The sequence below is a fragment of the Undibacterium sp. SXout7W genome, assembly GCF_049339385.1.
GTDB lineage: Bacteria > Pseudomonadota > Gammaproteobacteria > Burkholderiales > Burkholderiaceae_D > Undibacterium.
In genome coordinates this window covers 57,672-115,342 of record NZ_JBMPPF010000012.1, presented here as the reverse complement: position 1 = coordinate 115,342, position 57,671 = coordinate 57,672, and the positions used below count along the sequence as shown (strand labels likewise).

The 57,671-nt window shown below is 46.2% G+C and carries 42 protein-coding genes (2 of these 42 cut by a window edge); 23 read left to right on the top strand and 19 right to left on the bottom strand.

Annotation, left to right across the window (positions count from 1 at the left end):
* The 4 genes from ACO0LB_RS12735 to ACO0LB_RS12720 all read right to left on the bottom strand — a co-directional run.
* Positions 1–1,656 carry the 5' portion of an adenylate/guanylate cyclase domain-containing protein gene (locus ACO0LB_RS12735; protein WP_423049551.1) on the bottom strand. 576 nt of this gene lie to the left of the window's left edge, so the window shows 1,656 of its 2,232 coding nt (coding positions 1–1,656); its start codon is at positions 1,654–1,656; the stop codon falls past the left edge of the window.
* A gap of 724 nt (positions 1,657–2,380) precedes the next feature.
* The gene (locus ACO0LB_RS12730) at positions 2,381–2,680 is read right to left on the bottom strand and encodes a hypothetical protein (protein WP_423049549.1); all 300 of its coding nucleotides are present in this window, start codon (positions 2,678–2,680) and stop codon (positions 2,381–2,383) included.
* Positions 2,681–3,481: 801 nt separating this feature from the next.
* Complete coding sequence (locus tag ACO0LB_RS12725; protein WP_423049547.1) at positions 3,482–8,239, bottom strand: PAS domain S-box protein; 4,758 nt, start codon at positions 8,237–8,239, stop codon at positions 3,482–3,484.
* A 327-nt stretch (positions 8,240–8,566) separates the two neighbouring features.
* Complete coding sequence (locus ACO0LB_RS12720; protein WP_423049545.1) at positions 8,567–9,475, bottom strand: LysR family transcriptional regulator; 909 nt, start codon at positions 9,473–9,475, stop codon at positions 8,567–8,569.
* Between the two features lie 132 nt (positions 9,476–9,607).
* On the opposite strand from ACO0LB_RS12720, the gene gcl reads away from it, so the two are divergent.
* From gcl to ACO0LB_RS12690, 6 genes are all read left to right on the top strand, one after another.
* Positions 9,608–11,383, top strand: a complete 1,776-nt coding sequence (gene gcl / locus ACO0LB_RS12715; RefSeq protein ID WP_423049543.1) for a glyoxylate carboligase — start codon at positions 9,608–9,610, stop codon at positions 11,381–11,383.
* A gap of 40 nt (positions 11,384–11,423) precedes the next feature.
* Positions 11,424–12,209: a hydroxypyruvate isomerase gene (hyi, locus tag ACO0LB_RS12710; RefSeq protein WP_423049605.1), complete on the top strand. Its 786-nt coding sequence runs from the start codon at positions 11,424–11,426 to the stop codon at positions 12,207–12,209.
* 118 nt (positions 12,210–12,327) lie between these two features.
* The gene (gene glxR, locus ACO0LB_RS12705; protein ID WP_423049541.1) at positions 12,328–13,215 is read left to right on the top strand and encodes a 2-hydroxy-3-oxopropionate reductase; all 888 of its coding nucleotides are present in this window, start codon (positions 12,328–12,330) and stop codon (positions 13,213–13,215) included.
* A gap of 55 nt (positions 13,216–13,270) precedes the next feature.
* Positions 13,271–14,539 (top strand): glycerate kinase type-2 family protein, encoded by a 1,269-nt coding sequence (locus ACO0LB_RS12700; RefSeq protein WP_423049539.1) that lies wholly within the window; start codon positions 13,271–13,273, stop codon positions 14,537–14,539.
* A gap of 129 nt (positions 14,540–14,668) precedes the next feature.
* Positions 14,669–16,102, top strand: coding sequence for a pyruvate kinase (gene pyk, locus ACO0LB_RS12695; RefSeq protein ID WP_423049537.1), 1,434 nt, complete (start codon positions 14,669–14,671; stop codon positions 16,100–16,102).
* A gap of 537 nt (positions 16,103–16,639) precedes the next feature.
* On the top strand, positions 16,640–17,341 hold the full coding sequence (locus ACO0LB_RS12690; protein ID WP_423049535.1) for a GntR family transcriptional regulator: 702 nt from the start codon (positions 16,640–16,642) through the stop codon (positions 17,339–17,341).
* Between the two features lie 144 nt (positions 17,342–17,485).
* Here ACO0LB_RS12690 and ACO0LB_RS12685 read toward each other — a convergent pair whose 3' ends face one another.
* The 7 genes from ACO0LB_RS12685 to ACO0LB_RS12655 form a co-directional block, all read right to left on the bottom strand.
* Positions 17,486–17,884, bottom strand: a complete 399-nt coding sequence (locus ACO0LB_RS12685) for a tautomerase family protein (RefSeq protein WP_423049533.1) — start codon at positions 17,882–17,884, stop codon at positions 17,486–17,488.
* A 236-nt stretch (positions 17,885–18,120) separates the two neighbouring features.
* Positions 18,121–19,344 (bottom strand): M20 family metallopeptidase, encoded by a 1,224-nt coding sequence (locus ACO0LB_RS12680; protein ID WP_423049531.1) that lies wholly within the window; start codon positions 19,342–19,344, stop codon positions 18,121–18,123.
* Between the two features lie 114 nt (positions 19,345–19,458).
* Positions 19,459–20,718: an allantoate amidohydrolase gene (locus ACO0LB_RS12675; protein ID WP_423049529.1), complete on the bottom strand. Its 1,260-nt coding sequence runs from the start codon at positions 20,716–20,718 to the stop codon at positions 19,459–19,461.
* Between the two features lie 94 nt (positions 20,719–20,812).
* The gene (locus ACO0LB_RS12670; RefSeq protein WP_423049527.1) at positions 20,813–21,913 is read right to left on the bottom strand and encodes a porin; all 1,101 of its coding nucleotides are present in this window, start codon (positions 21,911–21,913) and stop codon (positions 20,813–20,815) included.
* A gap of 74 nt (positions 21,914–21,987) precedes the next feature.
* The gene (gene uraD / locus ACO0LB_RS12665; RefSeq protein WP_423049525.1) at positions 21,988–22,506 is read right to left on the bottom strand and encodes a 2-oxo-4-hydroxy-4-carboxy-5-ureidoimidazoline decarboxylase; all 519 of its coding nucleotides are present in this window, start codon (positions 22,504–22,506) and stop codon (positions 21,988–21,990) included.
* Positions 22,503–23,450: an allantoinase PuuE gene (gene puuE / locus ACO0LB_RS12660; RefSeq protein ID WP_423049603.1), complete on the bottom strand. Its 948-nt coding sequence runs from the start codon at positions 23,448–23,450 to the stop codon at positions 22,503–22,505. Before puuE ends, uraD begins: the two co-directional genes overlap by 4 nt.
* A gap of 27 nt (positions 23,451–23,477) precedes the next feature.
* Entirely contained in the window at positions 23,478–24,995 is a 1,518-nt protein-coding gene (locus ACO0LB_RS12655; RefSeq protein ID WP_423049523.1) for a nucleobase:cation symporter-2 family protein, read from the bottom strand.
* A gap of 731 nt (positions 24,996–25,726) precedes the next feature.
* Between ACO0LB_RS12655 and uraH the strand changes: the two genes are divergently transcribed.
* The 9 genes from uraH to ACO0LB_RS12610 all read left to right on the top strand — a co-directional run bounded on the left by uraH (position 25,727) and on the right by ACO0LB_RS12610 (position 33,837).
* Entirely contained in the window at positions 25,727–26,080 is a 354-nt protein-coding gene (gene uraH, locus ACO0LB_RS12650; protein ID WP_423049601.1) for a hydroxyisourate hydrolase, read from the top strand.
* Positions 26,081–26,219: 139 nt separating this feature from the next.
* Positions 26,220–27,419, top strand: a complete 1,200-nt coding sequence (locus ACO0LB_RS12645; RefSeq protein ID WP_423049521.1) for a urate hydroxylase PuuD — start codon at positions 26,220–26,222, stop codon at positions 27,417–27,419.
* A gap of 93 nt (positions 27,420–27,512) precedes the next feature.
* Positions 27,513–28,319, top strand: coding sequence for a substrate-binding periplasmic protein (locus ACO0LB_RS12640; RefSeq protein WP_423049519.1), 807 nt, complete (start codon positions 27,513–27,515; stop codon positions 28,317–28,319).
* A 401-nt stretch (positions 28,320–28,720) separates the two neighbouring features.
* Entirely contained in the window at positions 28,721–29,503 is a 783-nt protein-coding gene (locus ACO0LB_RS12635) for a 3-hydroxybutyrate dehydrogenase (RefSeq protein WP_423049517.1), read from the top strand.
* 87 nt (positions 29,504–29,590) lie between these two features.
* On the top strand, positions 29,591–30,655 hold the full coding sequence (locus tag ACO0LB_RS12630; protein WP_423049515.1) for a patatin-like phospholipase family protein: 1,065 nt from the start codon (positions 29,591–29,593) through the stop codon (positions 30,653–30,655).
* Between the two features lie 151 nt (positions 30,656–30,806).
* Entirely contained in the window at positions 30,807–31,580 is a 774-nt protein-coding gene (locus tag ACO0LB_RS12625; RefSeq protein WP_423049513.1) for an acetoacetate decarboxylase, read from the top strand.
* Entirely contained in the window at positions 31,577–32,323 is a 747-nt protein-coding gene (locus ACO0LB_RS12620) for an acetoacetate decarboxylase (protein WP_423049511.1), read from the top strand. The genes ACO0LB_RS12625 and ACO0LB_RS12620 overlap by 4 nt, the downstream gene beginning before the upstream one ends.
* Positions 32,324–32,531: 208 nt before the next feature.
* A complete protein-coding gene (locus ACO0LB_RS12615) occupies positions 32,532–32,942 on the top strand; it encodes an OsmC family protein (protein ID WP_423049509.1) in 411 nt (136 codons plus the stop codon).
* A gap of 19 nt (positions 32,943–32,961) precedes the next feature.
* Complete coding sequence (locus ACO0LB_RS12610; RefSeq protein WP_423049507.1) at positions 32,962–33,837, top strand: pirin family protein; 876 nt, start codon at positions 32,962–32,964, stop codon at positions 33,835–33,837.
* A 115-nt stretch (positions 33,838–33,952) separates the two neighbouring features.
* Here the strand turns inward: ACO0LB_RS12610 and ACO0LB_RS12605 are convergent, their stop codons facing one another.
* Positions 33,953–34,501, bottom strand: coding sequence for an NADPH-dependent FMN reductase (locus ACO0LB_RS12605; RefSeq protein ID WP_423049505.1), 549 nt, complete (start codon positions 34,499–34,501; stop codon positions 33,953–33,955).
* Between the two features lie 446 nt (positions 34,502–34,947).
* Between ACO0LB_RS12605 and ACO0LB_RS12600 the strand changes: the two genes are divergently transcribed.
* The 3 genes from ACO0LB_RS12600 to ACO0LB_RS12590 all read left to right on the top strand — a co-directional run bounded on the left by ACO0LB_RS12600 (position 34,948) and on the right by ACO0LB_RS12590 (position 38,400).
* Complete coding sequence (locus ACO0LB_RS12600) at positions 34,948–35,427, top strand: acyl-CoA thioesterase (RefSeq protein ID WP_423049503.1); 480 nt, start codon at positions 34,948–34,950, stop codon at positions 35,425–35,427.
* A 412-nt stretch (positions 35,428–35,839) separates the two neighbouring features.
* Positions 35,840–37,363, top strand: coding sequence for a cyclic nucleotide-binding domain-containing protein (locus tag ACO0LB_RS12595; protein WP_423049501.1), 1,524 nt, complete (start codon positions 35,840–35,842; stop codon positions 37,361–37,363).
* 266 nt (positions 37,364–37,629) lie between these two features.
* Positions 37,630–38,400 carry a 3',5'-cyclic-nucleotide phosphodiesterase gene (locus ACO0LB_RS12590; protein WP_423049499.1) on the top strand — a complete coding sequence of 257 codons (771 nt, stop codon included), beginning with the start codon at positions 37,630–37,632 and terminating at the stop codon, positions 38,398–38,400.
* A gap of 93 nt (positions 38,401–38,493) precedes the next feature.
* On the opposite strand, the gene ACO0LB_RS12585 is transcribed toward ACO0LB_RS12590, so the two are convergent.
* The 7 genes from ACO0LB_RS12585 to ACO0LB_RS12555 form a co-directional block, all read right to left on the bottom strand.
* Positions 38,494–40,950: a cyclic nucleotide-binding domain-containing protein gene (locus tag ACO0LB_RS12585; RefSeq protein ID WP_423049497.1), complete on the bottom strand. Its 2,457-nt coding sequence runs from the start codon at positions 40,948–40,950 to the stop codon at positions 38,494–38,496.
* A 7-nt stretch (positions 40,951–40,957) separates the two neighbouring features.
* Positions 40,958–42,319 carry a multiheme c-type cytochrome gene (locus ACO0LB_RS12580; protein WP_423049495.1) on the bottom strand — a complete coding sequence of 454 codons (1,362 nt, stop codon included), beginning with the start codon at positions 42,317–42,319 and terminating at the stop codon, positions 40,958–40,960.
* Complete coding sequence (locus tag ACO0LB_RS12575) at positions 42,316–45,933, bottom strand: hypothetical protein (protein WP_423049493.1); 3,618 nt, start codon at positions 45,931–45,933, stop codon at positions 42,316–42,318. Before ACO0LB_RS12575 ends, ACO0LB_RS12580 begins: the two co-directional genes overlap by 4 nt.
* 251 nt (positions 45,934–46,184) lie before the next feature.
* Positions 46,185–48,242, bottom strand: coding sequence for a hypothetical protein (locus ACO0LB_RS12570; protein WP_423049491.1), 2,058 nt, complete (start codon positions 48,240–48,242; stop codon positions 46,185–46,187).
* A 1-nt stretch (position 48,243) separates the two neighbouring features.
* Positions 48,244–50,292 (bottom strand): heme-binding protein, encoded by a 2,049-nt coding sequence (locus ACO0LB_RS12565; RefSeq protein WP_423049489.1) that lies wholly within the window; start codon positions 50,290–50,292, stop codon positions 48,244–48,246.
* Positions 50,289–51,575 carry a cytochrome c3 family protein gene (locus ACO0LB_RS12560; RefSeq protein ID WP_423049487.1) on the bottom strand — a complete coding sequence of 429 codons (1,287 nt, stop codon included), beginning with the start codon at positions 51,573–51,575 and terminating at the stop codon, positions 50,289–50,291. The genes ACO0LB_RS12565 and ACO0LB_RS12560 overlap by 4 nt, the downstream gene beginning before the upstream one ends.
* A gap of 267 nt (positions 51,576–51,842) precedes the next feature.
* Complete coding sequence (locus ACO0LB_RS12555) at positions 51,843–52,661, bottom strand: hypothetical protein (RefSeq protein ID WP_423049485.1); 819 nt, start codon at positions 52,659–52,661, stop codon at positions 51,843–51,845.
* 248 nt (positions 52,662–52,909) lie between these two features.
* On the opposite strand from ACO0LB_RS12555, the gene ACO0LB_RS12550 reads away from it, so the two are divergent.
* The 5 genes from ACO0LB_RS12550 to ACO0LB_RS12530 all read left to right on the top strand — a co-directional run.
* Complete coding sequence (locus ACO0LB_RS12550) at positions 52,910–54,112, top strand: tetratricopeptide repeat protein (RefSeq protein WP_423049483.1); 1,203 nt, start codon at positions 52,910–52,912, stop codon at positions 54,110–54,112.
* Positions 54,109–55,500: a heme ABC exporter ATP-binding protein CcmA gene (gene ccmA / locus ACO0LB_RS12545; RefSeq protein WP_423049481.1), complete on the top strand. Its 1,392-nt coding sequence runs from the start codon at positions 54,109–54,111 to the stop codon at positions 55,498–55,500. The genes ACO0LB_RS12550 and ccmA overlap by 4 nt, the downstream gene beginning before the upstream one ends.
* Positions 55,501–55,644: 144 nt before the next feature.
* On the top strand, positions 55,645–56,382 hold the full coding sequence (ccmC, locus tag ACO0LB_RS12540; protein WP_423049479.1) for a heme ABC transporter permease CcmC: 738 nt from the start codon (positions 55,645–55,647) through the stop codon (positions 56,380–56,382).
* A gap of 131 nt (positions 56,383–56,513) precedes the next feature.
* Positions 56,514–56,915, top strand: coding sequence for a cytochrome c maturation protein CcmE (ccmE, locus tag ACO0LB_RS12535; RefSeq protein WP_423049477.1), 402 nt, complete (start codon positions 56,514–56,516; stop codon positions 56,913–56,915).
* Positions 56,912–57,671: the 5' portion of a heme lyase CcmF/NrfE family subunit gene (locus tag ACO0LB_RS12530; RefSeq protein WP_423049475.1), read on the top strand. It continues 1,256 nt past the right edge of the window; 760 of the gene's 2,016 nt are visible here — the first part of the coding sequence; it begins with the start codon at positions 56,912–56,914; its stop codon lies off the right edge, out of view. The genes ccmE and ACO0LB_RS12530 overlap by 4 nt, the downstream gene beginning before the upstream one ends.

Here is a 57,671-nt window from a genome sequence, read left to right as displayed (position 1 = left end):
TGCGTGATGCTCAACCAAGGCAGGCGCATTCCAGAAAGCCATGACCGCATCACCAATATATTTATCTACCGTTCCTGAGCCATCCTGAATGACATCGCTTTGCAAACTGATGTATTCACCAAGGTGAGGAATTAAGGCTTCTGCACTCATCTGTTCTGCAATGCTGGTAAATCCAACGATGTCAGAAAAGTACACCGTTATTCGTTCACGCCGCCCACCAAGTGCAGCCTCTTCGCCAGATTGAACGAGAGTACGGACAAGATCTGCGGGTACAAATTTTCTGAATGAGCGAAGTCCCGCCTTCATGCTATCAAAAGCGGTTGCCATTTCGTGTAATTCGCGGAAGCGGGTTTGAAGCCCGAGTGAGCCATCCACATGGAATTCTCTGATGGACAGCGCTTCCTTCGTCAGACTTGCTAACGGCTGCGTAATTCCCTTGGATAATCGCATGGACAGCAACAGCACAATGACTAATGCCATTGCAGAGATGAGAATACTCAAGACAAGATTACGACGAATATCACCGATAAAATCATCTTCTGGAACGACAATACCGATATACCAGTTCAGACCAAGCTCTTCAGGAATCGGCAGAAAATAGCCTATGTAATTCAAGTCTCCAGACTTAAAACTGCTAAAACGTGGAGTATTGAAATCCAGCACACGCTTCTGGTCATCCGTCGTTTTCGCGAGTAAGTTATAGCTTTCAAGCGCAGCAACATCCTTGGTCTGACTAATATTTGCTAATTTCGGCATCCCTTTTTCATCAGTAACAATCACATCTTTGTAATTGCTTAACGCAATAACTTGCCCGTTTGAGTTAACGATAAATGCACGGCCAGTTTTACCAATTTTCAGACTACCAATAAAATTAGAGAGTTCCAGCAGAGTAATATCAACACCAATAACGCCTGTGATGTCAGAGAAAATTTTCTTACCAATAACAGGACTGGACGCGGTAATGCCTAATTTACCTGACGCGAAATGTTTACCACTGGAAGAGAATAAATACGCGGGTGTCCATACTGTTGCCTTCTTTTCTTCGGCTGCTTTGAACCAAGGACGCAATCGTGGATCGTAAACATAATCAAACGTTTTATCGCTTCCGGTAACGGCACCTTCCTGATCACGAACAATAGAAATCGTGCTGATAATCGGAGTAATGAGTTTGGAAATATTAAATTTATCTTCTTCAGTGACCTTGGGCATTTTAAGCGCGATATTGACCGTATCCCGCGCCGCCTCGTCATCTTTCAGGCGAGTGATGATCTGGCCTGCAATACTTCCATCCTGCTCTCTGGTATTCAGCCGAAAATTACCTTGCTTGTCACCAAAATATACTTGAGTCACCTGAGGATAGATACTCAACTGCTTCATCGTTGTCTGATCAAAATTGCTAACGTAATCCTTATCTGTCCGCGCGGGGTCGAGAAGACTCGCATCCATGTTAGCTAACTTAGATGCGGGCGCGAGATGATTCAGGGTTTTTTCTAATACTAAAGTGGCAACGTTACCAATATAATCCTGACTCACTTTGTTCATCGACGACAGCGAGAACATGTAATTGACAAGAAAAATCAGTACCGCAGTAATAGCGACAAGAATTGCGAAAAAAACTGGCAGGGCAATTCGAAGTTGAATTTTGCGTTTCATCATTTGAATCTGTCCTGGCTAGTTTTAAAAATTCAGATGGACGAGCAGATTCAGCTCATTTTTACCTGGACCGTTCTACATACCGATCTTCATCCACACCGTTGCACACTCATCAATATCAGGCAATAAAAAGCGAGAGCATTCTGATTGTTCTATTAGAAATGCAATAAGAAATATGTTGATTAAACATGTGAGTCGTTAAGTGAATGCGACTTTACTGTAAAGCCTCAAGCAAAGAAGGCATGCTAAGTCAGCAAAATTTCATCTTAAGACAAAAGAAAAAGCATTCTCTAAAACATGCCTGGCTAATTACTGCAATTTAAATAACGTTAAAAAACAGCGCTTAAAGCATGGCAAAAGCATTTATCTCAGACCAAGGTATTTAGATAGCTAATTTTAATTGAGTTCGTAACATTCAGCAACAATTGATCCAGCTCAAAACCTTATAGCCAGTTTTAAGTTCGATTTATGAATTTTTGATGACAAATACAGGAAGAAGTGAGGGTTCGCGGAAGGAGAAAACAACAGTGAATTTCAAACGTAATCGATTAATATTGAGCTCTCTGAAAAAAGCATCAACAAAATAACGGTGAGTTAAGCAAAATGTCAACGCACGATAATTGCACTGAAGACAAATAAAAATTAAGAAACTGGCAATAGTATTCAAATACCATCAGTGCCAGTTTCTCGTCAGTAGTTGCTTCCCAATTACCGTGATGTCAGGCAATTATGGCTTTGGCTTAAACTGTGCATCGCTGATCCTGAATTTCTCACGACGATCACCCATCAGATTACGCAATTCTTTGATGCTTAAATCGCTGATTTCGTGCATACGGATTAATAATGAAGCACCGACTGGTAAACGACGATGACGGATTTTGCTGATGACTGGCGGTGCAACCTCTAAAGCTCTTGATAAAGCCGCATCATTTTTCAAATGCAATTGGTTAATCAAGGTGTCCAACAAATTATTTGGATCGTAATTGATATCTTCTGAAGTGGTATCTAGGTCTAACAGATTTGCCATGGTTTTCTCCTGTTTATAAATGACTTTTTTGTTCAGGCGTCGTTACACGCCGCCATTGCCAGGGTGCTAATGCATTCGTTTGCATACCAAACCCAAGCTTCACTGCCTTTATTGCATTCACTACGTTACTGCGTTGACGAATCGTTATCGCTTTAGCTTTACCGCGAGCAATTTTCTTATTGTCAAACTCATTATAGTGTTTGTTATCCACAATTACGGTGTGGCAAATGTTAAATGTCTTTAAAGAAATATCGACATGCCAAATTCACTACATTTATTACGAAAAGGATGCCACTCAAAAAGACAAATGGTGCAACGAATGCGATGAACAAACAGGAAAAATTGCTCATCATCAGTAACGCATATCTAAAAATGAAGATATCAATCCAGTTGTTAATACGGTTACCGATATGATGTTGACATCACAATTACAGGGCATACAGATAACAACTCAGCCGCCTCAATAAATAAAATGGTGCAATCATGAAGAATGGCGGATTTCACCTTTATGTAATCATATTACCAACATAAAACAAACGAAGCAGGGCTCCATATGACGTTTGTAGTCAACATATAAGCAATATATGGCATCTATAAAATATTGCTGCATAAAATAAGGGCAATTTGTTATCCCCTATATCTGGCGCGGCTTACGAGGGTATTTATTATCGGAGAAAGGCAAGTTACTCACATTTTCTGTGGATAACTTTTACTTTATGCACCGACTAGCTACTGCAAATATCATACAGATGTCAACCGAAAGTACATCGGATGAGCACTTTCGGTGATTGAAGAAAAAATTTATAGATGATGACCAATGGATAAACAAGCAGATTCCAGCGTCTGTTTTGCTCCCGCAAAATCAAAATCGGCAATTTGTGCTGCCATTTTAGCGACATGATCAGGAAATACATGTTCAAATATTCTGATATTGTCAGAAAATAAAGCACTTGCATCAAAATTATCCTGTGCCAATAAGGATCTCAGTTCATTGATGATCGCGTCACGTCGAGCAATATCATCATTTGGTATCGCTATTGTGCTGTCCGACTCAGCGGGTAATTTATCCTGCAGTTGCAAAATCATCTCTTGAAGACTGGCAGAAAAACGCTCCCATAACGGATCCATCATTATGGTCGAATGCTGTTCTTTTATGGCCAATTCAAGATCAGCAGACAGCTTCTGCAAGTGATCCATCCCCAACGTCCCTGCGATTCCCTTCATCGTATGCGCAAGACGCTCTGCGGTTTGCCAGTCAGCATTGAGTAGCACATGCCGGATGTCATCAGCGACTGTTTTTTGTTTCTCACAAAAACTCCGCAACATAGTGATATATGAAGCAGTTTTACCTGATAAATGCCGCAGCCCCCTTGCCACATTCAACCCGTTAATTTGTGCCAGAAAGTTCTCGGGTTCATGAATCACCATCGTTGCGCTATTGCCGCGAATAATAGCCACAACCGGATCAGATGGCTGAATCTTCGACCGAAAATCTGGTGATATCCATCGCGCCAATGTTTGCCATAAATGATCAGGTTCAATTGGCTTAGAAATATAGTCATTCATCCCGGCATTGATACAACGATCCCTGTCTGCCGGCATAGCATTGGCTGTCATTGCAATAATCGGCAAATCCTTAAATTGTGTGAACTGACGAATCGCGATGGTCGCAGTCACACCATCCATCACTGGCATCTGCATATCCATAAACACAAGATCGTAGTGTGAATGCCGGAGTTTATTTAATGCTACTTCGCCGTTTTCAGCAAGATCAACTACAAAACCAGCACCGGTAAGTAAATCTGTTGCCACTTGTTGATTCAGTTCATTATCTTCCACCACCAGAATTCGAGCTCCCTGCAAAGAAGATAACAACTCACTTTCTTTTATTGCTGGAATATTGACAACTGATTGTTGAAGCCTATTACCGCCGAGCAACTGCATTGCGGTATCAAATAAGAGCGAGGGGTTAACCGGCTTAATCAGAAAACTATCAATTCCAGCGATCGTCGCCTGACTCATCAGTTCTTCTCGTCCATATGCGGTGACCATCACAAGGTGAGGTGAACTATCCAGGCCCAGTGTACGTATCTGCCGCGCCGCTTCGATCCCATCCATACCCGGCATTTTCCAGTCGAGAAACACAATGGCATACGGAACATCGATAGCAATGGAATGCCGTATTAATTGAATTGCTTCCGCGCCGGAAGCAGCTTCGTCCACCACAAAAGTCATCGACGCCAACATATCACGCAGTACCACACGGGCAGTCTCATTGTCATCCACCACCAGAACACGCAGGCCACGCAAATCTGGTCTTGGCATCAATATGACGGGTAACATTTTGCTAAGGCTAAAGCGGGCTGTAAACCAAAAAGTACTCCCATGTTCAGGCACACTGTCTACACCGACTTCGCCACCCATCATTCCAGCCAACTGTTTAGAAATCACCAGCCCAAGACCGGTGCCACCAAATTTGCGGGTAGTGGAACTATCTGCTTGCTGAAAACTACGGAATAATTGACCTTGCTGTTCATCGGTCAAACCGATACCGGTATCTCGGATCGCGAAGTACAGCAAGACATTGGTATCACTGATTTCCTTCACGCGACAAATAATATGCACCTCACCCTGCTCCGTGAATTTCACGGCATTCGAGCCAAAATTTAACAAAATCTGTTCCAGACGCAAGGAGTCACCGATTAAATTTCGGGGAACATCAGCTGCAATATCGATGGTCAATTCCAGGCATTTCTCATTCGCTTTTCCATTGAGTAAGGTAGCAATATTCGTGGCAACGCTATCCAGATCAAACTCTGCACATTCCAGCCTGAGTTTGCCTGCTTCTGCTTTTGAAAAATCGAGAATATCGTTGATAATGCCGAGCAAATGCTGACCTGCACTCCGTATTTTGACGAGATAATCATGCTGTCTCTCGGTCAGCTCCGTCTTAAGCAGCAGATGTGACATACCAAGGACTGCATTCATCGGTGTTCGGATTTCATGGCTCATATTTGCCAGAAAATCTGCCTTTGCTCTGGCAGCTTCTTCAGCAAGCGTTCTTGCTTTCTTCATTTCAACAATGACTGCCTGCTCGGCAGTAATATCTTCAATCGTGCCCACCATTCCCTTACTTGAGTTCTGCGCGTCTATCACCTGAGCAGTCAGACGGGCACAGAAATGGGTGCCGTCTTTTCGCACGACCTCCCGTTCAAATCGGACATATCCGTCTGTTGAAAGAGTCGATTCTATTTGCTTGCCAACTTCATAAAAAGATAGCTCATCACCATAGACAACTCTCATCGATTGCCCCAATAATTCATTGGGTTCATAGCCAAATAGCTGCTCCATCGTTCTGTTGCAACGTACAATCGAGCGGTCCCGGGTAAAGACAATACCAACGGTAGCGGTATCAAAAATGGCCATCTGTTCCTGATAGGAGCGCCTTAACGCCTCCTTTGTCTCTCGCTCGACGGTGACATCCTCTATCATGCCGACCAAGCCTTTGCGTACATCATTTCTATCGATCGCCTGCACCATGATGCGCGCCCAGAAATGGCTGCCATCTTTGCGGATGAGCTCGCGCTCGGCGATATAATGACCTTGCTGCTTTAACGCTGTGGCTATAGTATCGCCAATCTCATTGAATGTTGCCTCATCAGGGTACCAGGCACGCGTAGTCTGCCCCAGTATTTCTCCTGGTTCATAGCCAAATAACTGTTCGATCATACGGTTGCAGCGAACAATATGCCTGTCGCGCACGAAAATGATCCCGGTCGTCGCTGCATCAAAAATAGCCTGTTGCTCATCATTCGCATCCCGCAGCGAATTCGCCATCACCACCAGTTCCGAAGTTCGCTCAATGACACGATGTTCGAGATCCTGACGATATTCAGTCAGTTCCTGTTCCGTTTTTTTCTGCTGCGTAATATCACGTGCAATTTTCGATGCGCCACAAACTATTCCCTCCTGATTAATGATCGGAGAAATATTGGCAAAAATGTGAATCAGATGGCCATCTTTACAGCGACGAATGGTCTCGAAATGATCTACACGCTCTCCTTCTGCGATACGTGCCAGAATTTCTGGCTCTTCATTTCGTCTATCGTCAGGTATTAACATTTGCATAGACTGGCCAATTGTCTCGTCTGCGCGGTAGCCAAATAACTTCTCTGCCCCCGGATTCCAGCTCGTAATAAAGCCTTGCAAGGTTTTACTGATAATCGCGACATCACTGGAATCAATGATGGCTTTTGCATTTAACAGAACCATCTCATTTCGCTTACGCTCAGTGATATCAGTCCAGACGACATGCAGCAAATCCTTATTCGCTTGTCGGATCACAGTCAACAATACGCTGGCAATGAAGTGTTCCCCGTCTGCGCGGATGTGTTCCCATTCAAATTCAGTTGATCCCTTTGCAAAAGCAGTGGCAATGACCTCCTTCACTTTGACTGAAGAAAGTTGTCCATCCGATTGAAACTGCGGAGAAAAATCGGCTGGCGTACGGCCAATGAACTGATTCAGATCCGTTATTCGCAGCATCGCCAATGATGCTTTGTTTGCCGCAATGAAACGACCATCTTCTACGAGAGTAATTGCCTGCAAGGTATCTTCGAATAATTTGCGGAACCGCTCTTCACTTTCGCGCAGTGCAGCAGTCTGGCGCTTTACCTCGGAACGCATCGTTCGCAGCCATATCAACAGCAATAGCAAACCCAGCATCAGCCCAACAAGAATATAGCCGCCATAACGTAAGGAAGCAAAATACCCTGAGGCAATTGCGATACCAAACCATTTTTTTTCTAACTGTAATTGCTCTTGCGAGGGAATACTGGCAAAGCCGTCAGCCACTATCTGTAATAATCCGGTATTACCTTTCTTCACAGCCCAATAAAACTGACTGACATACATCGCGTCTGTGTGCTGAAAATCGCTTTCTATCCCTGCCCGTATCAAAAAATAATCTGCTGGGCGTTGATTCATACAAAAAACGGCAACCTCGCGTACAGCTGCAGCCTTGATCAAAGCTTCATAACTGGGATATCGCTTTAACTTGGTCGCGCCAGCGTCTTGCAAATGTTGAATGCAGCGATCACCGTCTTTGACGCCAATGACAAAATTACGGCTCGATTTCGCATCGATAATGCCTGACACCGTATTTCTGAAATACAGCATCACATTCAGATCGGCATAAGGTAGCGAAAATTCGTAAAAAGGTTCACGGGCAGGAGTGCGCGAGATGGTATCGATCACGTCCGCACCACCATCCAGCATCAACTGCTGCGCTTTTGCCCAGTCCATGCCAATGAGTTCGACTTTGATACCTGTTTGCTTTTGCCACAATTGCCAGCGATCATGGATTAAACCTTGTAAGTTTCCAGACTCATCGCGCAAGGTGTAAGGAGGGAAATTATCGTCAACAACAACGGTAATTTTATTGGGTGGGTTCACCATCGAGGTCGCGGCACCTGCATCGACAGCGAGCAACGATATAAAAAAGAAAATAAATATGAATAACTGTACTCGTAAGCCGGTGAACTTCGCTGAAGAGGTCATAAGTTATCGCATATATAAAAATGGATTATTGCATCATGACATTATTCCTATGCGCATAACGTACTTTTAACAATATGTTTCGTCTGCATGGCTAGAATTGCACATACGCAATCATACAAGGCAATGTACGAGCCTAACGACTATGTGGCGTCAACGCACTGAGAGCACTGCCTTGAGAACGCTGCATTTACTGGCAACAGCCAATGCTTTCAGTCATATTTGTACAGTATCAACACGACTAAACAACGATCACCAATGCCAGCGATACCCTCAATTCCCATTTGACAATACGGATACCGCATTATCATCCGCGCATCATTTCTGCGGTTATCTTCGTAACCAGTATCCCGGATGGGCATACACCATCTTGAGCATATCAATAAAGAAACGTATCTTGGCTGGTAAATGTCGCTGCTGTGGATAAACAGCTACGATGTCATATTGCGGTAAAGCATAGTCGTCCAGCACCGTAATCAACTCGCCAGAGGCCAGCTGCGCTTCAATTTCCCACGTAGATCGCCATGCCAGACCAAGCCCTTCGCAAGCCCAACGGTGTAACAATTCGCCATCATTGCAATCCAGATTTCCAGCTGCCTTCACAATCACCGGTTTACCATGATCCTGAAAATACCACCCTCGCTGCTGGCCACCTTGCAAATTGAATGAGAGGCAATTGTGGTCTGCCAAATCATCCAAATGGCGAGGAATTCCGTGACGCTCAAAATACTCTGGCGTACTGCACACAACCCGTCGGTTACTGGCAAGTTTAACTGCCACAAAATTCGGATCAATATTGCCACCAATACGAATGCTCAAGTCGTAACCTTCCCTGACCAGATCAACAACCCGATCAGTTAAGTTAAAGGATATCTGCACTTCAGGATGTGCCTTAATGAAAGCCGGCGCATGGGGCGCCACATGCTTGCGTCCATACGCCGCTGGTGCTGAGACAATCAGGTGCCCTGTCGCCTTATGTCGCCCTTCCGAAATAATCTCTTCGGCATACCCCAAATCCGTCAGTAACTTGCGGCAGTGCTCAAGATACACCATGCCTTGTTCAGTCAAAGTCAGGTGGCGCGTGGTTCTGTGCATCAGTTTGACGCCCAGACGCTTTTCCAGAGCGTCGATTCTCCTGCCCAGCATCACAGGTGTGATGTTTTTTCCTAAAGCAGCACGCGAAAAGCTGCCTTTATCAGCGACTTCCACGAAGGTTTCAATTTGCGTCAGTTTATCCACGTCTTCTCCATTACATATTTTTTGTATCGAATACAGCGATGTTTTGTCTCATTATCAAAACCCGACTTTACTCTTATGATGCAAAACATCAACACAAATTTTGTACACAATCTACCCACTACGAGGTGCAACATGGCAAAGATGAGCGCGGCGCAGGCAGCTGCATATGTATTGGAAAAAGAAGGCGTAAGCCAGGCGTTTGGTGTTCCTGGCGCTGCGATCAACCCATTTTATGCGGCACTCAAAAAGCAGGGAAGCATACGACATATCCTCGCCAGACATGTGGAAGGAGCATCACATATGGCAGAAGGATATACCCGCGCCAAAGCAGGTAACATCGGCGTTTGCATCGGGACATCTGGTCCGGCAGGAACCGACATGATCACCGGCCTCTATTCAGCGCAGGCAGATTCCATACCTATTCTTTGCATTACCGGCCAAGCTCCACGTGCACGGCTGTATAAAGAGGATTTCCAGGCGGTTGATATCGAATCCATCGCAAAACCCGTCACCAAATGGGCTGTGACGGTACGCGAACCGGCCTTAGTACCGATGGTATTTCAGCAAGCGTTTCATCTGATGCGCTCCGGGCGTCCCGGTCCTGTCTTGATTGATCTGCCATTTGATGTACAGATGGCAGAAATTGAATTTGATCCTGACACTTACCAGCCGCTGGAAATATACAAGCCAAAAGCAACACGCGAACAAATCGCGAAAGCACTGGCAATGCTGAATGAGGCCGAGCGCCCACTCATTACCGCTGGGGGCGGCATTATCAATGCCAATGCCGCCGATCTGCTGGTGGAATTTGCAGAACTGACCGGTATTCCAGTCATTCCAACGCTGATGGGGTGGGGATCCATTGCGGATGATCATCCGTTGATGGCGGGTATGGTGGGCTTGCAAACCAGTCATCGCTACGGCAACGCGACGATGCTGGCATCTGACTTTGTGCTGGGCATCGGCAATCGCTGGGCGAATCGCCATACTGGCTCAGTTGATGTATTCACCAAAGACCGTCAGTTTGTACATGTGGATATTGAACCGACACAAATCGGACGTGTCTTTGGCCCGGATTTTGGCATTGTGTCTGATGCTCACGCCGCATTGCAGCTGTTTATCGATGTCGCAAAAGAATGGAAAGCTACTGGCAAATTAAAAGACCGCTCGGTATGGCTCTCCGAATGCCAGCAACGCAAAGCATCTATGCAAAGACGCACCCATTTCGATCAGACTCCAATCAAGCCGCAGCGAGTATATGAAGAAATGAACAAAGCCTTTGGCCGTGAAACTTGCTACGTCAGCACAATAGGATTGTCGCAAATTGCAGCGGCCCAATTTCTACACGTGTACTACCCACGTCACTGGATCAACTGTGGGCAGGCTGGCCCGCTGGGTTGGACGATACCTGCGGCACTCGGTGTCTGCGCAGCCGACCCGAAGCGCCAGGTGGTGGCGATTTCCGGCGACTACGACTTTCAGTTCATGATCGAAGAACTTGCCGCAGGTGCTCAGTTCAAACTTCCGTATCTGCACATCGTAGTGAATAACTCCTATCTCGGCTTGATTCGCCAATCGCAACGTGGATTTGATATGGATTATTGCGTACAGCTTGCCTTTGAAAATATCAATGCTCCTGAGCTCAATGGCTACGGTGTGGATCACGTCGCCGTTGTCGAAGGCCTTGGTTGCAAAGCGATACGTGTCACCGATCCGGACAATATTGGTGCAGCCATCAAACAAGCATGCCACTGGATGCAGGAATTCAGCGTTCCTGTCGTCGTAGAGATCATTCTGGAACGTGTCACCAATATCTCTATGGGAACAGAAATTAACAATATCAACGAATTTGAAGAATTGGCAACCGAAGCAGCACATGCACCGACTGCCATCTCTTTACTGGACTGACTATCTGGACAAATCGCCAGGACAAATCACAGGAGACATGATGACGAAATTAGCTGCCAACTTAACGATGTTATTCACTGAGCTGCCCTTTATGGAAAGGTTTGAAGCTGCTGCGCGAGCAGGTTTTCGGGGCGTCGAGTTTTTATTTCCCTATGCATTCCATGCAGATCAGATTGCCGACAAACTCAGTCTGTATCAGCTTGATCTGGTATTACACAACCTGCCTGCCGGTAACTGGGAAGCAGGTGAACGCGGGATCGCCTGCCACCCTGATCGTATCAATGAATTCAGGGAGGGGGTAGACGAAGCAATTCGCTACGCCAGAGTGCTGGGGGTGAAGCAATTGAATTGTCTCATCGGCATAGTTCCGACCGGCGTCAGTCAGGAACTGGCGCAAGCCACCACGGTGGCCAATCTGCGCTATGCGGCAGACAAACTCAAGGCGGCGGGCATCCGGCTCCTGATCGAAGCGATCAACACCTTTGACATACCGGGATTTTTTCTGTCAGGTACGAAACAAGCGGCAGCGCTGATCGAGGCAACAGGTTCGGACAACATCTTCATTCAGTACGACATTTACCACATGCAGAGAATGGAAGGCGAATTACTCAAGACTATCACAGCGAACTTTGGACTGATACGACACCTGCAACTGGCAGACAATCCTGGACGATGCGAACCCGGCACCGGTGAAATCAACTATCGCTTTTTATTCGAGCAACTGGAAGCATTGCAATATGCCGGTTGGATAGGCTGTGAATACAAGCCAAAGAGCAGCACGCTTGAAGGACTGAACTGGCGCGCGATGCATGGTATTCACGCATAAACAAGCTAAAACGAACAACAGTATGGTCTGAATCAGTATCGAGTGATCGAGTGATCGAGTGATCAAGTGAATCAGACCAATATTCTGAACCAATACATATTTATCAAAAGGCAAAATCATGGCAAAAATAGGCTTTATCGGGCTGGGCATTATGGGCGCACCCATGGCGGCAAATTTACAAGCAGGTGGCCACAAACTTTATCTGCATGATCATAGAAATCCCCCTGCAACACTGATCGACGCAGGCGCAACCGTTTGCACTTCGGGTGCAGAGGTCGCCAAACGGGCAGATATCGTCATCATCATGGTTCCCGATACACCGCATGTAGAGGCGGTATTGTTCGGTGAAAAAGGTATTGCCGAGGGTCTGGAAAAAGGAAAAATCGTCGTTGACATGAGCTCCATTTCGCCGATGGCAACCAAGGAATTTGCAAAAAAAATTCAGGCGCTGGGCTGCGAATACCTGGATGCACCAGTTTCTGGCGGTGAAGTCGGCGCCAAGGCCGCTTCGCTGACGATCATGGTTGGTGGCTCGGAGGCGGCGTTCAATACGGTTAAACCGTTATTTGAATTAATGGGTAAAAACATCACGCTCGTCGGCGCTAACGGCGATGGACAAACCACCAAAGTCGCTAACCAAATTATCGTGGCACTCAATATCCAGGCTGTCGCCGAGGCTTTACTGTTTGCCTCCAAGGCAGGTGCTGATCCTGCCAGGGTGCGCCAGGCACTGATGGGAGGATTTGCAGCATCACGCATCCTCGAAGTACATGGAGAACGCATGGTAAAGCGTACCTTCAACCCAGGTTTCAGAATTGAATTGCATCAGAAAGATTTGAATCTGGCCTTGCAAGGAGCTAAAACATTGGGCGTATCACTGCCCAATACCGCGATGGCTCAGGAGCTGATGAATGCTTGTGCAGCCAATGGCATGAGTGGTCTGGATCACTCTGCTTTGTGCAGGGCAATCGAACTGATGTCGAATCACGAAATTGCGCAGGCCTGAGAGCTGCCTCATGGCGGCGAACGTTTGCTCCCGTTTTTTATGAAAGATCACCAGCATGAATACCCTTGTTCCCCGTCAGTTTTTGCTTGATTTATATGCTAGTGCAGTCAAAGCCGTTAGCGCACAGCAATGTCTGCCCCCCTTTCTGCCAAGACCATCAGCAAGCGGACGAACCGTCGTTATTGGCGCAGGTAAAGCTGCTGCTGCCATGGCAAAAACCGTGGAAGACTGCTGGCAGGGACCACTATCGGGGCTTGTTGTTACACGCTATGGACACGGTGCCGAATGCCGGAAAATCGAGATTGTGGAAGCAGCCCATCCGGTGCCAGACGCGGCTGGTCAACAAGCAGCGGCACGTATCATGGAAATGGTACAAGGGTTGACAGAAGATGATCTGGTTTTGTGCCTGATTTCCGGTGGTGGTTCCGCATTGCTTGCGCTTCCCGCTGAGGGCATCACACTGGAGCAAAAACAGCAGATCAACAAAGCACTCTTAAAAAGTGGTGCCAGCATTTCAGAAATAAATTGTGTGCGCAAACATCTGTCTGCCATCAAAGGCGGCCGGCTTGGACTTGCCTGCACACCAGCAACACTAGTGACCTTACTGATATCAGATGTTCCCGGTGACGATCCGGCCATGATTGCCAGCGGTCCCACCTTAGCAGATCACACTACTTGCGCCGATGCGTTGGCGATCTTGAACAAATATCATATCGACACACCAGAAAGCGTACGACAGCACCTGATCTCTGGAGCTGGAGAGACGCCAAAACCTGATGACCCACGCTTCCGGCGTCACACGCACCACGTCATCGCCACAGCGCAGGAAGCATTGGAGGCAGCTGCCAATACCGCCAGAGCTGCTGGTGTCACGCCGTATATTTTGTCTAACAGCGTCGAAGGTGAAGCCAGAGATATAGGTATCATGCATGCCGCCATTGCAAGACAGATCACACAACACGGGCAACCATTTCAGCCGCCCTGCGTGCTGATTTCAGGTGGAGAAACTACCGTCACAGTGAAAGGGAATGGTCGTGGTGGAAGGAATGCTGAATTTCTGCTGAGTCTCGCTGTCGCACTGGATGGACAACCGGATATCTATGCGATTGCCTGCGACACCGATGGTATAGATGGTTCCGAAGACAATGCCGGTGCGCTATGCGATCCAGGCTCTTTGGAGCGAGGAGAAGCTGCCGGTATCAGAGCACGTACCTTGCTCGACAATAACGACGGATATCGCTTTTTCAGCACACTCGACGATCTGGTCGTCAGTGGTCCTACCCGTACCAACGTGAATGACTTCAGAGCAATTCTGATTTTGTGAATACTCCAGAAGTACCTTCTCTCATTCGATGAATTGATCTGCTCGACAGAGATAGCGGCAATCACGGAGCTTGCAACCGATGCGGCCTCCCGTATTCATCGATTCACTTTTTCACCACAAGGAAATTCTATGAGACGTCAACGCAAAGCCAAGATCGTCGCCACCCTCGGTCCCGCCAGTAATACCAAAGAAGCCATACTGGCACTGTTCCTTGCTGGTGCCGATGTCTTTCGCTTCAATTTCAGCCACGGCACACATCAGGATCATCAGCTCCGCTGCGACATCGTCAGAGAGATAGAACGTAGTTATGGCAGACCGATTGCAATTCTGGCCGATCTGCAAGGGCCAAAATTAAGAGTGGGTCAATTCGCAGAAGGCAAGGTTTTTCTGGAAAACGGCGCAACATTCACGCTGGACAATGATCCAGCTCCTGGCTCAGCACAACGCGTGTGTCTACCCCATCCCGAGTTATTTTCTGTCATTAATGCAGGGCAATCGCTACTGCTTGATGATGGCAAACTGCGCTTACAAGTCTTACACAGTGATGCCACACATATTCATACAAAGGTCATCAATGGCGGCATATTGTCAGATCGTAAAGGAGTCAATGTCCCGGATGCGGTCCTGCCGATTCCAGCGCTAACGGAAAAAGACAAAAGGGATTTGGATTTTGCTCTGGACATGGGGGCAGACTGGATCGCGCTATCCTTTGTGCAAAGACCAGAGGACCTTCTCGACGCAAGAGCGCTGATAGGCCAGCGCGCAGGCTTGCTGGCAAAACTGGAAAAACCGGCGGCACTCGACAGACTGGATGAAATCGTGGCGGTATCTGATGCGATTATGGTCGCCAGAGGAGATTTGGGCGTTGAGTTACCGCCAGAACAGGTTCCCGGTGCACAAAAACGCATTTTACGCAGTTGCCGCACACAGGGTGTACCGATCGTGATTGCAACACAAATGCTGGAATCGATGATTGCGGCTCCCGTACCAACTCGTGCCGAGGCATCAGATGTTGCCAGCGCTATATACGATGGTGCAGATGCGGTCATGCTGTCTGCTGAATCTGCCAGTGGTGCATTTCCAGAACAAGCAGTTGCCATGATGAACCGCATTATCTGTGAGGTCGAAAAAGACCCGCTCTATCGCAATATGCTCGACGCCCAGCAAGTTCCACCGCTGTCAAACAAAGGGGATGCCATATGTTCCGCTTTGCGCAGTGTGACGCACATCATCGGCGCCCGCGCCACTGTCACATATACCAGCTCAGGACATACGACGCTACGGGCAGCAAGAGAGCGCCCTTCTGCCGCCATACTCAGCATATCGCCAAAGCAAGAGGTTGCGCGTCGCCTGAATCTGGTATGGGGGGTACATTCCACCGTCAACACTACGCCACTGACCATCGATGAACTGGTGAGCGCTGCCTGCCATACTGCTGTGGCAGAGGGATTTGCTCAAGCAGGAGAACATATCGTCATCACCGCAGGTATCCCATTTGGGGAGTCGGGCAGTACCAATTTACTACGCATTGCAGAAATCTGGCCCGGTACGACAACGACATAATCAACAACTACTTTTACTCTATTTCATCACTGACTGACACCACGCAGCAACCCTGGCAGCGTAGTGTCAGCAATTCTGATGGCAAGCGATGATCATGAGCATCATAGCGCTGTGGCCTTTCAGACATATCCGCCAAACAGGTTACCTGCATATGCCATCAGTATATTTTTCCGACGGATTGCTCTCCACTTCTGAAACACCGCTCTCCAGCTGAACATGGTATCCAAGCATCATTAGTAAGGCATCGATATGACGTCAACCTTTTTTACCTTCATACCGTCTTTAGCACTTTTCTTGGCTACACGTCCTATTTAATCCGTCCTATTTTGTCCGTCCGAATTGGTACGCCCTCATACCGAGTTGTGTTTGCTGTCCTTACACCTCAGAGGACTTATAAATCAACTGCAAAGTCGCTGCTCATTCCATTTACAATAGCAACAGCAGCCCTGCACTGTCGGCACAGGTCAATACCCAGTGCCTGCATGATTGGCCGAATACAAGATCAACAGCACTATCTGCAACACATCATAGCGTTTTATGGCCCCACTAAAAGACAAAGAAGAAACAAGCAAACAAAGTTCACAAGCGATTGCGGATGACATTGCGATGGCGATCGCTGCACGTAAACTTCCTCCGGGCACAAAACTGCGCGAGGAAGCCCTCGCTGGCGTCTATTCTGTCAGCAGAACTAAAATCCGTGCGGCATTATTAATTTTATCGAAAGATAAGCTGGTCAATATTGTTCCCGACAAAGGTGCCTTTGTCAGTCAACCTAGCGAAAAAGAAGCACGTGAAGTATTTGCCGCAAGGCGGATTATTGAAGCAGCAATTACCAGAGAATTTATTGCTAAAGCAAAAACGCTCGATTACAAAGCGCTGGAACGACATTTAAAGCAAGAACATAAAGCAGTATCAGATGGCAATTCCAGAATGCGCTCAGAGATTCTGGGTGACTTCCATATTCTGATCGCCGAGATTGTCGGTAATCATGTACTGACTGAGATCATGCAGGAACTGATTGCACGCAGCACACTGATTACGATGCTCTATCAGTCAGAGAGAGATGCGGCTTGTTCTTCGGATGAGCATCTGGCATTTCTGCGTGCCGCCAAATCTGGCGACACGGAGCATGCAATTCGATTGATGATGGAACATCTGGAGCATGTTGAGTCAGCATTGCAATTTAATGCCAGTGAACATGAAATGAAAAAAGACTTGATTACCGCTTTACTCACCTGAGCATGCTGAACTTTACTGTATCAGTAATGTATATCAACCCTGGCCAGCACTTTCGATTCTCTGCTGTTGCTTCGCGGCTTTTTTCGTGACTTCTTTGTTTAATCAGACATCATTCAACAGCATGCGTGTTTTGATCTGACAATACTAACCTCGTTGTTGAACAATGTTCATGGCAAATGCCCCATTGCCGACAGACCAGTCTGAATAATCATTTTCATGTGTAAATATGAAAATATCAGCAGGTGATACTGCTGCACACTTCTGCAGATTTTCAGCAATTTTTGCATACAGATCTTTTTTCATTGCGTCACTGCGGCCGCGCCGCATGGTAATTTCTACAACAACCAGATCATCGGAACGGGCAATTCCATTAAATGTCCGGCTATAAAAAAAATCATCGGGTTCATATTCCGTCAAAAGATTGAACAATTCATCTTCAGGCATATGAATGCTGTCTATTAATGCCTGATGTATTCCATGCACAATATCTTTTTTTCTGGCGGCGCTACACCCCTTCTTCACAGCGGTACGTATAAACGGCATAGTTTCTTTCTATTGTAAATATTTAGGCGACAACAGAACACCATGACGATGGTCCTGTTATCTGATAAAGGATTTAATAATGTGAAGATTCATTCATCCAATGAATGAACGAAACAAAAAGAGCATCTAAGTCTGCAACTGCATTGTTACGCTAAGAGCAAATGCCATCATTGCGAAATCACTTGAACGCCAATCAAAAACCCGATTCAACTCTGTTTCAAATCAGCGTTAACGAATCATTTCAACAAATCAACCAATGTACGTGCGATCACTTTAGTCGCGCGACGCAAATCGTTCAGATCCAGTCGTTCATCTGCACGCTTGGCATGTGACTCCAGCACAGTACGCGGACCAGCACCGTAGATTACGCCAGGAATACCCGCTTCACAAAATAAGCGTACATCTGTATATAAAGGTGTTCCCAAGGCTGGAATCTTTTCACCAAAGACTTGTTCACCGTGATGCTGAATTGCATCGACCAATGGAGTATTGCCCGGTAACGGCTGCATGGCATTGCATAACAGAATGCGTTTCACATCAACACTGATACCTGGCATTTTCGCCGCAGCATCTGTTATCACCTGACGCAAAGTCGCTTCAACTTCTGCCGGATTTTCTTCAGGAATCATGCGTCGATCGAGCTTCATCGTGACACGACCCGGAATAACATTGGTGTTAGTTCCACCCTCTATCATTCCGACATTCAGGTAAGGATGCGTGATGCCTTCCACCTTTGAACACACCTGTTTATACAATGTATTCTGCGCATACAAAGCGTTCAAAACCGCGACAGCACCTTGCAGGGCATCAACACCAGAATCAGGGATGGCTGCATGTGCCATTTTTCCGTGAACAGTCACTTCCATCTGTAAACAGCCATTATGAGCCGTTACCACCTGATAAGAAAACCCCGCGGCAATCATCAGATCAGGCTTGATGATATGGTGTTTCAACATCCAGGCTGGCCCAACCTCACCGCCGAATTCTTCATCGTAAGTGAACAATAATTCGAGCTTACCGGCCTTTGGTTTAGCAACAGCTTCCAGTGCCCGTAAGGCAAAGGTATAGGTAGAGAAATCACATTTACTGACAGCTGCGGCACGGCCATATATTTTCCCATCCTCAATTTCACCGCCATAGGGATTTTTCGTCCATCCTTCTCCTGGTGGAACCACATCCCCATGTGCATTCAACAAGACGGTTTTCCCCGGGCCATATTCACGTTTCACCAACAAATTGGTAATACTTTCCAAACCTGCTGCCTTTACTTCAGCGTCAGGAACGCTGTATTTCTCTGCATGAATATCAAAGTTCTGGAGCAAATCTGCGGTACGGTCTGCATGAGGTGCATTATTACCTGGTGGTGTATCTGTCGGAACGCGTATCAGTTCCTGTAAAAAGCGGATCTGTTCATCAAAGTGTTCATCAATCCAGGCATCCAGTTTTTCGTATGTGTTCATGATCTTGGTTTCTTTATTCAGTTGTCAGTTAAATGAGTTGTCTTTGTTGTCTTTGCTAACTTGGCTATTCACGCTATGTCAACTATGTCAGCTAATTTGCCAAATGAGACAGTTTTATTGGCCTTGATGATGGTCCGTAGTTGGATGGGCAAACTGCTCAATAAAATTACTAAACACCTGCGCAGCCAGTTCGGCATCTTCTGCTGTCATTATTTCGTCGGGATGATGGCTGATACCGCCACGACCACAACGCACAAAAAGCATCGCAACCTCAGTCAGAGAAGCAATCGCCATCGCATCATGCCCGGCGCCAGAAGGAAGATATCTGACAGGAATGCCATTTTTTTTGATTGCAGCAGCGAGCTGTTGCTGTAAATTTTTTGCACAGGGAACGCTGATAGCATCATGCGTCTGCTGTATATCTAGATGAATATCGCGACGATCAGCGATTTCTTTCATTTTGGCCATCACGTCATTCACAGCAGCGAGCCGGATATCGTCGCTTTCAGCACGAATATCAATCGTCCATATTGCTTTGCCCGGCACAGTATTGGCGGCACCATTTGGTACGTCAAACTGACCAACCGTACCGACCAGACCCGGAATTCCAGAGCAGCATTTTTCGATATACAAACCAATTTCTGCCGCTGCCATGGCAGCATCACGACGCAAATTCATGGGAACAGTGCCTGCATGGCCAGCAAGACCGGTTGCTATGACCATAAATCTGGAGGCACCGGAAATCGCAGTAACGATTCCAACAGCCAGATGCTCATTCAGCAATACCGGTCCCTGTTCGATGTGTACTTCAACAAATCCGAGGACTTTCTCCGGGTTGAATGCAGCCGTCTTGATTGTCGTAGCATCAAACCCAGCAATAGAAATTGCGTCACGCATACGAATCCCCTGCTCATCGACTTTATCGAGTAAGGACTCATCAAACTTGCCAGCAATTGCACGACTGCCTAGCAAAGTGGCTTTATAGCGAACACCTTCTTCTTCAGCAAAACCGATCACTTCTATTGCAAACGGAAAACGGCGCCCTTGCCGATGCCATTCCGCGACACAAGTAATTGGCAACAAAATACCTAAATTACCATCGTACTTTCCTGCATTTTTTACCGTATCAAAATGAGAGCCGGTTAATAATGCAGGTGCATCTGGCGTCAAACCTTCATAACGCCCAATCACATTGCCAACGGCATCACGCCGCACATGCATACCCGCTTCACGCATCCATTCCGTCAATGTTGCCGCTGCCCCCTGATGTGCATGAGTCAGGAAAGTGCGAGTCAACATTCCGGGAGCTTCCGTATGAAGGGCTAACTCATCTGCCCGACGCATGATCGTGATTCCCTTTACATTTTGGGGCATTCAACATCTCCTCTTAAGGGTGCAACAATTAATTGCACCCTAATATTGTATACAATTAAATCAATGAACAGATATATAGTTTGATCTTATTCACTCAGAATTTATGTCGCAATCCCATGCCCACACTGCTTGCACGATCAGCGGCCGTCACTTTGTCCGACATGAATACGAAGTAGACATCCGTTCGGGGAGAAAGAAAATAATCATACGCCAGAGCACTGGTATCGCGCTTTAAATCAGCACCAACCAGGCTGCCTGTACGTTGCGTATTGGCATAATCAAACAATACTTTCCCATTCCCAACCGGGGCGCTTAAACCTAAGCTAAAAATTCTATCGCGCATATCCGCGACACTATTGGTATCGTCATGATTGATCTGATAGGTCGCAAACCACTTCACGATATTCATATCGTAACTTGCACCTAAAAAGTATCCCTTCTGACGGTTGATGCTGTTGTACTTTACTGGGGTTCCCAATGACCCAGTCGCATCGACCAGAGCAGAGCCACTCCCCGGATTACTGACTTGAGCATCCTGATAAAATGCTGTCAGCCCTAATGGCCCATTCGCATATAAGAAATTAATGCCTATATTTTTTTTAGAATTATCACCAGCAACCTCACCAAACTGATAATACAGATTCGCTTTTAAACCATTGAATATGGGCGTGCTATAGACAACCTCATTACTCCAGCCACTGTCTGCGGCGTTGGATGTGACCCAATTTCTTCTGGCAAAAGTTTCGCCGGATGGAACATATGAATGCAATACCAGCGGTGAGTAAGTAAAAGAATCGCCAAATGGATTGAACATAAAGACTGGCAAGGTTCCCGGGGCATTGCCACGACCCAGTTGAACGCGGCCAAAGCTGCCTGCAAGCGCAACATTGGCATCTTTGGTAAACATGGTGTCACCAGAAAATCGTCCTGACTCACCAGTATCACCACGCAAAAAACCGGCTAACGCAAACTCAGCCTTGACACCATCGGCAAGCTCTTCTGATCCTTTGATACCAAAATAAGAAGTAGACATGCCACCGCTTTTCAGCTGTGAAGTTCTTTGTGTATCACCGCTATTTTTCATCGATGCAACGCCGACATCCAAAAGGCCGTTGATCTGTACACTGCTTTGTGCATTGGCATATCCAGCTCCCAGACTGGCAAAAATACCCGTCAACACCATCATTTTTTTCATATTGTCTCTTCCTTATTCATTTTTATATTTTCAGTGCATTCGCACTTACACTCATCATTCAGAATAAATCAACATTATTCAGATATCGCATCAGACAAACGGAAACCACCAATCTTAATAATCTGCTCGATACATTCATTCACCTCGGTCTCTTTGTCATTGCCCAAACGCTTACGAAAATGCGACAAAATACTGTGGCGATCATGCCCTTTCACAGCAATGACAAAAGGAAAACCAAATTTATCGTTGTAACGCTGATTTAAATCCTGTACTTCGGCAAATTCTTCAGGACTACATTGATCCAGACCTGCGCCACGTTGCTCACGGGTGGATTCAACGGTCAACTCACCGCGCATCGCTGCTTTTCCTGCCAACTCCGGGTGAGCGCGAATCAGCTTGATGCGTTCATCGACATGCGCATCGCGCACTACTGTTGCCATCGCCTGATGTAGTTGCGCTATGGTCTGAAACGGTCTTAGCTCTGCAGCACACTGCGCAACCCAGGGTGAGTGCTCAAAAATAGCACCGAGCGCTTGCGTGAACTGATCTACCGACATCGAATTTAATTCATTGATTGAAAATGTATGGGTCATTTTTTATCCTGATAAGGGTGATGTTTGATCCAGTGCTGCGCAATATCAACGCGCTTGCAAATCCACACTTTGTCATGTGACTGCACATAGTCCAAAAAGCGTTGCAGCGCGCGGAAACGTCCCGGCCTGCCCAGCAAACGGCAATGCATCCCCACTGACAGCATTTTTGGTCTGTCCTGCCCATCAGGGTCACCTTCGGCATACAGCACATCAAAACTATCTTTCAGATACTGGTAAAAGTGTTCGCTGGTGTTGAAACCCTGCGCAGTAGCAAATCGCATGTCATTACTGTCCAGGGTGTAAGGTACGATCAGATGCGGTTTGGTCTGACCATCAGACAAACTCACATCTGTCCAGAAAGGCAAATCATCTCCGTAGTAATCGGAGTCATATAAAAATCCACCATGTTCAGCGATCAGCTTGCGCGTATTTGGCGAATCACGGCCGGTATACCATCCAGATGGAGCATGACCAGTCAGCTCTTTTTGAATAGCGATCGCCGCCTGCATGTGTTCACGCTCGGTTGCTTCGTGCATATGCTGATAGTGTATCCAGCGCAAGCCATGGCAGGCGATTTCATGACCCAACTCAATAAACGCCTGAGTCAATTCAGGATGGCGCTGCAAAGCCATAGCAACACCAAACACGGTTAATGGTAATTTTCTCTGTTCAAACTCGCGCAAGATACGCCATACGCCCGCGCGGGAACCATATTCATAGATAGACTCCATCGACATGTGCCGCGCTTCATACGCGTCGGCGCCAATAATTTCAGAAAGAAATTTTTCGGATGCCTGATCGCCGTGCAATACACAGTTTTCTCCGCCCTCTTCGTAATTCAGGACAAACTGCACCGCGATTCTGGCTTGATCAGGCCAATGCGCGTGGGGAACTGAGCGACCATAGCCAATCAGATCGCGTGGATAGTTATGATTATTTTCCATCATGTTTTCTTTATGAAGTACAAATCTCTATTCGCTGCCGTGACAGTTTTCTTTCGCCGCCAATTCAGCTTCGCTCTGTGAATGAATGCCATTAAAGTACATATTTAATAGAACTGCCACCAATGCAGCCATCAAAATCCCGCTATGTAACAGGGAATCCAGACCTTTAGGCATATGTTGTGAATACTTGGACGCGACCATCGGCAACATCCCGAATCCTATCGAGATAGCTACGATAAACTGATTGTTGCGTGAGGTTTTAAAATCGACGCTACTCAGAATGCGAATACCGGTAGCGGCGACCATACCAAACATGACCAGCCCTGCACCACCTAAAACAAATTGTGGAATAGCGACGGCCGCAGTAGCGATTTTAGGTAGTACGCCCATCGCCATCAGAATGAAGCCAGCAGCGACGCACACCCAACGGCTTTTGACACCTGTCACCCCCACCAGACCGACATTCTGAGAAAAAGACGTGTACGGAAAAGTATTGAACAGACCACCAATCATCGTTCCCAGACCATCGACTCTCAAACCACGGGTAATATCTTCTTTTGTGATTTTTTTACCAGTCAGTTCACCTAACGCCAGAAACATGCCGGTAGACTCAATCATCACCACCAACATCACCAGCGTCATTGTGAGAATAGCCAAAGGCTTAAACGTTGGCACTCCAAATTGAAACGGCGTCACGAAAGCAAATGTTTTCGCTGCAGCCACTTTGCTGAAATCAACTTTGCCCATCGCATACGCCAACACTGTTCCTGCCGCAATTCCGGTCAATACGGAAATATTTGCCAGAAACCCGCGTGCATATTTGGCGACCAACAAAATAATCACCAGCACAAACAGAGCGATTCCCAGATTATCCAATGCGGCATAGGCTGGGTTCGGAATCATCGGTGCCGGACCAACAGGCACAGGCAGCCCAGCGAGCTTAGCAGTTTCAACCAATTGCAAAAATGCAGGATCAGGTATCGTTGCCATTCCCGGTGGCCCGCCAACTGCCCAGTTGACGCCTACGCTCATCAGAGAAATACCAATCACGGAAATAATAGAGCCCGTCACAACTGGTGGAAACAGTGTCAGCACCCTGCCAATAAAAGGTGCAATGAGCATGGACAACAATCCGGCACCGATGACCGACCCGAAAATTCCGGTCACACCCAAAGCAGGATCAGCAGCCATCGCCAGCATCGGACTGACGGAAGCAAATGTGACGCCCATCATGACTGGCAGCCGAATACCAAAATAACGCCCCAGCCCCCACGATTGCACAACCGTCGTCATGCCACAGCAAAATAAATCCGCACAAATCAGCGCGGCAACCTGCTCTGCGCTCAAATGCAAGGCTCTGCCAACAATCAGTGGCACAGCAATGGCACCAGCATACATGACCAGCACATGCTGCAAACCCAGCGTCGCCAGCTTGGCGACTGGCAGGCGTTCATCGACAGCAGAAACTTCTTCGATGCCAGATAGCTTGGCGGCATCGTCATGTTGATACGACTCCACCGCAACGGCGGATTGTGAGCTACTCATATGTCTTCTCCAGATTAATCAAGGTTGTGATTGATTGTTTTTATCATTTTGTATTATTGGTAAAACAGGTACTACAGGAGCGACTTGACTGAAGCCGTCCGTAAATCAAAACGCTTACTCCGACTCAGCAACATTCAGCTGGCAAATGCACATCAGGTCAGTTACAGCACCTAAGTCAAGCAATCGTCGGGCCATACTGAAGCAATACTGACACTACGGTATGTGCCAGATGAAATGCGACTTCAACCAGATATGGCTGATCATTTCATGAATACCTTGTCCGTATGGTGACGGGCAAGAATCATCAACGTTCCCCAGAGACTGCTCTTTACGCCTTATACCGTTGAGTAGACGGTGTCCCAGCATCGCATTGTCATTTCTGTACTCATACGATCTTTTGCTGGCAATGCTACTTTTGACAGGATTGCCATCCCCCCCCCCTCAACGCTGGTATTGCCTATATTCTGAAACTCAGGAAAGTCATCGCGGCCTATTCGTTCTACAAAGTGAGAACGGGAACAAGCACATGTCTCGTTTTAATTTCCATCAACAAAGCACATTGACGAGGATGCCAACGACTCCTATAATTGTCAACAATTTGTTTGCATTTTTGTTCAACATCACGGACAGCTGCAATCTCCATACAACAGTAAGGAGACACTTCACGTCCGAAGCTACGGGCACTTCTTCGCCCTAGTAATTTCTTTCCATACTATTATTCAGGAGTCATGATGAGCCGTTTAACCACGCACGTCCTCAATACCGCACACGGCAAACCGGGTCAGGGAATACGGATAGACCTATACAAAATTGTCGACAATAAATCCAATTTATTGTTAAGCAAATTAACCAATCACGATGGCCGATGTGATAGCCCGCTTCTGGAGGGGCCAGCTTTTCAAGAAGGTGTCTATGAATTGCATTTCCATATAGGAGAGTACTTTTCAGGACTCGGCATCCGTCTGCCAACGCCAAATTTTCTCGATATTGTGATCTTGCGTTTCGGAGTCGCTGATGCATCCCAGCACTACCACGTTCCGCTGGTGACCACTCCGTGGAGTTATTCAACCTATCGTGGTAGTTGAGTCACTTGTTGCGTAACTTGTTAAGTAACTTGTTAAGCCAATTATTGAGTCACTTATTACCTTACTGAATAAGTTACTTAAACAACGGCTTACCGTCGTAATCAATTAACATACTAAAAATGAATCTGGAGATATATTGATGGAAACGTATTTGCTTGATTGGGCCAATCTCTTATTGCGCTGGCTGCATGTGATCGTCGCGATCGCATGGATAGGATCATCTTTTTACTTTGTATGGTTGGATAACAGCCTGAAAGCACCGCAAGACCCCACACTGAAAAAGAAAGGCGTCGGTGGAGAATTGTGGGCGCTGCACGGGGGCGGCTTTTATAATCCACAAAAATATCTGGGAGCACCACCAGAATTACCTGACGACGTACACTGGTTTTACTGGGAATCTTACAGTACGTGGTTATCAGGTTTTGGCCTGTTCTCGGTACTTTATCTGTTCAATCCAAAAGTATTTCTGATTGATCCGAATGTCGCCCATTTATCCCCCTCCACTGCAGTGATATTGGCTTTATCGTTTCTGGTTGCTGGCTGGCTCATCTACGATGTGCTTTGTCGTGCCTTGCGGAAAAATGAGCGACTTCTGGCGATTCTGGTCGTGCTGTATGTATGTACCGCTGCCTGGGCTGCCTGCCACTTGTTTGCCGGACGCGCAGCGTTTTTGATCATCGGAGCGATGATTGCGACCATCATGAGTGCCAATGTTTTTTTCTGGATTATTCCGGGCCAAAGAAAAATAGTGGCATCTATGAAAGCCAACCAACCAGTAGATCCGATACATGGTCAGCGCGGTAAGCAGCGTAGTGTACACAACACCTATTTCACGCTGCCTGTACTGTTTGCCATGCTGTCAAATCATTACAGCATGACATATAGCAACCAGTACAACTGGCTGGTATTGATATTGATTATGCTGGCAGGTGTATTGATCCGTCAGTTTTTTATTCTGCGTCATAAAGGTAAGATCAATTTTGCCTATCCGACTTTCGCCGTCGTTCTGCTAACGGCAGTCATTGCCTGGATAGCACCATCATCTGTATCCGTACCTGCAACCAATAACAAGGCAGGAACAACAACAGAGGTTAGCATCAATGAAGTGCAGCAAATTTTACAAGCACGCTGCGTGCAATGTCATGCGGCCAAACCCAGCATGATGCCGAGTGCTGCCAAAGGAATTGCCTTAGAAACGACAGATCACATCAAACAACATGCACAACTCATCTATCAGCAAGCGGTAGTACAAAAAAATATGCCGCTGGGAAATGTCACCAATATCACAGACACTGAACGTGCACGCATAGCTGCATGGTTTGAGGCAGGGGCAAAATAATCAACGATCGGCGGACTCATCATCCGCCGATTTTTTTTGTCCTATTTCGTCACGTCATATATGTGACGCAAAAATCAATTCAAAAATATACTCATGAATAAACTCTCCCTATGTCTTCAACATCTTATACAGCGTTTTCTCACAGCCATATCAGGCTTCACACTCCTCGGATTAATGATCGCTATTCCTGGATTTGCCGAGGAAACGATCACGGCATATAACTCCTATAACTCAGTGCCTTTCGTTGTTGATCAAGGCGGATTGGCAACGGATCTGGTCGGCTATCTGAATGGGAAACTGAAAGGAAAATACCACCTGCAACTCAACACAACGACCAGAGAACGGCTCAATCAAACCATACAAACAGCCGAAAATAATCATGACACCAAAGCGGTATTTCTCTTCCTGAACCCAAGCTTTATCAACGATACAGATAAAAAGAAATTCCACTGGACACCACCAATCATGCCGGATGCCAATATCGTTATTTCGACTGCACAACGTAAAATTGAATACCAAAGCCCGGCATCATTGCAGGGACTCAGGTTTGGAGCAATTCACGGCAATCGTTACGCGGGACTGGAAGATCAATTCGGTAAAAATATCACTCGGGACAATGTCAATGAAGAACTAAGTAATATCAAAAAAATCGCTTCAGGAAAAATTGATGTCACGATCATGGCATCGAGTACATATCGCTATCTGTTAAAACAATTAGGCAATCAAAGCGAAATGAAAAATCTGTTCTATGTCGCAACCAAACCTCAATCCAGTTTTGAGCGCTTCATTTTCTTGAACAAGGATCAACAAGTATTGGGAAAAGAATTAGATACGGTCATTTCTGGCATGCGTTCCGACCCAGTCTGGAAAGCAATACTTCAAAAGTATGCGATCGAATAATACTCTTAGAACTCTTAGTACTCTTTGGACTCATATACATTGCTAATGTGATGTCTTTTATTCTCATTGAGTTCATGCTGCGCCTCAATGAGAATACTTGCAGTCACCTGCCTGCATAATCAATCAAACACGCTCCCCTCCTTTTCCCCCACCTCATCATTTCAGTGCGTTTTGTATCGCAGATTGTTGTCACGCTGCCAAACAATAAGTGAGGAAAACAAGCGAATATCCTTCGAAATCAGAGCTGCTAATTTTTTAAGCAAAAGATAGGTAACTGGTATGACTTATCAGTGTATTATTATCTCGCCGTTAACTTTATGCAGTAATTTTGATGATATCAATGCAACATGCCCAGGCATGAAGCTGGCTTTCTCCCCCCTCAATAATGTTAGGAGTTCACCGTGATCAAAGGCAAAAATGCAGTAGTAACTGGCTCAACTAGTGGGATTGGTCTTGGCATTGCAGAAGGATTCGCGAAAGAAGGCGTGAATCTGGTACTGAATGGATTTGGCGATGCTGCTGAAATCGAACAAATTCGTGCTGGTCTGGCATCAAAATATGGCGTGAAAGTCATCTATGATGGTGCGGATATGAGTCAGCATGAGCAAATCGAGGCCATGATGCATCACGCTGCCGAGCAATTGGGCGGTGTCGATATTCTGGTCAACAATGCTGGTATCCAGTTTGTGTCGCCTGTAGAGGAGTTTCCTGTCGACAAATGGAATGCCATCATCGCCATCAATCTGACTTCCGCATTTCATACTACCCGCATTGCTGTGCCGTATATGAAATCAAAAGGTTGGGGTCGCATCATCAATATTGCCTCAGCACATGCTCTGGTCGCCTCGCCATTCAAATCGGCCTACGTGGCGTCTAAGCATGGCATCATGGGATTTACAAAAACCGTGGCACTGGAAGTTGCCGAACATGGCGTGACCTGTAACGCTATTTGCCCTGGTTATGTACTTACGCCACTGGTAGAAAAACAAATCCCCGACACAGCCAAAGCACGCGGCATTACCGAAGAACAGGTCAAACGCGATGTTTTGTTGGCAGCACAACCTACCAAGCAATTTGTCACAGTGGAGCAAGTTGCGGGAACCGCCGTATTTCTTTGCAGTGACTCCGCAGCCTCTATTACCGGCACGAATATCTCCGTCGAAGGCGGCTGGACTGCGCATTAAGTCAAATCAGTACAGGCAGGCACAGTTTCAGCCAGCCTGCGATCAGTAGTTATCCCAAAAGACATAATATCTGCGAGAGGAATGGCAATGAAGGCAGAAACAGGAGCAAAACAAAGTCGCGCTGCGCCCCCAAAAAATCAAGTCAAGAATATTAATCTGGCGCTACAAGGTGGTGGCGCTCATGGTGCGTTTGGCTGGGGCGTCATGGACAAATTTTTAGAAGATGGTCGCCTGGAGATCGAGGGTATTTCAGGTACCAGCGCTGGCTCCATGAATGCGGTCGTCTATGCGTATGGCAAGATCAAAGGCAATGATGGCGCAAGGGAAGCCTTGCATAACTTCTGGCAGGCCATCTCCGACGCCGGTCAGAAATTCGCGATCAAACCGACACCATTTGATGCGCTCATGGGCGGCAATATCATGAAGAACATGATGGCCAATACCATGAAGATGATGACCAACACGTTCTCTCCTTATCAACTCAATCCGAATAATTACAATCCCTTGCGCGAGGTGTTGGAATCACAGGTAGATTTTGACGAACTTGATCGCAGCGCAAAGACCAAGCTCTTCATCTGTGCAACGAATGTCCGCACCGGTAAAGCCAAAGTGTTTAATACCAACGAAATTACAGCAAATGTCGTGCTGGCATCTGCATGCTTACCTCAATTGTTCCAGGCAGTCGAAATCGATGGTGAGCATTACTGGGACGGCGGCTATATGGGTAATCCTGTGCTATACCCGCTGTTTTATCACACAGAATCACGCGACGTCGTGATCTTACATATCAACCCTATTGAGCGACCAGGGCCGCCTAAAACCTCTGTTGATATCTCGAACCGACTCAATGAAATCACTTTTAATGCGGCGCTGATGAAAGAACTACGCGCTGTATATTTTGTTCAAAAGCTGATGGATGACGGCTGGATCAAAGATGAATATATGAACAAAATGAAATATGTTCTGATTCACTCTGTCCGTGCGGACAACGCGATGTCCGACCTGTCTGCTGAAAGTAAGATGGAAAGTGACTGGGGATTCCTGACCATGTTACGAGACCGCGGACGTGCATGCGCCGCCGAGTGGCTGGAGCATAATTTTGACCATATCAACAACCGTTCAACAGTCGATCTGAAAAAAGAGTTTTTGTAATTAGCATGACAAGCAGTAGCAAGGCTGACGGATTGCCCTGAGGCGATGCATAACTCATACGTACGAAATATCTGAGGGATTCCTCAGGGATACGGCATGAGTGAGGGCGATCATTTTCACTATCCATTCTTACCGAGCAGAAAGGTAGCATATGACGCCAGAACAGATACTCAAACTCCCCTCCATGCCAGCAGCCAGCCCCAGCTATCCTATGGGGCCTTACCGTTTCATCAATCGTGAATACATGATCATTACGTATGAGACTGATAAAGATCTCTTACGCCAGGTGGTACCTGAGCCTCTGGAGCCTAATACGGATGGCCACGTGCTGTATGAATGGATACGTATGCCAGATAGCTCTGGCTTTGGTGATTACACAGAAAGTGGCCTCGTCATCCCCTGTACCTTCAACGGTGAAGCAATTAATTACACTGCCCAGATGTATCTCGATGATGAACCTCCGATTTCGGCGGGCAGGGAAATCTGGGGCTTCCCAAAAAAATATGCGCTACCAAAAATTGAAATATGTTCCGATACATTAACCGGTACGCTGGAGTATGCGGGCCAATTAGTCGCCATGGGTACAATGGGCTATAAACATGAAGCAGCACATGGTGGCCTGGAAGCAACAGCAAAAGGAATGACCAAGACATCCTGCAACCTGAAAATCATTCCGGATGTGGATGGCAGTCCTAAAATATGCCAACTGGTTGCCTATAATCTGACAGATATCACCGTGAAAGGCAGCTGGATTTCTCCCGCCAGACTACAACTGATTCCTCATGTCAATGCACCGGTAGCTGATTTACCGATCAAGAAAATCATTGGTGGCAAACACTATATCGCTGACCTGACCCTGCCACATGGTCGCGTGTTATTCGATTATGTCAAAGAGCAGGCAACTTCATCTACAGGAGAGAAATGATGAAAAAAAGCGATGTTCTGGCCCTGCCATCAATGCCGCTGCAAAGCCCGACATATCCACGCGGTCCCTATAAATTCTTTAACCGGCAATACATGATTGTCAGTTACAAAACTGATCCTGCAGCAATACGTGAAGCGTTGCCGGAGCCATTGCAACCAGTAGGCGATACTGTCTCTGTTCAATGGCTGGACTTACCTGATGGCGAAGGTTTTGGCGCCTATTCCGCTGCTGCGCAAATCATTCCCTGCACTTTTCATGGCGAGCCTTGCAATTTCATCAGCCAGATGTATGTCGACAATACACCACCACTGACTGGTGGCCGGGAAATCTGGGGCTATCCGATGAAGTTTGGCAAAGCAGCATTGCAGGTTAACGGAGACACTCTGACCGGCACACTGCATTACGCCAGACAGCATGTGGCTACGGCAAGCATGGTGTATAAGCACGATGCCTTTCGCCAGGATTTTTCTCATGAAAAGGAATTGCTCGGTCGTACCCAGATCACACTGAAACTGGTACCGGATATCGATGGCAAACCCGCCATTGCACAATTGGTTGGAATTAATTTTCAGGATGTTGTCATCAAAGGCGCCTGGACAGGACGTGCTCGTCTGGAAATGCTACATGCAGTCAATTGTCCACTCACTGATCTGCCTGTGCTGCAAGTCGTTGGTGGTCTGCACATGGTGACAGATATGACCCTACCTTACGGACGGGTTTTACACGATTATCTGGCGGGCTAACAAACAGTTTTCATCTGACGGCGCTAAGGCAGGCTGCGATACAGGTTCACATATCAAGTATGATATGGAATAGTAATCGCAACGCATTAGCGTCTTTTTTATTGGGCAAGTATCCGGGCTCACACCTCGTCAGCGGATGGCTTTAAAAATCTACGCCCGATGAAAAACCCCTTATTTATCATCAATGACAAGTAACCAGGAAAACACCATGTCAGGAACAGCCAGTATCACTGCTATATTGAAAGACGTACCGTATCAGGTTGAATTAAAAGATGATCTGGGTCACACTTGGATGGCTGATGAGCCACTTGATATGGGTGGAGGCAATGTGGGAACATCACCAGATCGCCTCATGATGGCTAGTCTGGCGTCCTGTACTGCCATTACCATCAAAATGGTAGCCGCACGCCGCCAATGGCCGCTGACTTCTATACAGGTGGAAGCGCAACTGAATCCGGCGGGTAAGCCAGAAACCGGTAACGACATTGTGCGAACCGTACATCTTTACGGAGACCTCAGCACTGAACAACGTGAACAACTGTTGAAAATCGCCAATGCCTGTCCTATGCATAAACTACTGGTAGGTGAAGTGCGAATCCAGACCGGATTAGCTGCCTGATCAACGAGATATAAAGCACATGAATCCGATTGAACATATTGCCTCCCGCGCCACCCAACTGGGAGAAGGCATGATAGTGCACCGAGCATTACCAACACGGCAGCGCCGGATGGTAGGAGCATGGTGTTTTCTTGATCATGCCGGCCCTGTCAACTTTGCAGAAGGTGACGCTATGCGTGTAGGTGCTCACCCTCATACTGGTTTGCAAACCTTTACCTGGTTAATTGAAGGTGAAATTTTGCACCGTGATAGTTTGGGCAATGAACAAATCATCCGGCCAGGTGAAGTCAATCTGATGACTGCTGGGCATGGCATCGTTCATACTGAAGACTCGGTTCCGGGAAAACGGCTGCAAGCAGCGCAATTATGGATTGCGCTACCGTCAACTGCCGCGGAATGCCCGCCCTCTTTCGAACACTTTCCAGACTTACCCACGTGGGAACAGGATGCATGTCATTGGACTTTACTTGCGGGTTCGTATGGCGACAAAACCGCACCAGCTGCCTTTCATTCACCGTTAGTCGGGATGGACATCCGGAGTCTTCAAAAAACAATGATTACTTTGCGTTTATCGCCCGGGTTTGAATATGGCATTCTGCCGATGGAAGGTGAGTGCCATATCGGGCAAGAAAAATTTATTACCGATGAGTTTGCTTATCTGGGGACAAACCTCAGTCAAGTCACACTGGTGCTAGAGTCAGGGAGCCGAATTCTTCTGCTCGGTGGTGAGCCATTTGAACAACCCATCACTATGTGGTGGAATTTCGTCGGTTTTAGTAAAGAATATATCGCTCAGGCACAGAAAGATTGGGAAAACAATACACCGCGCTTTGGCGCTGTCAAAGACGCTGAAAGCAGGAGGCTAACAGCTCCCAAGTTACCCTGGACAACATGATCAACACGGTTACCCCACGCTCTACGTACCTCCGAATTGCCTGAAACTGAAGTAAAACAGATTCTGCCTCCTTCATCTTCAGGCAATACGGAGTATTTCTCTCAACGACTGAAAATTAACTGAGACTGGCCTCGACTTTAGTGACCAAGATCCGCATCTGATCTGCGATCAATTTCTGTAATCTCTCGTCAGTGAGATTACCATCCGCATCGACAGTACCAGCGAACGCATTGACGAAAACTTCCGGCTTATTCAATGGGTGCAAATCGAGAAAAACACATACCTGACGCAGGTGATATTGCGCTCTGGAAGTCCCCATACCGCCGCCCGCCCCCATAATGGAGGCCATTTTTCCGGCGAGTAAGGCATTGTCTGGCTCACGTGATGCCCAATCAAGAATATTCTTCAGTGCCGGAGCAAGCGAATAGTTATATTCCGGACAAGCAAACACTAAGGCGTCTGCGGCCTCCATTTGCGCCAGAACCCGTTGTACCGATGCAGGTTTTTCGACGATATCAGCATTGTAAAAAGGAATATCCGAAAGATCAGCAATTTCCAAGACTGTCCCTGCTGGCAAGTTTGCCTGTGCTGCTCTTAACAATCCTTTGTTACTGGATTTCTGACGCAGACTACCTGCAATACCCAAAAGTTTAACTTGTTTCATATGCTCATCCTGTCAATGAAAGTTGAAAGATATCCGGTGATGCAATCAATACAATAGCACCCAGGTAAAAAATGTGGCTGCAAATACATGTCCAAATACATGCTCTGACAAATATCCCAGCAAACGGAAACCGCTACAGTTCAATCAATTAAATTTCTTACTGCGTTTCTGGTTTCGATAGAATTACTGTTATATTTCTGTCGCTGACAAAAATACATGTTTATGCAAACTGGCAGATCATCAATGATGTTCGTCTTCATGACTGAATGCATATATTTTCGCCATTTTTACCATGGCTTGATGAAATAATATTCAGAATCGTGTTTTCCTTTTGCAGTGGGCAAAGACCTTTTGTTGATGAATTATTGACTTGATGATTATGTTGGCTCATCGCCACTCTTGTGATCATGACTGACTCAGCGCAACAACCTAAATGGAACAATAGTATGGAAAACTCACTCAGTTGGTTACCTCACGAACTCAGCATGACAGTATTAATGACGCCGGATATGGCTAACTTTTCCGGTAATGTTCATGGCGGCACAATTCTCAAATATCTCGATAGCGTTGCGTATGCCTGTGCCAGTCGCTATTCCGGAAGTTATGTTGTCACGCTTTCAGTAGATCAAGTCATGTTTCTGCAACCGATTCATGTCGGCGAACTGGTGACATTTCTTGCATCGATCAATTACACAGGCACCAGTTCTATGGAAGTCGGTATCAAAGTCGTGACTGAAAATATACAGGAACGGCAGGTAAGGCACGCCAACAGCTGCTATTTCACTATGGTTGCAGTAGATGCTAACCGTAAACCGACTCCTGTGCCTGCTTTAGAGCTAGTCACGGAGCAACAGAAAAGACGCCACCAGCAAGCTGAACAACGTAAATTATCGCGTCAGCAACTGCATGGCAAAAAGAAATCTTGAGAAAATATTGTCGGTAGTATTCCTATCGAAATCCATTTTTATTTTGTATTGAGACTCCGAAAGTGACTAATAAAAATGGATGATGCGAATACTTCCGCCCGAACAACCTGGCGTCCGACATGAAACTCCATAGTGTTCGTATGGACGATGAAAATAGGCTGATTCCCACACGGAATCGTTTTATCAGTCGATATTTCCATTCGCTGCAGCTCTGAAAATTATGTTCTGCACAGTTGTTGCGAAAATATTTTTTGCAACATTAATCAAGACATGGCCCATCAAGTAAGATTCACATTCACCAATGTTTGTGTGTAGGTTGCAGATACAGATCCTCACGGCAAGGTAGAGAAATGCCTACTAACACGCGACACCTTGGTCATCATCACCAGAATACATGTCTTTGGAGGGGCGAATGCTCAACGATTTATTTCAGGCAGGCTGGTTTGCCGATCATCTTGATCTGGTTGCTGTCATCGCCACCGCATTATTACTACAGCTATTACTAATAAAGACATTATCAGACGGCATTAAATTACTGCGTAGCAATCTGATTGTTTCCGGATTACTTATTGTCCTGAGTATTTCTTCAAAAATACTCCCAACCGCAGGTTTGCTTGAAGCATCTGTCCTATTAGAAGAATTAGCAACCATAGGATGGGGACTATTATTTATTCGTCTGACCAGCATCGTGATATTCCGACTGCTGTTGCCCGCCATGCGTATCAAATCACCTCGCATTTTGCAGGATATTGTGTTTGTTTTTGGATGTATTGCATGGGGTCTCGTCAGACTACGTTATGCCGGCTTGAACCTCAGTGGCGTGGTAACAACATCGGCGGTCATTACCGGGATTCTGGCATTTTCTATGCAAGACACTCTCGGCAATATTCTCGGAGGCTTAGCATTACAGCTGGATAACTCAATTCGTATTGGTGACTGGGTAAGAATTGACGATGTGCGTGGTCGCGTTGTCGAAGTGCATTGGCGTCATACTGCGGTGAGAATGAATAATGGCGCACGGGTAATCATTCCCAATAGTATCTTGATGCGCTCCAAGTTTGAAGTATTCAGCAGCCCCGACAGCCCTAACTGGAGACGGGTGATTCGTTTCACAACAGGATTTTCAGTCCCACCGCAACTGGTTGTGCGTGCAGTAGAAAAAGCCTTGCGAGAAGCGAAAATCGATAACGTCGCCGCAGATCCATTACCACAATGCCTGGTGCTGGACTATCTCGAGGGCTCTACGCATTACATGGTACGGTATTGGCTCACGGTTCCCCAGGCAGACGAAACTACAGACTCAATGATCAGGCAGCATATCTATGCTTGCTTACAACGTCAGGGCATTGGATTTGAACTTGGACGTCCTTGTATGGATATCAATCTGACCAGCAATACTAAGCAGGTCAAGGCTGCTTTATTACAAGAAAAAATTAATGAGCGGATTAAAAATCTATCGACAGTGCACCTATTTTCTACCCTGAACGAAGAAGAGCTGTATCAGGTTGCGTCTTCATTAAGAGAGAATATTTTTGCTAAAAATGATGTCATGACCAAACAAGGGGATGTTGCTCACTGGCTTTATTTGATCATTCATGGCGAAGCTGATGTCAACTACGAAATCAATGCACAGGAAAAACGCCATCTCGCAGTGTTAAAACCCGGTACGGTGTTTGGTGAAATGGGACTAATGACCGGAGAACCACGCCGAGCGACCGTGACTGCGCGAACACACACAGAATGCTATCGAATAGATAAACCAATATTCGACAACATCATGCTCACCAGACCAGACCTTGCTATCGAATTTGCCCAACTCTTAAGTGAACGTAATCAGGAATTATTAAAAATTCACGAAGACAATATCAAACCAGACCAAGTACAACATGGCAAATTACTCGACAGCATTAAGCAATTTTTTAAACTGAGCATGTAAACATTCAATGCCATGAAGAAAATGATTCAAGGAGAATAAAAAAGTATTCTGAACAGATCAACACCAGACCGGCTTCTTGCAAGCGAGAGAAATTACTACCTATCAGCACTCAATATGGCATTTTTTTCAGAGATTGATTTAAGCTGACGAGTAGATTAGTATCACGAAAACCCTACCCATTTTGACAATATAAACATGTACTCTTTGTCTGGAAAACATGGTGTTCAAGGTACACAACTCAACTTTCCATTAAATGGTCTGAAAAAATGAGAGTACAAATACTCGGATGTAGCGGAGGCGTTGGCGGTAGTAGTTTGCGTACAACGTCTCTACTGGTAGATGACGATATTTTGATTGATGCTGGTACCGGCAGTGCAGATTTATCTTTAGAAGCACTTACCCGTATAGATCATGTATTCATTACTCACTCCCATCTGGACCATATAGCCTGCCTGCCTTTTATTCTTGATAGTGTCGGGGATAAACGAGACACGCCATTGATTGTGCACGCAACAGAAGAAACCCTCGCTATACTTCAGACGCATATTTTCAATTGGCTAATCTGGCCAGATTTCAGCAAAATACCTACTGCTGAAAATCCCTTCCTCCGATTCAATACTATTAGTGTTGGCGTACCCGTCAGTGTTGGCAATAACCGTCACATCACTGCATTGCCTGCTTATCATACGGTTCCGGCAGTCGGCTATTTACTTGACAGCGGTAATGGCAGTCTGGCGTTTAGCGGAGATACCACCGTATGTACTGCATTATGGGAAGCGATTAATCTAGTCGACAATATCAAATTTGTCGTGATCGAAGCTGCTTTTCCCGATGAAGAACGTGAACTGGCAATATTATCGAAGCACCTTTGCCCGAGTTTGCTAGAAGAAGAACTTCAAAAACTGACATGCAGTCCGGAGATTTTTGTGACTCATGCCAAACCCGGACAATTTGAAAAAATCGAAGCAACAATTGCACAATTTACGGGGCCGCATCATCCAAAAATGCTCCACAATAATCAATTGTTCATGTTTTAAAAACCAAATGCCTGTTCACTTTGAATGAACAGGCATAGTATTTTTATACCTTCATTATTTTTTCTTCATCTCATCATAAGTCAACGATAGTTACTACATGACTTTACTGTTTTTGAAATAATTTTCTGGCGAGATACGAATAGCAGCACCGGTTGGACAAGCCCGGACACATGATGCTCCACCATCCAGGTCTTTACACAAATCACACTTCACCGCTTTTTTCAACGCATTTGGATCGTAATCAGCTTGGCGATGACCTGGTGCGGCACCCAGACCAAATAAAGTCCACAAAATACCTCCGCCCCGTTTAGGAGGTTTTTGCACCGCCATTTGAATCACGCCATAAGGGCAATTTCGCTCACAGTTACCGCAACCAATACAAGCATCACTGATAAACACTTCCCCTTGCTGTGAACGACTGATTGCATCCGGAGGACATTCCTTCATACAATGCGGATGCTCACAATGTCTGCACGCAGTCGGCAGATGGATATTCGCAAATGTAGGGCCCAACTCCCGCTTCAGTCGGGACGTGCCGTTATGCGTTTCAGCGCAAGCATTTTCACAGTTATTACACTGAATACACAAGGTTTCGTCAATCAACAAAACATCAGATGCCTCACCCACACCTTGCCCGAGCAAGAAACGAATCAAATCACTTTCTCTGCCGGTGCTCTGTTCCAGCATGACATTATTCTGTGTGCGCTTCAGTGTTTTATCTTCAATTGATTTACGCAACTGAGGGTTGGCGGCAAGTTGCTGCTTAAAGCTCTCACCATTCAAAATCAGTGCCTCAGTCATCACGGTAGCAGTCACAGTGGCTGAGCGAGGAGCATCGCTCAATAGCGCCATTTCACCGACATAGTTACCCGCTGAAACATAAGACAAAATTCTTTCCTTGCCATCTGTCACTTTAGAAATAGTTACAGATCCACGCCGTATCAGATACAACCCGTCCGCGGTATCACCTTCTTTAAATAATACTTCGTTCGTGTTGTAGCGTTTCATCTGAACACTACCGGCAATCAGCGCATTGACTGCTTCTGGCGTCAACATGGGGCCAATATAGTTTGTGATAGCGTGCCTGACGAATACTTCATCCATTTGCTGGCGCACATCATCAACGGCAGAAATCAGTTTCAACATTGAACGACGTGGTGTTTCCAGTAAAACACAGTTCTTCCCTGCACGAATTGTCGCGGTACGGCGTCGTCCCGAAATCAGCCCCATCTCTCCAAAATACTTCCCTTTTTGAAGAGTAATTAATTTAGGCTTCCCATCCGCACCAGTGACTTCAACTTCGACCTCACCATCAACAATCGAATAAAAAGTATTGGTATAGTCGAATTTTTTGAAAACAATACTACCGGCACCTGGAATCAACAAATTTGACTCCAACATAAACTCACGCAACTGTAGTTTGGACATACCTTTAAACAAAGGCACATTTTCCATGATCGTATCGATCACATGGGAAACAGAAACCCCAGGCTTCCATGCTTTAAATTTTTCTCGCAGCAGAGGCTCATCCACCGGCTCCACCGGTTGACCGACTATGGTCTGAACCACTTCGTAACCTTGGTTCATCGCCTGTTTAATAAGTGGATAGCCGCCTAAAGCTCCAACGATGTACAAACCAGGAACATTCGATTCATAGGTTTCAGAAAGTACGGGTACTGAAGTAGGATTCGCATTTGGAAATACAATACCAAAACTTTCAATTAACTTTCTTGGTGGCGTCGCGCCCAAACGTGCAATGACCCGATGGCAAGGGATAGTCGTTTCCCCCTCTTTGCCATTAAATACAAAATTGAGAGGCATCCCATTATTGCCATCCTCAATCTTGACTGTGTTTGCACTGTAGCAAACATTGATTTTTCCTGTTTTCTCAGCAGCCAAAATCAACGTGCGATTACCATCCTTACAAAAAACAAATTCATCGCTACGATTCATGAGATACACAGTATTCTGATTTGCGAGTGCTAACGCATTTTCAATACCGGCATCGCCTGCGCCAATCACAATAATTGTTTCACCTGAAAACTCATCAGGATCCGCCAGCGTGTACTGGACTCTTGGATGATCTTCACCCGGCGTACCTGTTTTCCTGATATTACCTTGCAAGCCGATACCGAGAATGACTGATTTACTCGCATACTCGCTGCCATCTTCACTACGAATTGTAAACAAGCCTGTCTGTTCATCACGAGCGATAAAATTGACCCGCTTGCCATATTGAATATTCACTTTCAGTTTGGCAAGTTCACTGTTCCAGGTATCCAGCAAATTTTCCCTTTTACCAGCGGTAAAACTCATGTCACTACGTAATGGCAAAATGCCTGGCTCAGCCATGACATGCTTGCCTTTCTGGTACTTGAATATTGTATCGGAAGCGTGCTGCAAGTCAGCCTCCAACAACACATGACGAGCGCCCAAAGCACTGGCTCTGGCAGCAGCAGATAGTCCGGCAGGACCGGATCCTACGATGACGATATCAAAGCAAGAGTCCATACCCTCTTTCACCAAATTGATGTTGCTGTTATCAGTCATGAGTTACCTACTTAGCTGAAGATGAAATTAACGTACGCAAACCAGACAACTCTGCGCTGAATACATCTGGGTTATATTTTTCCTCATTGGCCAATACCTTGCGCATAGACGATAAACGACGGTTAATATCGTTCACAGACTTTAACGCACCTTGCTTGCTCAACGATGAGGTCAGGCTTGATATCGACATATAGGCCTGCTCGGCACCGGCATAATCTGAATAATTACCGGCACTTGCCTCATTAATTAAGGCTTTTAAAACCTCACGTAAAACCAGCATATCAAAATGTTTCTTTTCAAACAGTGCGGTGTACTGCCCGATCGTCACAGAAAGTTTTTTGGCCAACTCAAGTGGGTCAGTCTTCACATTGGATGTGCCTGCTATCGCTTTATGTAATTGCGATACCTGACTATTGAAATTATTTGAACTTGCAGGATCCACAACCGAAACAATGGCACGCAGCATCAAAAGATTACTGTCATTCAAATGCATACGCCCAGGTCCAACACCTAACCGAGGTGAGGATTTTTGTTCACTCATAGGATGGTGGCAAGAATGACAATCGAATAATACTAATTCTGGAAACAATCCATCTCTCCCCAGTTTGGGGTCAGTCAAAGTATCAAGTAATTGTTTTGAGGCAAGCGCCTGTCCTATCGCCCAGATACGAATGCTATTGTATTCACCCTTTCTCTTATTCCAGTCCTCATCGATTTTGTAATGTGCTGGCGCGATGTTAGTAAATGTCTCCAGCTCAAAAGAGATGCGCGGATGACCTGCACCCATGATTCTATGGGTGACGAAACGACTCTCATCACCAAAGTGGCAAGACAAACAAAGCTTCGCTTGCTCTACCGGACGATTTGTTGGGTACATTCCATTTTTTACATTGTCTGCATGCGTTGTACCTTGCACGGTATGCGAAGTAATCCACTTTTCTGCAGGTCCGTGACATGCTTCACAACCCACACCTTCACTCACAACATGCCGTTCACCTTGTAGTTTCAGCGCAGGATTATGCGCATGGCAATCAAGGCAGATCTTTGATTGATGCGCTGGTTCTTTCAATGCTAAATTTTTAGCTATTTTTCGAGATTTATCATTCAACAACACATTGTAAGCTTTGGCATGCTTGTCCAGACGAAGCCAGGTCGTGTACTCATTTTGCAGAACAACAGAATCATTCCATGGTGTTACCGAACCGTGACAAGTGCTACTGGCGCAGTTGACTGTTCCCACCGTCTGCGCATGAGCAGCATTCGGTAAAACAGTTTCTGCAGACGAGACAGAACTGTGTAAAGCACTGCATAAGAAACAGAGCAATAGACTGGTCTTGCATACAACCTTTAGAAGAAAATTATTTCTCACTTTGTCCCCTTCTGCATTGGCGCCACATTTTTACTGGCACGAGCAACAAAATCCTTCATATTGATTTCGTCAGTCACTTTCCATACCTGTCCATCTGGGCGCATATACAGTTTTTCCATTTCTTTCGCGATAAAAGGTCTGGATCCTATACGGCCAAATATTGCGATCTGATTACCGGTTTCATCGACTGCGCGGTCACGGTCCAATCCTTTGGACACTGCCATCGCAGGTGATGCTGTTTTACGCCATGCAATTAATTCTGGTTTAGGTTCAGGAGAAAAACCATAAAAACGCGGTTGTGTATCTGGCGAAGTTAATTGCAATACCTTCAATCCGTTTTTACCGTCTGCAACGTAGGCAAATAACGATGCATTTGTACTTCCCACTACAATATCCTGAACATCGTTCAATCTACTTTCGGCAGTAAACATTTGGTATAGCTGTGGATGATCAGGCTTTTCGATATCAATAATCGCCAAACCCTGATCGCTGGCAGCGACATATGCATAGGTGCGGGCCAAGTAGAGTTTTTGTGCATTTTTCAATGGCACGGTGCCCGCCAATGTTAACGGTTTCCCCGGGATAGTGACATCGATCACTTTTAAGCCTGTTTTATCTGTCACAAATAAATAGCGGAATTGCAAGGCTGAAGCGCGAACATCTTCCATAGGAATGGTTGCAAGATGTTTAGGTTTTAATGGATTATCCAAATCCAGTATCACGACTCCTTTGGGAGTAGCCACATAAGCAATATACCCACCCAAAGTAATATGACGTGCGCCATTCAGCAAACCACCCGGGTTCCATGTCAGCGCGCGCGTCAGGAAATTGTTTCTTGGGTCACCGTCAGCCAGAGTATCAACATTCGTCAAGATTAATCCCTCTTCAGAATCAGTGATAACAGCATAATGATAGATGGGATGGAAAGGCTGCTCCTGATTGGTCACACGCATCAGATCACCCGTATTACGCGTCGGTGCAATTGCCTGATTGGTTGGAATGGCCATACAAGTCGCATTTTTGGATGCGATATGGGTATTTTGACCGAGCGGAGAAAATGGTGCAGTAACGATCCTTTGCGATACGCCCTTATTAACGATATTAGCAGTATCGTAGACACGGAATCCCCCCCTGCCTTCGGCCACGAACATGTATTCACCTCGCAATTGCAAGCAATTGACATTGCCGTCAGTCCCCAGTTCGTGGGACTCTGTCAGTTCCATTTTTTTAGCCTGATGATTACCGAACCAGTCAGGATAGGCGTAACGCTGTAAATAACTGCCAATAACCGCTTGAGGCTCATTCCATTCTGTGACAGTCGTCGCCTCAATATGATTGCTCTCACCTATCCAAGCGTTATAGCCAACAAAATTCACAAAGTTCGTACCCTGAAGCAACAGTTGCGCCATGATTGCGTTGTTGTCATTATTTTTTGAGACATGACAATCGGTGCATGTTTTCGTTTCTTCTTTACGTTCCGTATGAGGATAGTGAGGCGCAAACGCCTGAGATGAAAACCCACTCGCGGCAATAGGAGGCTGCTGGATATAAATTTTCTCGCGGTTGATATTCGTCGACGATAAAACGAGTGCAGAACTTGAACGTACGGGTGTCACTTTACTTCCTTTGACTGGCCCGCTGATCCCCAACTGGAACATATCGTCCCTGACAACTTGTGGGTTGTAAGACGCGTAATTACGGGTTTCTCCGCCCTCATAATGATTGCGCTCAGTTTTCCAGTTAGCCTGAATCGGCAAGTGGCAACCCGCACAGCTGGTAGTCCAGGATAAATGACAAGTAAAGCACGTCATTTTCTCGTCATCATGCGCAAATTTTTCTACACCTGGTCCCCATTTTCCGGATTTGCCAGCATCACCAGCAGACATCAATTTTGCGCGTGCTGCCTTAGCGTTATATTTGGGATGATCAGGATTCACTGTATCTTTGACCAAACTCATTTCCCATTCTTTATCAGGATCAAGTGCAGCCCGCTGATAGAGCTTTCCATCACGCCATTCAAACCGACGTCTGCCATCCTGCGTTTTCAAAAGGCTCAAATCCATCCCGCCAGGCTTCGCAGCAGGTCCACTGGTATGCAATGTCGGATATTTCTTTGCCGTGCCGTGACAATCAGCACAGTCGATCTCGATTGCAGCCGCGACTTCACCATAGATGTGGCCATTGCCGTGCATATCCTGTGCAAAGTGGCAATCCACGCAATGCATACCGATATCCATATGAATGGACGACAGATGAACCGTCTTTTTGAACTTATCCGGATCATCGTCAGAGACAATATTACCTTTGGCATCCAGCAAGGCACCTTTGCGATTACGCTTAAATACGGCACGGAAATTCCATCCATGTCCATGATAATCAGCAAACTGTGTATCTTTTAATTTTGAATTCAGCGTAGATACATTCTTCAAGAACTCTGGCTCATTCCACTTGCCGCGTATAGCTGCTTCTTCAGGATTTCTATCCAGACCGACACGCGCTTCTGCGTCGGTAGGATATTTCTGTTTCTCTGGCCACATATGTGGCGCATCAGATTCATAATCCCACATTGTGTAACCATAAAACGAGTTCACAAAAACATTGGGCTGGTGCATATGACATACCATGCACTGAGATGACGGAATCGCCCTGGTGAACTCATGCTTCAGTGGGTGCCCGGATTCGTTCTTGGGAATGGTGGGATCAATGGTCTGCGTCGCGCCTACATTACCAAATTTGGCGTAGGGGCCTGAATGTTTGGGATCCCGGTCATTGGCATAAATCGTATGACATGCCGTGCAACCTGAAGATCGGTAATCACCGGGTTGGTCATTCGTCCCCAAAAACCACAGATGTGGATCATTCAGACGCGTTTTCGTAATATTAATCGCAGGCACCGCAATCCGACTACCTGTGCCTGGGCCGCGATTCGATTGCCGTATGTCGGGCCGTCCAGGCTCATCCAGTTTTTGTAGCGTTCCGGACAAATTGGGCAACCCTATTTCAGGAAACTGACTGGAAATTACGCGACCACCACGCTCAAAAACACGGAATATATCTGCTGGTGGAATCGTCTCCCATGCAGGTAATGGATACAGCCTGTCTAAGATTCCCTTAAATACAAAATGCTCATTATCTACTTTAATAGGATTAACGATCGTGGCTGCTTTACTGTCCCCAGTATACGATTCCCCGAGGATATAACGCTTGTAAGGAAGTATCCCGTTGTTATAACTTGCACCACCCCAAAGCATTGCAGACGTCGACATTAAACTACGCTCCTGCGCCTGAATGATCGGTAAATGGCAGCTACCGCATGAGTCGCGTGCGACCCGTAAATCACCCGGATTCACAAAACGGATATACGCAGGATGCTCTTTATTAAGCTTGGCAAACGAATGCTCAGGATTTGCTGAGGAGGGATATTTCCAAAATTTTTCATCTCTTGGCAATACGTGTGCCTTATCCATCGCTTTACGATAATCGGGTGCTTTTGAATTTAACAAGGAGCCAGAATAGGTAATTGCTGAATTTCCACCATGGCAGTCTGTACATCCTAAAACCACGCCTGGATTGGCATGCATAGTATGGCGGTCTGTGACCGTGTGACAGCTCATGCAGCCATCTGACTTCAATTTCGCCTGTACCAATGATTGTGCTTTTGGCGCAGCTGGTGCAATTTCATACGATCGGTCGGATAATTTAGTACCGTCAGATGAAAATGCAGTAACAGGCAACAAAAAACTAAAGAGGACCAGTAGCAGACTGTTTCTGATTTGACTCAAAAAAGATCGGTGCGACACATCTCTTGCCACGCATTGCAAGAATGTCAGCACAAAAAAAATCGACTGGGTTAGGCGTATATTTTTCAAAATGTCAGCACCACGTTTAATACTACGGAATAAAGGCTACCGCGCTTATCGCCATACAATGCCTTAAGACCTGTACCTGGTCTCAAAACAGCAGCTGAACCATTGATAATCATATTTTGCGTAAAGAAGGGGCGCAAATGAAAACCCACCGACAAATCGGTACCAATCGAAGATGAAGGCATAGCTTGATTACGCAGTAATGCAAGCGAGCTCGTTTCCATAAACCGCAAATAAGATGCGTTAGTAAATATCCGTAGCTCCGGCGTAATGTCAAAATCGGCCCCGACACCAACCAGACCAATGCCCGGATTAACGAAATTAGACTGCCCCTCATCTTTTGACGAACGTAATGAAGGCAAAATACTATTACGACCCGCAAGTGCCACACCACCACCGCCAATCAAAGGCATTGCCTGACGTATAAAGAAATTCGTGTCAGATCCGGCAAACTGAGGATTTTCTAAAATGGCATCGAAGCCAGTTGCTTTATTATCAAATGGGTCTTTATCTCCAGATGCAAAAAGCACATTGCCACGCAAACGCACCCAACTAAAATCTCGTGATAATTCACTGGCAAAAAAACCTGCTCTGATTTGCTGAGATTTCTGAGCGATAGAATTATGGTCATCTGTTCCAAGAGCGACGTATGCTGAAGTGCTCAGATTCCATTTGCCGAAATGGCCGTCACCGTTATAGCCAAGGTAAGTGACTTGATACTTATGGGGCTTTACGTCCCCGACAAAAGCAGGACGTACCAGAAATCCGTTATTGTCGTAGGCGAATTCTTTTTCGTTATTGCGATTATGAACAACACTGAACTGTGAAGTAAATCCCAGAACAGGCCAATCCTGACGATATAAGTTGGCAACAAATACGTCGTCTTTACGCAAACCTTTGCCAACATCGTTCAAACCACTATTGGTATCTTTTTCAAAACGACGGAACCACGCCAGATTATATTGAAATTGATTATTGCTTCTGTTCCCAAAAACGCGAATACCAAAAGGAGAATCCTGAAACAAAAATCCTCTGAAGTCGTTTGTGAATGGCTGTATGCCAACACGCAAACTATCGAAATCATATCGTTCAGAAACATTGCGCAAATGAACGTCGGCAAACAATTCCTGAACACCCACAAAATTATCTATCCTTCTTGTGCCTGCTGACGGATCAATATTCAATGCACCAGCTTCCTGTACACGAGCCCGGTTAAAATTGAAGACGGGTACAAACCGTAACTCATAATCAGGAGGACGGAATGTCGTGTCACCTTTAATTAACCCCAGGCTGACGATCAGGTTCTGTACAAATACATTTTGTTGACCTTGTCCAAAGATGTCGTTAGCACCAGGACGAAAAGCAATTTGACCGGATACGGGTGTTGGCAAACGACGTGCTTCAAACAAAGTATCCGAAATCAGACCAAGATTGAAAAAAATATCTTCGCCAAGATTTTTTAATACTGGTAAATCACCTTTTAACGGATTTTGATTATAGGGGTCATATAAGGGAAACTTAAATCCTAATGCTTGCATTAAGCGCCAACGATCCGGTACAGAAATGGATTCACGAGGCAAGTTTTGTTGGGGCGGCTCTACTTGTTGCGGATCAATCGGCGGTAAAGTCAATACGACAGGTGAATGACCAGGCCGGACATTCACTATCCCCTCCTTTTCATTTGCTACCTTTTGTGATGCTTCATCAACTGCAAAAATAGGAGGATTTTTTGTCGGGAATACCTCCACCGACATTTGCCCAAACTCCCCCGGAGTCCGCAATATCCATCCTGCCGTTGATGAGGGTAAGGCGACTTTGTACCAATCCCCACGTTGCTCAAGGACGTTCAGTAAATTTCCACGGGACACATGCGCAATGATCGTCGCGTTATTCTCCGGAGCTTCTTTTACACCGATCAACGTCGACATTACTTGCAGCTCAAGTAATTCTGGCGTTTTTTCGACAACGATGACTGGCGCGGTTTGTGCCATTGAGATCGTCGAGGACAACAACGCCACACAACATAATACTACGGAAGTTTTTGCAAACTTTTGCATATCAAATACCGTCGCAAACATTTTGTTCAGTGCTATTGTTAAATGGCGTCTGCGGGCATTGTGCATACCTGAGACGCTTACCTTGAGGTAGCAAAGTATCTGCACGCAAAACAGCTGGAGCATTTGCAATTCCCGTATTCAAGGTTTTTCCTGCTCGCGCCAAGCCAAGAAAACCAATCATGTCATCCTGATCAACACCATCTCCGGAAACGCCAATTGCACCAATGAATACGTTACCCCGATAAATAGGGAAACCTCCCGGAAATATCTGAATACCATTCTTCAGGGTCGCAATTCCATCATTTCCAGATACATCGGTACCGGTACAATTGTTATTTGTGTTAGCGGGTGCCACGATTGCCTGAGTAAACCCACGATAAACCAAATCTAATTGCAATCCATCATTAAACACACTCCAGGTACTCAAGGGTTTGGAGAACGGTCCGTTGATATTTGCATCAATACCATCAGGAAAATTTGGCCGGGCAATATTGCCGATCGCTCTGGCAGAAAAAGCTATGCCGTCAGAGAAAACTGCTGGATTGCCAAAAAAAGATTTAGCTGCGCTTGACTGGCCCGATATATACGTTGCGTCAAGGGTAAATGGCGCACCATTGGCGAAATTCATACCGCCAAGATAGGTGATAGGCGCCTGCTTGCTTAATGCAGAAGCGCTGAACGACGATGAGAAAAATGCAGCAGTTCTTGCCTTTTGCAACGAAACATCGGTACCAAACACAGGAGCATCAGGAGCCCGAACCAGACCCAGTATATTTCCTGCACTATCAACAACAGAGATCGTGACTTGTGCAGCAGAGCCTTGCGGGCTACGAATCTGCGCCCTGGCTTGATTTGCTACCGCAATTGCCTGAGAAAGTAATTCCTGAACTTCGGCAGCAGACATACCAGCACCACCTTTATCCAAGGCCAATGGTGCTTGAGATGAGGTTGGCGGATAACGATTAGTGGCAGTTGCGTTACTCGTTAAAATATAACCAGAAGAACCCTTAAAAGCAGAGGTATCAGGTGCAAAACCTGAGGCGACAGTTCCAAATGCGACGCCTGCACGTATCACCGTATTGTCGTAATACGTATCCACTGCTGATAATTTTCCGACACCAGCAACTTTGGCATCGCCCAGTGTTGAGGCGCTGACATTGACAAGGGAAGCATCGGAATTAGAATACGGTAAAGCAAGTCCACCAGCCGTAATCCGCTCTGCGCGAATACAATTCGGTGCTTCAAATCCTTTTAATGCGGATTGTGCAATACGCTCGTCAAGATCGGAGCTTCCTGAAGCAGGATCTTTGTCCAAGCCATATATTCCATCGGCTATCACACCGACACCACCAACCACACGACCATTTTTATATAAGGGAAATCCACCTGGGTCGGCAGATAAGCCTAATGGGGATCGCTTCGGTCCAGCGCTATCAGTGACGCCACGCGTGACTAAATCACCGCAGGGTAGTTGACTGAACTGCACACCAAACAATGGCCCACCTGCAGTTTGCAAAACACCCGGAGCAAAGTGATTCTGAATAATGTAGCTTGCAGTACGGGTACTGAATGCATTACCCGAAGAGGATAAATAGGCCCCTGTGATAGCTTTGGCGATAGATGCAAGTTCAGAGGGCACGATACCGTTAAGGCCATCCAGACCTTGTGCAGGAACATCTTTCAAGCTACCAATGTTAATTTTTTCTATAGCACCGTTCATCTTGAACACTGCAAGTACATTACCAGAACGATCAACAACAGCAAAAGTCGCCTTTGCACCTAATGCACTGGCTGCCTCTATACCTTGTGCAACAATTTGTTCGACTTCTATCGCAGATAATGCTTGTGGTTCGCTGGAAATGGAAAAATTACAAGCACTTGCAACAGTATTAGTTGCAGCATTTCCACCATCGCCACCACTACCGCAAGCGATGAGAATCAAAGCGCTTGCAGATACAGCAGAAATAGAGCGGATAGAAGAAACGCGTCCAACCAATCTGAACGGTCTTTTCACAGACAAGGCAAACTTCGTCTTTAGCAGGATATTCATTGCTTGTGGGCCTCTGACATTGGATGTGACTGACGAGTCTTAGTAAGCGTGGAAGGCGCACTAGCAGAAGGCATGTGAAATCCATGGCACAGACCACAATCCGAAGTCACCTTATTAACAACAGGCTCCTTACCGGCATGACAATCCTGACATTGTGTGATCATTGGCATCAACACGTCGGTTGCTTTTTTCGACTTTGGTGCATCATGGCAATCTGTACATTGTGCAGATACATGCTTGCTATGGCTGAAAGTGGCTTTAGGCATCCAGACATGCTGCGAAGTTACAGGAGCAATTTTCCATTGCGGCATATCCTGAGCTGGCGTCCCCTCCTTGCCATTTCCAGGTAAACGACTGACTTCGTGACAAACAATGCAGGAAGTTTTCTCGAACAATTCATTTGCAGATGCAATGGCACGGCTTTTCGCATCTCCGGGAGCATTGACATAACTTGCAACCGGTTGTGGTTTTCCTGGCCGGATAGTGAATACAGGCCCAGAATCCGGACGGCGGTCAACTGGGACACCGTTTACGCTGACATAACTGTAAAACTCTCGTAAGGTCGACAAAACCTGATTCACTGAGCCATGTGGTACTTCACGATTAGACACTGAAGGTTCAAACTTCAATGCATGACAACGTTGACAATTGTCTTTCATTGTGACTCGCTGAAAACCCACGCCATCCGTATTGGGTTTGTGGCAGCTAGCACATTCCATTTTCACTTTACCATCAGGACTACGGACTCCACCGGCAGCCAGATGCACATCGTGTGGAAACTTCAAACTATTTACTTCAGAAAGAGAGCTTTTTGCATTCAATCGTAAGCGAGAGAAAGTAACAGGTTGCGCAGCAGTTGCGACCTGCACTCGGAAGTCGGGGTGAGATTTTGCGAAATCTTTTACATTTTCTGTTTTCGTATCAGGAAAACTGGCTTTGATATCCGCATGACATGCGGCGCAGTTCTCTCCAGTGTAGCGCTTATTCTGCTGCGCCAGACCGAACTCGCCCTGATGGTCACGGTGACAAGTTGCGCATCGCACCTCATGCAAGCGATCAACTTTCACCGTTTTACTACTGACGTGATCCCCCATATTTTCATGGCACGCAACACAATCCTGATCTTTTACACGATTAAATGGTGCTGAATGACAAGCCTTGCAATCATTTGCCCAAGGCTGATGAGAACTGGAGAGTGCTCCCGGATTCCATGACACGTCGAGATTCATGTACGTTGGATGTGCTGCACCAACCTTGCTGGATTCAGCACCTGCAGTAGACATTCTATGTTTAGCCACACCAGATTGATGGACAGCGTCGGATGGCAGTAATCTCTGTAGCTCGGTATTTTTTGAGGCTTTAAAATAATTTCCCGAATAAATACTCTCAAAAGTAGACGGCCAGATACTTGCCATCACTGGTAAAACGAGAAAAGCAACAATCAAGATAATGAAAAAAAACCAGGAAAATAGCCTGCGTCCAGCCAAGGGTTTCTGTAAATTCGCAATTTCCAATGAGATTGGATCGTCAGGAGTGCTATGCATCATGGTCTACCAGTAGAAAAAAACGGAGACGATATGGGCAATCAGACTACCCAATAAAGCAAAAGATAAAGGCACATGAAAAATTAGCCAGATTTCGGTCCAGCTTTTTAATCTCACATACTCTCTGATACGGTTTAACTGTTGTAAACGGCGAAATTGCAAGGTGTAGATTTCTTGGACTACAGGTTGCAATTCCGAGGTTCTTTTTTCCAGGGATTTCAGGACTTTTTGCGTTTCACAATGGGCATTTTTCCCAGTAAAGCGTTGCCAGTAAGCAGTAAAAATTTTCCCTTGAGAAGACGACAGAACCAACGCCTGAATATCGGATGAAGTTGTTAATGCCAATTTTTTACATTGGTCATCGATATCGCGCAATGCCTGGCCGTACTGTTGCAAAGTCTGTCCGTTCAGAAGATTACCCATTAGTGCGGGCTGTCTTAAATACAGCACAACACCCCAGAAACCACTCAAAATGACGGAAATAGTGAGAGCATAGGCGAGTGTATGCACATTCCAGCCAAACTCGAAGCCAGTGTGCAAAGTCGCCACGAAAGCCAAAGCCAAACCAAGGTAGATGTGAGCGGACAACCAGCCGCGTAAAGTTCCCAGAGTGGAACTATATGCACGTTTGCGCATACCAAACGCCAGCAACCAGAGTATCAGGAGCGCGCCAAATGTACCCAGTCCGTAACCTAGCCAAGTACCACCGTTAGGCTTAATCGGAGGGTTATCGACGGCATATAAAACGATACACGCAGTAATAATCAGCAAAGCCCATTTTAGGTACTTTAATTTACTAAAGGACAAAATATTATCTTGTGTCATAGTTCAAAGTACTCTAAGTTAGCTGTTATTTTTCTGTCAGTGATTATTTAATTGCCACGAAATCAATAATTTCGATGAATTATACTAATACCAACGTGATTTGGCTCAAAAACTAGACCCCCATTATGATTTTCTTTTTTATTGCAACACTATTTACATGTTTTACATCATGGGTCATTAGTTATCTCTGGACAAACAGAAAAAACTCAGAAGGAAAGTCAGACAAAAACAATGCAGAGTGGGAAGTAATGCTGGCAAAGCGCTGGGAAATCGATCACGACGTCTTGCTCCCACAACAAACTCAAACTGAACTCCGTCAGGAATGGAGCGAAATGGCGAGTACGGTATTGTCGCATCATCAAACTATCGATACTTCTGCGGATGCAGCCACTTCTGCAAAACCATCAAATCACCGGCTGTGGATAAGCCTTTTCAGTGCAACTATTGCGCTGGCCATCTACGCAGCCATAGGCCACTGGGATGCTGAGGCTTTAAAAGCGCCATCATCTGATATCGCGTCATCCATTACCAACAAATCCGGGTTGCCTCCGGTAGACAATGCAAAACATCCCGGAAGTGCTGAGTCAATTGAAGACAGGATTGCTCAATTAGAAAATAAACTTCGGGAAGCGCCAGACAATCTGGAAGGATGGGTATTACTGTCGCGTTCCCGTGGAATACAAAGAGACTTTGCCGGTGCAGCAGCAGCACTAGAAAAAGCGCTGGCATTAGCACCCGGCCATCCAGATATTCTTGCCGATCTGGCAGATGTACTGGCAATGACCAATAATAAATCATTGGCTGGAAGACCATTACAACTGATACAAGAGGCATTGAAAAATGCCCCTGATCATCCAAAAGCACTATCACTCGCAGCAACTGCAACCATGCAAAATAATGATGTAGCAATGGCGACTGATTACTGGAAGCGTCTGAGAGCAACATTTCCGCCGGGAGCGGCCGATATTGCGCAGGTGGATGCTATTCTTGCGAGTCTGAAAAATGTAACTCCTGCTCCATCGGACTCATCAGGGCAACTGCAGGGAACAAGCTCAGTCAAGGGCTTAGCCACGAATTCAGATATCGGCATCAGTGGCGAAGTTGTTTTGAGTCCTGCACTGATTGCAACACTGAAGAAACAAACACTTCCGGCAACTGCCATGCTCTTTGTGATTGCCAAGTCACCGTCAGGCCCTCCGATGCCACTTGCCGTTTTCCGCACTCCGGCACAAGCGCTTGCCGATGGAAAAGCGGTTACATTCAGACTGGATGATAGTCAGGCAATGACGCCTGCAATGAAATTATCCAGCGTAAAAGAAGCTAATATCGAAGCGAGAATTTCTATGGCGGGCACAGCAAGTAAACAATCTGGCGATTTGTCGATTGTTCTTCCGGGTGTCAAACTCGGCACGCAAAAAGTAACACTGGAAATACGCTCCGTAGTCCCATGACAGATCAAAATCAGTACTTGCTGGAGCTGACAAAGGTTCCTGTACAACGTAGCGGACGTGAACTAATCAAAGACGTGTCGTTCCGTCTACCTTATTCCCGTTATATTGAACTACAAGGGCAAAATGGTAGTGGGAAAACCAGTTTATTAAGAAAACTGGCGTCTATGTCCAATGGAAATGCAACGACTGACAAAGGTGAAATGAAGCATTCCCCTGATCTGTCGGTTTTTTATTTTGGACATCAAAGTGGCTTTCGACCCGAATTAAAAATCACTGAGCAATTAACATTGTCCTTGAGCATGTATGGCCAACATATTCAAGCTGTTCAGCTTAAATCACTCTTGCAGAAAATCGGCCTCAGTCACCAAATACATTCCAGAATAAGGCATCTGTCACAGGGACAAATACGCAGACTCATGCTTGGCATCATGCTGCATAGCGGATGTCAGTTATGGCTAATTGATGAGCCTCTCAATGCGCTGGATAGTAACGGTATTGATTTACTCAAAGAATTACTGACACAACATTTTCAAGCGGGTGGGTCTGCGATCATTGCAACGCATCGCTCGTTGAGTGAGGCCATGCCTGCCATCGATTTTTTTTCATCAGGAAAACTTTTCATCGACAGCAGCCAGGCCAGATTCATCGAGAGTACGCCCTCCCACACCAATAGCTGCGTTCATCCAGTACGAACCACGCATGTGCGCATAAGTATGTCAGCTGTAGACACCTTACTCTGGATAGTAAAAAGAGAAATCACACTGACGGCTGCACGCCCACAGGATATGGTCTGGCCCTCGGTTTTTCACTGGATGGTGATCTCGCTGTTCCCATTTGGAATAGGGACTGAAACCGAATTTCTGACAAAAGCGGCTGGCGGTATATTCTGGATCAGCGCATTACTGGCAACGCTGATTGGTGCGAATCGTTTTTTTGAAATAGATTTCGAACACGGCGCCTTAAACGATATGAACAATGCCAACATATCCATGCCTTTACTGGTCTTTGGCAAAATGTTGTCAGGCTGGCTTTTTATGGGTATTCCGTTGGCGCTCATCAGTATTCCGCTGGGTCTGCTATACGGTTTAGGTGGGCAGACTCTGTTGGTCTTGTTTATATCACTATTGCTGGGTTCCGTTACGTTAACAGCATTTAGCAGCATGTTTGCTGCACTAGGGCTGATGGCAAGACAAGCGCAAATTATCGTCTGCCTTTTAGCTTTTCCTGTATTTGTTCCGCTTATCATTTTTGGCACCGCCGCAATTACAGGTGCGCAAACGGGAATAGGATACACATCGCCATTATTAGTCTTGGCAAATCTGGCAACGCTCAGTATCATCGCGCTGCCTGTGATCACAGGAAAAGTATTGATATTGGCGCTGGAATGACCCAGCAAGCGATCAATCACCATTTAATTCACATGTCCATGAACATTCGCTTGTTACCCTCAATTCAGCCAGGCCTTCAGATGCTTTCTTGTCGGTATCGGGTAACCGCTTTTCACCTCCCTGCTTATACGGACTGATTTGATCATGCCTATTGCTCAGTACTTACTTCGCTTAAGCTCGCCGCCAGTTTTTTTTCGACTCAGCGGACAACTTGTGAATTTTTTGATTCCATTGGCATGCGTTCTTGGAGGCATAGGTATAGTCATGGCCTTGTTCTTTGCACCGACAGATGCAGAGCAAGGCGAGGTTTACCGGATTTTATATCTGCATGTTCCCTCAGCATGGATGTCGATGCTGATTTATCTGGTTGCATCTGCGTATGCAACGCTGCATTGCGTCTACCGAAATGCCGTTTCAGCAGTCATGCTGCGGGCATTACTGCCAACTGGTGCCTGGATGACCGTCATTGCATTAGTGACAGGGGCGTTGTGGGGTAAAGAGACTTGGGGCACATACTGGATATGGGATGCCAGGCTGACATCAGAGCTATTATTGTTATTCATTTATTTTGGATTGATGGCCATCGCATCCTTGATTGAAGATGAAAGTAAAACAGACCAATTGCTATCATGGTTCACTTTGATAGGCCTGTTTAATATTCCATTGATTTATTTTTCTGTGATCTATTGGAATACACTGCATCAGGGAGCTTCTATCGGTGCGCCTGGAGCATCCCGCATGGCATTCGAGATGAAAGCCATTCTGCTGACCTGCACTCTGGCAATGTGGCTTGCCTGCGCGGCGATTGCTTTGGCACGTGGGCGCTGGCAGTTGTTATTACGCGAACGAACATCCGTATGGTCTAAAGGAATACTGCCATGAATGCACAAGTAGCGATATGGGCATGCGTCATATTGACGGGGTTCATTTTCGTCATAGAAATACTCAGCATCAAACGGCTGAAGAATCAGGTACTAGAAAAACTTCAGTGGGAAAGCGAGGAATAGATGGCGATGAAACCGCGAACTGTCAGACTGCTGTGGGTGTTGGCTTTGCTGATTGCTGTCTCAGGGACAGTGTTTGGTGTACTCCGGGTATTTAATGACAACCTCGTTTTATTTTATACACCGACACAACTGATCAAAGGTGAAATCCCTGCAGGACGCAGCTACAGACTAGGTGGCATGGTTGAAAAATCCAGTCTGATCCGCGAATCCGGATCGACCAATATCAGCTTCAGGATTACAGATATGAACAACACAGTCCCTGTCGTTTACAGCGGCATCACTCCTGATCTGTTTAAGGAAGGGAAAGGCGTGATTGCCCAAGGCCAGATGAAAAACAATACCTTTGTTGCTACTGAAATTCTGGCGAAGCATGACGAAAATTACTCTCCACCGAAATTAAAAAAATGATACCTGAACTCGGACAACTGGCGCTGTCATTCGCTCTGGCCTTAGCACTTGTGACCGGTAGTTACGGACTATGGCATGTGACACGCCGAAGCCAGCCGGATACTTATTTATCCAGATCATTGGCTGGCTCTTCCATCGCTATTTTCGTATTGATTGCACTGAGTTTTATTGCACTGATGGTGAGTTTTCTCAATAGTGATTTCTCGGTCAGAAACGTCGCCGAAAATTCCAATATTTTACTGCCTGTGCAATATAAGATAGCCGCAACCTGGGGCTCGCACGAGGGCTCCATGTTGTTATGGATACTCATGTTGTCTGGCTGGACAGCCGCAGTAGCCTTATTTTCTTCGCGACTGGCTGCGGGTTTCAGAGCTAGGGTGCTCGGCATTTTACTGTTGCTGCAAGTAACCTTTATCGGTTTTCTGCTGTCGAGCTCAAATCCCTTTTTACGCATTCTCCCTGCTGCGCTATCAGGAAGAGATTTAAATCCCTTGTTGCAAGACCCCGTCATGGTCAGCCACCCTCCTCTGCTGTACATGGGTTATGTCGGCTTCGCTGTAAGTTTTGCCTTTGCCGTTGCGGCATTAATGGAAGGGCGTCTTGATCCAACCTGGGCACGCTGGTCACGTCCGTGGGCAAATGCTGCATGGTCATTTCTTACTGTCGGTATCCTGCTTGGAAGTTGGTGGGCATACACGGTACTCGGCTGGGGGGGGTGGTGGTTTTGGGACCCGGTTGAAAATGCATCGCTGTTAC

What these genes read in the sequence shown, in the direction of transcription:
- ACO0LB_RS12730 (WP_423049549.1), bottom strand. Translation starts at nt 2,680, where the DNA reads ATGGCAAATCTGTTAGACCTAGATACCACTTCAGAAGATATCAATTAC.
- ACO0LB_RS12725 (WP_423049547.1), bottom strand. Translation starts at nt 8,239, where the DNA reads ATGACCTCTTCAGCGAAGTTCACCGGCTTACGAGTACAGTTATTCATA.
- gcl (WP_423049543.1), top strand. Translation starts at nt 9,608, where the DNA reads ATGGCAAAGATGAGCGCGGCGCAGGCAGCTGCATATGTATTGGAAAAA.
- hyi (WP_423049605.1), top strand. Translation starts at nt 11,424, where the DNA reads ATGACGAAATTAGCTGCCAACTTAACGATGTTATTCACTGAGCTGCCC.
- glxR (WP_423049541.1), top strand. Translation starts at nt 12,328, where the DNA reads ATGGCAAAAATAGGCTTTATCGGGCTGGGCATTATGGGCGCACCCATG.
- ACO0LB_RS12700 (WP_423049539.1), top strand. Translation starts at nt 13,271, where the DNA reads ATGAATACCCTTGTTCCCCGTCAGTTTTTGCTTGATTTATATGCTAGT.
- pyk (WP_423049537.1), top strand. Translation starts at nt 14,669, where the DNA reads ATGAGACGTCAACGCAAAGCCAAGATCGTCGCCACCCTCGGTCCCGCC.
- ACO0LB_RS12690 (WP_423049535.1), top strand. Translation starts at nt 16,640, where the DNA reads ATGGCCCCACTAAAAGACAAAGAAGAAACAAGCAAACAAAGTTCACAA.
- ACO0LB_RS12685 (WP_423049533.1), bottom strand. Translation starts at nt 17,884, where the DNA reads ATGCCGTTTATACGTACCGCTGTGAAGAAGGGGTGTAGCGCCGCCAGA.
- ACO0LB_RS12680 (WP_423049531.1), bottom strand. Translation starts at nt 19,344, where the DNA reads ATGAACACATACGAAAAACTGGATGCCTGGATTGATGAACACTTTGAT.
- ACO0LB_RS12675 (WP_423049529.1), bottom strand. Translation starts at nt 20,718, where the DNA reads ATGCCCCAAAATGTAAAGGGAATCACGATCATGCGTCGGGCAGATGAG.
- ACO0LB_RS12670 (WP_423049527.1), bottom strand. Translation starts at nt 21,913, where the DNA reads ATGAAAAAAATGATGGTGTTGACGGGTATTTTTGCCAGTCTGGGAGCT.
- uraD (WP_423049525.1), bottom strand. Translation starts at nt 22,506, where the DNA reads ATGACCCATACATTTTCAATCAATGAATTAAATTCGATGTCGGTAGAT.
- puuE (WP_423049603.1), bottom strand. Translation starts at nt 23,450, where the DNA reads ATGGAAAATAATCATAACTATCCACGCGATCTGATTGGCTATGGTCGC.
- ACO0LB_RS12655 (WP_423049523.1), bottom strand. Translation starts at nt 24,995, where the DNA reads ATGAGTAGCTCACAATCCGCCGTTGCGGTGGAGTCGTATCAACATGAC.
- uraH (WP_423049601.1), top strand. Translation starts at nt 25,727, where the DNA reads ATGAGCCGTTTAACCACGCACGTCCTCAATACCGCACACGGCAAACCG.
- ACO0LB_RS12645 (WP_423049521.1), top strand. Translation starts at nt 26,220, where the DNA reads ATGGAAACGTATTTGCTTGATTGGGCCAATCTCTTATTGCGCTGGCTG.
- ACO0LB_RS12640 (WP_423049519.1), top strand. Translation starts at nt 27,513, where the DNA reads ATGAATAAACTCTCCCTATGTCTTCAACATCTTATACAGCGTTTTCTC.
- ACO0LB_RS12630 (WP_423049515.1), top strand. Translation starts at nt 29,591, where the DNA reads ATGAAGGCAGAAACAGGAGCAAAACAAAGTCGCGCTGCGCCCCCAAAA.
- ACO0LB_RS12625 (WP_423049513.1), top strand. Translation starts at nt 30,807, where the DNA reads ATGACGCCAGAACAGATACTCAAACTCCCCTCCATGCCAGCAGCCAGC.
- ACO0LB_RS12620 (WP_423049511.1), top strand. Translation starts at nt 31,577, where the DNA reads ATGATGAAAAAAAGCGATGTTCTGGCCCTGCCATCAATGCCGCTGCAA.
- ACO0LB_RS12615 (WP_423049509.1), top strand. Translation starts at nt 32,532, where the DNA reads ATGTCAGGAACAGCCAGTATCACTGCTATATTGAAAGACGTACCGTAT.
- ACO0LB_RS12610 (WP_423049507.1), top strand. Translation starts at nt 32,962, where the DNA reads ATGAATCCGATTGAACATATTGCCTCCCGCGCCACCCAACTGGGAGAA.
- ACO0LB_RS12605 (WP_423049505.1), bottom strand. Translation starts at nt 34,501, where the DNA reads ATGAAACAAGTTAAACTTTTGGGTATTGCAGGTAGTCTGCGTCAGAAA.
- ACO0LB_RS12600 (WP_423049503.1), top strand. Translation starts at nt 34,948, where the DNA reads ATGGAAAACTCACTCAGTTGGTTACCTCACGAACTCAGCATGACAGTA.
- ACO0LB_RS12595 (WP_423049501.1), top strand. Translation starts at nt 35,840, where the DNA reads ATGCTCAACGATTTATTTCAGGCAGGCTGGTTTGCCGATCATCTTGAT.
- ACO0LB_RS12590 (WP_423049499.1), top strand. Translation starts at nt 37,630, where the DNA reads ATGAGAGTACAAATACTCGGATGTAGCGGAGGCGTTGGCGGTAGTAGT.
- ACO0LB_RS12585 (WP_423049497.1), bottom strand. Translation starts at nt 40,950, where the DNA reads ATGACTGATAACAGCAACATCAATTTGGTGAAAGAGGGTATGGACTCT.
- ACO0LB_RS12575 (WP_423049493.1), bottom strand. Translation starts at nt 45,933, where the DNA reads ATGAGCTGTCACACGGTCACAGACCGCCATACTATGCATGCCAATCCA.
- ACO0LB_RS12570 (WP_423049491.1), bottom strand. Translation starts at nt 48,242, where the DNA reads ATGCAAAAGTTTGCAAAAACTTCCGTAGTATTATGTTGTGTGGCGTTG.
- ACO0LB_RS12565 (WP_423049489.1), bottom strand. Translation starts at nt 50,292, where the DNA reads ATGAATATCCTGCTAAAGACGAAGTTTGCCTTGTCTGTGAAAAGACCG.
- ACO0LB_RS12560 (WP_423049487.1), bottom strand. Translation starts at nt 51,575, where the DNA reads ATGTCTACTGCAGGTGCTGAATCCAGCAAGGTTGGTGCAGCACATCCA.
- ACO0LB_RS12555 (WP_423049485.1), bottom strand. Translation starts at nt 52,661, where the DNA reads ATGACACAAGATAATATTTTGTCCTTTAGTAAATTAAAGTACCTAAAA.
- ACO0LB_RS12550 (WP_423049483.1), top strand. Translation starts at nt 52,910, where the DNA reads ATGCTGGCAAAGCGCTGGGAAATCGATCACGACGTCTTGCTCCCACAA.
- ccmA (WP_423049481.1), top strand. Translation starts at nt 54,109, where the DNA reads ATGACAGATCAAAATCAGTACTTGCTGGAGCTGACAAAGGTTCCTGTA.
- ccmC (WP_423049479.1), top strand. Translation starts at nt 55,645, where the DNA reads ATGCCTATTGCTCAGTACTTACTTCGCTTAAGCTCGCCGCCAGTTTTT.
- ccmE (WP_423049477.1), top strand. Translation starts at nt 56,514, where the DNA reads ATGAAACCGCGAACTGTCAGACTGCTGTGGGTGTTGGCTTTGCTGATT.